This window comes from Tamaricihabitans halophyticus (assembly GCF_004340875.1).
Classification (GTDB): Bacteria; Actinomycetota; Actinomycetes; order Mycobacteriales; family Pseudonocardiaceae; genus Tamaricihabitans; species Tamaricihabitans halophyticus.
Genome location: NZ_SLXQ01000006.1, coordinates 230,687 through 288,357 on the forward strand (window position 1 = coordinate 230,687; position 57,671 = coordinate 288,357).

Annotated in this window: 46 protein-coding genes and 2 tRNA genes (1 of these 48 cut by a window edge); 16 read left to right on the forward strand and 32 right to left on the reverse strand. The window is 66.4% G+C overall.

Annotation, left to right across the window (positions count from 1 at the left end; translation table 11 throughout):
• Window positions 1-21: 21 nt before the first annotated feature.
• Complete coding sequence (locus EV191_RS16265) at window positions 22-1,089, reverse strand: NAD(P)H-dependent glycerol-3-phosphate dehydrogenase (protein WP_132877898.1); 1,068 nt, start codon at window positions 1,087-1,089, stop codon at window positions 22-24.
• Window positions 1,089-1,877 carry a lysophospholipid acyltransferase family protein gene (locus tag EV191_RS16270; protein WP_132877899.1) on the reverse strand — a complete coding sequence of 263 codons (789 nt, stop codon included), beginning with the start codon at window positions 1,875-1,877 and terminating at the stop codon, window positions 1,089-1,091. The genes EV191_RS16265 and EV191_RS16270 overlap by 1 nt, the downstream gene beginning before the upstream one ends.
• Before the next feature lie 173 nt (window positions 1,878-2,050).
• On the opposite strand from EV191_RS16270, the gene cofC reads away from it, so the two are divergent.
• The 3 genes from cofC to EV191_RS16285 are packed head-to-tail and all read left to right on the forward strand — an operon-like array spanning window position 2,051 to window position 5,991.
• Window positions 2,051-2,701 (forward strand): 2-phospho-L-lactate guanylyltransferase, encoded by a 651-nt coding sequence (gene cofC, locus EV191_RS16275; protein ID WP_243658989.1) that lies wholly within the window; start codon window positions 2,051-2,053, stop codon window positions 2,699-2,701.
• Between the two features lie 39 nt (window positions 2,702-2,740).
• A complete protein-coding gene (locus tag EV191_RS16280) occupies window positions 2,741-5,002 on the forward strand; it encodes an RNA degradosome polyphosphate kinase (RefSeq protein WP_243658990.1) in 2,262 nt (753 codons plus the stop codon).
• A 5-nt stretch (window positions 5,003-5,007) separates the two neighbouring features.
• Entirely contained in the window at window positions 5,008-5,991 is a 984-nt protein-coding gene (locus tag EV191_RS16285) for an NUDIX hydrolase (protein WP_424565474.1), read from the forward strand.
• A 310-nt stretch (window positions 5,992-6,301) separates the two neighbouring features.
• On the opposite strand, the gene EV191_RS16290 is transcribed toward EV191_RS16285, so the two are convergent.
• From EV191_RS16290 to leuC, 3 genes are all read right to left on the reverse strand, one after another.
• Entirely contained in the window at window positions 6,302-7,012 is a 711-nt protein-coding gene (locus EV191_RS16290) for an HU family DNA-binding protein (RefSeq protein WP_243658991.1), read from the reverse strand.
• Between the two features lie 392 nt (window positions 7,013-7,404).
• A complete protein-coding gene (gene leuD, locus EV191_RS16295; protein ID WP_132877903.1) occupies window positions 7,405-8,007 on the reverse strand; it encodes a 3-isopropylmalate dehydratase small subunit in 603 nt (200 codons plus the stop codon).
• Between the two features lie 35 nt (window positions 8,008-8,042).
• Window positions 8,043-9,524, reverse strand: a complete 1,482-nt coding sequence (gene leuC / locus EV191_RS16300) for a 3-isopropylmalate dehydratase large subunit (RefSeq protein ID WP_132877904.1) — start codon at window positions 9,522-9,524, stop codon at window positions 8,043-8,045.
• Between the two features lie 183 nt (window positions 9,525-9,707).
• Between leuC and EV191_RS16305 the strand changes: the two genes are divergently transcribed.
• A complete protein-coding gene (locus EV191_RS16305; RefSeq protein WP_207894549.1) occupies window positions 9,708-10,409 on the forward strand; it encodes an IclR family transcriptional regulator in 702 nt (233 codons plus the stop codon).
• A 63-nt stretch (window positions 10,410-10,472) separates the two neighbouring features.
• Here the strand turns inward: EV191_RS16305 and EV191_RS16310 are convergent, their stop codons facing one another.
• Window positions 10,473-11,579, reverse strand: a complete 1,107-nt coding sequence (locus tag EV191_RS16310) for a methyltransferase domain-containing protein (RefSeq protein ID WP_132877905.1) — start codon at window positions 11,577-11,579, stop codon at window positions 10,473-10,475.
• A 752-nt stretch (window positions 11,580-12,331) separates the two neighbouring features.
• On the opposite strand from EV191_RS16310, the gene EV191_RS16315 reads away from it, so the two are divergent.
• Window positions 12,332-13,576, forward strand: coding sequence for an NsdA family TPR-like regulatory protein (locus EV191_RS16315; RefSeq protein WP_243658992.1), 1,245 nt, complete (start codon window positions 12,332-12,334; stop codon window positions 13,574-13,576).
• A 248-nt stretch (window positions 13,577-13,824) separates the two neighbouring features.
• On the opposite strand, the gene EV191_RS16320 is transcribed toward EV191_RS16315, so the two are convergent.
• The 4 genes from EV191_RS16320 to gltX form a co-directional block, all read right to left on the reverse strand.
• Window positions 13,825-13,897 (reverse strand) — tRNA-Glu (locus tag EV191_RS16320).
• Window positions 13,898-13,950: 53 nt separating this feature from the next.
• Window positions 13,951-14,022 (reverse strand) — tRNA-Gln (locus EV191_RS16325).
• Between the two features lie 141 nt (window positions 14,023-14,163).
• The gene (locus EV191_RS16330; protein WP_243658993.1) at window positions 14,164-14,958 is read right to left on the reverse strand and encodes an HAD family hydrolase; all 795 of its coding nucleotides are present in this window, start codon (window positions 14,956-14,958) and stop codon (window positions 14,164-14,166) included.
• A 105-nt stretch (window positions 14,959-15,063) separates the two neighbouring features.
• On the reverse strand, window positions 15,064-16,560 hold the full coding sequence (gene gltX / locus EV191_RS16335; protein WP_132877906.1) for a glutamate--tRNA ligase: 1,497 nt from the start codon (window positions 16,558-16,560) through the stop codon (window positions 15,064-15,066).
• A gap of 96 nt (window positions 16,561-16,656) precedes the next feature.
• Between gltX and EV191_RS16340 the strand changes: the two genes are divergently transcribed.
• On the forward strand, window positions 16,657-17,883 hold the full coding sequence (locus tag EV191_RS16340; RefSeq protein ID WP_132877907.1) for an FAD-dependent oxidoreductase: 1,227 nt from the start codon (window positions 16,657-16,659) through the stop codon (window positions 17,881-17,883).
• A 42-nt stretch (window positions 17,884-17,925) separates the two neighbouring features.
• On the opposite strand, the gene EV191_RS16345 is transcribed toward EV191_RS16340, so the two are convergent.
• The 6 genes from EV191_RS16345 to serA all read right to left on the reverse strand — a co-directional run bounded on the left by EV191_RS16345 (window position 17,926) and on the right by serA (window position 28,901).
• Complete coding sequence (locus tag EV191_RS16345) at window positions 17,926-18,708, reverse strand: fumarylacetoacetate hydrolase family protein (RefSeq protein ID WP_132877908.1); 783 nt, start codon at window positions 18,706-18,708, stop codon at window positions 17,926-17,928.
• Window positions 18,709-18,771: 63 nt separating this feature from the next.
• Window positions 18,772-20,418 carry a citramalate synthase gene (gene cimA / locus EV191_RS16350; RefSeq protein WP_132877909.1) on the reverse strand — a complete coding sequence of 549 codons (1,647 nt, stop codon included), beginning with the start codon at window positions 20,416-20,418 and terminating at the stop codon, window positions 18,772-18,774.
• Window positions 20,419-20,596: 178 nt separating this feature from the next.
• Window positions 20,597-22,078 (reverse strand): glycosyltransferase family 39 protein, encoded by a 1,482-nt coding sequence (locus EV191_RS16355; protein WP_132877910.1) that lies wholly within the window; start codon window positions 22,076-22,078, stop codon window positions 20,597-20,599.
• A 207-nt stretch (window positions 22,079-22,285) separates the two neighbouring features.
• On the reverse strand, window positions 22,286-23,323 hold the full coding sequence (locus tag EV191_RS16360) for a 3-isopropylmalate dehydrogenase (RefSeq protein ID WP_132877911.1): 1,038 nt from the start codon (window positions 23,321-23,323) through the stop codon (window positions 22,286-22,288).
• 286 nt (window positions 23,324-23,609) lie between these two features.
• A complete protein-coding gene (locus EV191_RS16365; protein ID WP_132877912.1) occupies window positions 23,610-27,077 on the reverse strand; it encodes a S8 family peptidase in 3,468 nt (1,155 codons plus the stop codon).
• A 228-nt stretch (window positions 27,078-27,305) separates the two neighbouring features.
• A complete protein-coding gene (gene serA, locus EV191_RS16370; protein ID WP_132877913.1) occupies window positions 27,306-28,901 on the reverse strand; it encodes a phosphoglycerate dehydrogenase in 1,596 nt (531 codons plus the stop codon).
• 292 nt (window positions 28,902-29,193) lie between these two features.
• Here serA and EV191_RS16375 point away from each other — a divergent pair, with 292 nt between their 5' ends.
• Complete coding sequence (locus tag EV191_RS16375) at window positions 29,194-29,769, forward strand: TIGR03086 family metal-binding protein (RefSeq protein ID WP_132877914.1); 576 nt, start codon at window positions 29,194-29,196, stop codon at window positions 29,767-29,769.
• A gap of 11 nt (window positions 29,770-29,780) precedes the next feature.
• Here EV191_RS16375 and EV191_RS16380 read toward each other — a convergent pair whose 3' ends face one another.
• The 5 genes from EV191_RS16380 to EV191_RS16400 all read right to left on the reverse strand — a co-directional run bounded on the left by EV191_RS16380 (window position 29,781) and on the right by EV191_RS16400 (window position 34,465).
• Complete coding sequence (locus tag EV191_RS16380) at window positions 29,781-30,527, reverse strand: helix-turn-helix domain-containing protein (protein WP_207894550.1); 747 nt, start codon at window positions 30,525-30,527, stop codon at window positions 29,781-29,783.
• 67 nt (window positions 30,528-30,594) lie between these two features.
• On the reverse strand, window positions 30,595-30,846 hold the full coding sequence (locus EV191_RS16385) for a DUF397 domain-containing protein (protein ID WP_132877915.1): 252 nt from the start codon (window positions 30,844-30,846) through the stop codon (window positions 30,595-30,597).
• 87 nt (window positions 30,847-30,933) lie between these two features.
• Window positions 30,934-31,947 carry a ketol-acid reductoisomerase gene (gene ilvC, locus EV191_RS16390; RefSeq protein WP_132877916.1) on the reverse strand — a complete coding sequence of 338 codons (1,014 nt, stop codon included), beginning with the start codon at window positions 31,945-31,947 and terminating at the stop codon, window positions 30,934-30,936.
• Between the two features lie 42 nt (window positions 31,948-31,989).
• Window positions 31,990-32,496, reverse strand: coding sequence for an acetolactate synthase small subunit (ilvN, locus tag EV191_RS16395; RefSeq protein WP_132877917.1), 507 nt, complete (start codon window positions 32,494-32,496; stop codon window positions 31,990-31,992).
• Window positions 32,489-34,465, reverse strand: coding sequence for an acetolactate synthase large subunit (locus tag EV191_RS16400; protein ID WP_132877918.1), 1,977 nt, complete (start codon window positions 34,463-34,465; stop codon window positions 32,489-32,491). The genes ilvN and EV191_RS16400 overlap by 8 nt, the downstream gene beginning before the upstream one ends.
• 301 nt (window positions 34,466-34,766) lie before the next feature.
• Between EV191_RS16400 and EV191_RS16405 the strand changes: the two genes are divergently transcribed.
• Both EV191_RS16405 and ilvD read left to right on the forward strand, forming a co-directional pair.
• Complete coding sequence (locus EV191_RS16405) at window positions 34,767-35,414, forward strand: PH domain-containing protein (protein ID WP_132877919.1); 648 nt, start codon at window positions 34,767-34,769, stop codon at window positions 35,412-35,414.
• Window positions 35,415-35,503: 89 nt separating this feature from the next.
• Window positions 35,504-37,348: a dihydroxy-acid dehydratase gene (gene ilvD / locus EV191_RS16410; protein WP_132877920.1), complete on the forward strand. Its 1,845-nt coding sequence runs from the start codon at window positions 35,504-35,506 to the stop codon at window positions 37,346-37,348.
• A 68-nt stretch (window positions 37,349-37,416) separates the two neighbouring features.
• On the opposite strand, the gene EV191_RS16415 is transcribed toward ilvD, so the two are convergent.
• A complete protein-coding gene (locus EV191_RS16415; RefSeq protein WP_165912973.1) occupies window positions 37,417-38,055 on the reverse strand; it encodes a DoxX family protein in 639 nt (212 codons plus the stop codon).
• Window positions 38,056-38,160: 105 nt separating this feature from the next.
• A complete protein-coding gene (locus EV191_RS16420; RefSeq protein WP_243658995.1) occupies window positions 38,161-39,090 on the reverse strand; it encodes a 2-hydroxyacid dehydrogenase in 930 nt (309 codons plus the stop codon).
• 111 nt (window positions 39,091-39,201) lie between these two features.
• On the opposite strand from EV191_RS16420, the gene EV191_RS16425 reads away from it, so the two are divergent.
• Complete coding sequence (locus tag EV191_RS16425; protein WP_424565471.1) at window positions 39,202-40,416, forward strand: PQQ-dependent sugar dehydrogenase; 1,215 nt, start codon at window positions 39,202-39,204, stop codon at window positions 40,414-40,416.
• A gap of 73 nt (window positions 40,417-40,489) precedes the next feature.
• Here EV191_RS16425 and gatB read toward each other — a convergent pair whose 3' ends face one another.
• Genes gatB through gatC form a run of 3 tightly spaced genes read right to left on the reverse strand, consistent with a single transcriptional unit; the run spans window position 40,490 to window position 43,838 of the window.
• Complete coding sequence (gene gatB, locus EV191_RS16430; RefSeq protein ID WP_132877922.1) at window positions 40,490-41,992, reverse strand: Asp-tRNA(Asn)/Glu-tRNA(Gln) amidotransferase subunit GatB; 1,503 nt, start codon at window positions 41,990-41,992, stop codon at window positions 40,490-40,492.
• On the reverse strand, window positions 41,989-43,542 hold the full coding sequence (gene gatA, locus EV191_RS16435) for an Asp-tRNA(Asn)/Glu-tRNA(Gln) amidotransferase subunit GatA (RefSeq protein WP_165912974.1): 1,554 nt from the start codon (window positions 43,540-43,542) through the stop codon (window positions 41,989-41,991). The genes gatB and gatA overlap by 4 nt, the downstream gene beginning before the upstream one ends.
• Window positions 43,539-43,838 carry an Asp-tRNA(Asn)/Glu-tRNA(Gln) amidotransferase subunit GatC gene (gatC, locus tag EV191_RS16440; RefSeq protein ID WP_132877923.1) on the reverse strand — a complete coding sequence of 100 codons (300 nt, stop codon included), beginning with the start codon at window positions 43,836-43,838 and terminating at the stop codon, window positions 43,539-43,541. The genes gatA and gatC overlap by 4 nt, the downstream gene beginning before the upstream one ends.
• Window positions 43,839-44,111: 273 nt before the next feature.
• Here gatC and EV191_RS16445 point away from each other — a divergent pair, with 273 nt between their 5' ends.
• Window positions 44,112-44,765 carry an ACT domain-containing protein gene (locus EV191_RS16445; RefSeq protein WP_132877924.1) on the forward strand — a complete coding sequence of 218 codons (654 nt, stop codon included), beginning with the start codon at window positions 44,112-44,114 and terminating at the stop codon, window positions 44,763-44,765.
• A 34-nt stretch (window positions 44,766-44,799) separates the two neighbouring features.
• Here EV191_RS16445 and add read toward each other — a convergent pair whose 3' ends face one another.
• The 5 genes from add to EV191_RS16470 all read right to left on the reverse strand — a co-directional run bounded on the left by add (window position 44,800) and on the right by EV191_RS16470 (window position 50,632).
• Window positions 44,800-45,825, reverse strand: a complete 1,026-nt coding sequence (gene add, locus EV191_RS16450; RefSeq protein ID WP_132877980.1) for an adenosine deaminase — start codon at window positions 45,823-45,825, stop codon at window positions 44,800-44,802.
• A gap of 237 nt (window positions 45,826-46,062) precedes the next feature.
• Window positions 46,063-46,575, reverse strand: a complete 513-nt coding sequence (locus EV191_RS16455) for a GNAT family N-acetyltransferase (RefSeq protein ID WP_132877925.1) — start codon at window positions 46,573-46,575, stop codon at window positions 46,063-46,065.
• A complete protein-coding gene (gene ligA, locus EV191_RS16460) occupies window positions 46,568-48,676 on the reverse strand; it encodes an NAD-dependent DNA ligase LigA (RefSeq protein ID WP_132877981.1) in 2,109 nt (702 codons plus the stop codon). The genes EV191_RS16455 and ligA overlap by 8 nt, the downstream gene beginning before the upstream one ends.
• Window positions 48,677-48,820: 144 nt before the next feature.
• Window positions 48,821-49,609: a hypothetical protein gene (locus tag EV191_RS16465; RefSeq protein WP_243659009.1), complete on the reverse strand. Its 789-nt coding sequence runs from the start codon at window positions 49,607-49,609 to the stop codon at window positions 48,821-48,823.
• A 33-nt stretch (window positions 49,610-49,642) separates the two neighbouring features.
• Window positions 49,643-50,632, reverse strand: coding sequence for a methionine synthase (locus tag EV191_RS16470; RefSeq protein ID WP_132877982.1), 990 nt, complete (start codon window positions 50,630-50,632; stop codon window positions 49,643-49,645).
• 265 nt (window positions 50,633-50,897) lie between these two features.
• Between EV191_RS16470 and EV191_RS16475 the strand changes: the two genes are divergently transcribed.
• The 5 genes from EV191_RS16475 to EV191_RS16495 all read left to right on the forward strand — a co-directional run bounded on the left by EV191_RS16475 (window position 50,898) and on the right by EV191_RS16495 (window position 55,487).
• Complete coding sequence (locus EV191_RS16475) at window positions 50,898-51,731, forward strand: nitrilase-related carbon-nitrogen hydrolase (RefSeq protein WP_132877926.1); 834 nt, start codon at window positions 50,898-50,900, stop codon at window positions 51,729-51,731.
• Window positions 51,732-51,834: 103 nt separating this feature from the next.
• The gene (locus EV191_RS16480; RefSeq protein WP_132877927.1) at window positions 51,835-52,665 is read left to right on the forward strand and encodes a DUF6282 family protein; all 831 of its coding nucleotides are present in this window, start codon (window positions 51,835-51,837) and stop codon (window positions 52,663-52,665) included.
• A gap of 74 nt (window positions 52,666-52,739) precedes the next feature.
• Window positions 52,740-53,504 (forward strand): IclR family transcriptional regulator, encoded by a 765-nt coding sequence (locus EV191_RS16485; RefSeq protein ID WP_132877928.1) that lies wholly within the window; start codon window positions 52,740-52,742, stop codon window positions 53,502-53,504.
• Window positions 53,505-53,547: 43 nt separating this feature from the next.
• The gene (locus EV191_RS16490; protein WP_132877929.1) at window positions 53,548-54,474 is read left to right on the forward strand and encodes an alpha/beta hydrolase; all 927 of its coding nucleotides are present in this window, start codon (window positions 53,548-53,550) and stop codon (window positions 54,472-54,474) included.
• Between the two features lie 83 nt (window positions 54,475-54,557).
• Complete coding sequence (locus tag EV191_RS16495) at window positions 54,558-55,487, forward strand: LURP-one-related family protein (protein WP_165912975.1); 930 nt, start codon at window positions 54,558-54,560, stop codon at window positions 55,485-55,487.
• 13 nt (window positions 55,488-55,500) lie between these two features.
• Here EV191_RS16495 and dnaE read toward each other — a convergent pair whose 3' ends face one another.
• On the reverse strand, window positions 55,501-57,671 hold the 3' portion of the coding sequence (gene dnaE / locus EV191_RS16500) for a DNA polymerase III subunit alpha (RefSeq protein WP_279388439.1). Its footprint extends 1,399 nt past the window's final position; only the last 2,171 of its 3,570 coding nucleotides appear in the window; the start codon falls outside the window, past its right edge — the gene reads right to left on this strand; it ends in the stop codon at window positions 55,501-55,503.

The window sequence follows — 57,671 nt, forward strand, 5'->3', positions numbered from 1 at the left end:
CAGATAACCCAGCCAGATAACTCAGCGCCATTCGTGTTTGCGCTGCCTGCCGAGCAGTTCGGCGGCCATGTCCCTGGGCCGCAACCCTTCATGGCACACCCGCCGGACGCCGTCGGCGATGGGCATATCCACCCCGTGCGCAGCCGCCAGCTCGACGATCGAAGTGCATGACTTCACGCCCTCGGCAACCTGCCCGTGCGTCGCCTGCTGCGCCTGCGCCAGCGTCTCCCCCTTGCCCAACCGGATGCCGAAACTGCAGTTACGGGAAAGCGGCGAAGTACACGTCGCCACCAGATCGCCAAGACCAGCCAGCCCGGCGAAGGTCAGCGGATCGGCGCCGAGCTTGCCGCCAAGCCGGGAAATCTCCGCCAGTCCCCTGGTGATCAACGTGGCCAGGGTGTTGTCCCCGAAGCCGAGCCCCGCGGCCATCCCGCAGGCCAGCGCGATCACGTTCTTACACGCACCGCCGAGTTCGCAACCGAGCACGTCGGTGTTGGTATACGGCCGGAAGTAGCCGTTCGAGCAAGCTCGCTGTACCGCCACGGCGCGATCATGATCAGCGCAGGCGATCACCGCACCAGCCGGTTGCTCCTGCGCGATCTCCCTGGCCAGACTCGGGCCCGCGACCACAACCACGCGTTCCGCGGATACCTCGGCCACCTCGGTGATCACCTGGCTCATCCGCCGCATGGTGCCAAGCTCGACCCCCTTTGCCAGACTCACCAGCGGAACCTCCGGCGGCAACAGCTCACGCCAGACCGTGAGGTTCGCCCGCAAACTCTGGCTGGGCACGGCAAACACCACCGCTTGCGCGTCACGCAGTGCCTGCCAAGCGTCCGTGGTCGCCCGCAGGCGATCCGGCAACCGCACATCCGGCAGATAGTCCGGGTTAGCCCGCGCGTTCACCGCATCGGCGACCTCGGGCCGGCGCGCCCAGAGCGTGACATCGCGACCGGCATCCGCGAGCACCTTCGCGAAGGCCGTGCCCCAGGAACCGGCGCCGAGCACGGTTACCCGCTGGACCTGTGGTGCTACCGGCACGCCGGTATCGTCGCCTGGCTCGCCAACCGCTGTACCTTGCGCCGCCATCACTTCGCCGTGGGGTCGCCGTCGCCGGACTGGGACTCACCAGACTGGGACTCACCGGACTGGGACTCACCAGATTTGGACTTGCCGGAGCGACCGGGACTGTAGAACTCCTCCGGCGCTTCCTCCGCACGCGCCTCGGCAAGCAGCTCGCGCACCCGAACCATCAACAGATCCGTGACCTCGCGCAACACCTCATTGGACTGTGGCTGATCGCGATAGGCGGACAGATCCACCGGTTCGCCGACGATGTGATACATGGTCTTACGGGGCAGCGGCCGGAACTTCTTCGTGTAGCCGTTCCAGATGTGGTTGGTACCCCACCTCGCCACCGGAATCACCGGCGCGTCAGTGTCCAGCGCCAACCTGGCCACCCCGGTGCGGGCGCGCATCGGCCAACCCTCCGGGTCCTTGCTGATCGTGCCTTCCGGGTAGATCAGCACGATCTTGTCGTCCGACAATGCCTCCCTGGCCGCGCGCAAACTCGCCCGCGCATCCGAGGTGCCACGGTATACTGGGATACTGCCGGCGCCACCGAGGATCTTGCCGAAGATCGGGATCCGAAACAGGCTGTCCTTGGCCATGAACCGGGGGACCCGCTTGCAGCGATGCACGAACACCGCGTCCACCGCGGGGTCGAGGTGCGAAACATGGTTCATCACGAGCAGCGCGGAACCGTCCCGCGGAATCCGCTCGGTCCCGCGGTAGATTCGGCGTCCCAGCCAGCTCAGCGGGTAAAACAACACGGCCGCGCAGCCAACCCAGAATCCGCCCTTCTCGCGTTTAGCCAACGCTCCTCCTTGCTTCCTGGCCAGTTACCGTTCACTCGTAGTGTGCCTGGCCACGCTGGGTATCCCCGGTTCGGCTGTCCGCAGGCAACCGTATGTCGAACTTAACCCGCCACCCGCGAACTCGGTCGAAAACGACAGCCCCAGGCGGCGCCCCTATCGGGGATGATGGCGTCGTGACTGTCGTGGTCGATCTTGTCGTGCCGGTCAAATCGCTCCGGAGCGCCAAAACCCGCCTGCGCGGAGTAGCCGGCCGAGCCGATGGCGTGCACACCGAACTGGTACTCGCCATGGTCCTGGACACGGTGCTCGCCGCGCGCGCGACCGCACGCGTTGGTCGGGTACTCGTGGTCACCCCGGACAGCAGGGTGAATTCCACGCTACGCGAGCGTGGCTTCGCGGTATGCGGCGAAGGGCCGGTTTCCGAACTTAACGCCGCCTACCGGTACGGCGCGGCCCAGCTGGCGGCGACCCAGCCGGCCGGTCCAGCGCGCGCGATCGGCGCGCTGCAAGCAGACCTACCCGCACTGCGCCCGGCCGATCTGGACACCGCGCTGGCCACCGCCGCCGAGCACCGGGTTTACTGCCCTGACCGGCAGAAAACCGGCACCACGCTGCTGGTCAGCGCCGTCGGCGAGGCGTTGGATCCACGGTTTGGCCCCGATTCCGCACACGCCCACCACGTCTCCGGGGCGCGCCAACTGACCGCTCCGGTGCCCACCCTACGGTGCGACGTGGACACCGCGGAGGATCTCGCCATGGCAGCCGAACTCGGGCTCGGACCGCATACCAGCGCACTGCTCGACACGTTGACCTACGCCGGATGACCAGGCGACACAACAGGCTTCGTACGAGACAATATCGGTGTGAGTACCAACGGTCAGGACGCCAACCACCCGCCGAACCTCAGGGAGACGCCGCCGGCGCTGCCCGCTCGAACCGGGACGGCGGTCGAACCCGGCTCGACCGAAAGACATTCGCTCGGATCCGAAGCGCCGGGCGATACCGAGGTGCGGTCGGTGCCGTCCGCGCCGCCCGCGGTCACCCCAGCGGCGCAGGCGACCGAACTCCCCGAGGATCGCTACGCGAACCGGGAGCTGTCCTGGCAGGACTTCAACGCTCGAGTACTCGCGCTGGCCGAGGACGAATCCCAGCCGCTATTGGAACGAGTCAAGTTTCTGGCCATCTTCGCCTCCAACCTGGACGAGTTCTACATGGTGCGGGTGGCAGGCCTGAAGCGGCGCAACGAAACCGGACTTTCCGTACGTAGCGCGGACGGATTGACGCCAAGCGAGCAGCTGTCGCAGATCTCCAAGCGCAATCAGGATCTCGTCGAGCGGCACACCATCGCGTTCGAGGAACACATCCGGCCGGCGCTGACCGAGCACGGTATCCGGATCGTCGTCTGGTCCGAATTGGGCGCTGACGAACAGCAGCGGTTGTCGAACTACTTCTCCGAGCAGATCTTCCCGGTGCTCACACCGCTCGCCGTTGACCCAGCGCACCCATTCCCCTATATCTCGGGACTGTCCCTGAATCTGGCCGTGACCGTGCGCGACCCGGAGGGGGCGACCGAACGATTCGCCCGCGTGAAGGTACCGGACAACGTGCCCCGGCTGATCCGGATCGGCGCGGAGAACACCCGCGCGGACAACCCGGACGTGACCTTCCTCCCGCTGGAAGAACTCATCTCCGCCCATCTCGGCGAGCTGTTCACCGGTATGGAAGTGATCGAGCACCACGTATTCCGGGTAACCCGCAACGCCGACCTGGAGGTCGAGGAGGATCGCGACGAGGACCTCCTGCAGGCATTGGAGCGGGAACTGGCACAGCGCCGGTTCGGCCCGCCGGTCCGGCTGGAGATCGAGTGGGCGATGAGCACGCATATGCTCGAACTACTGTTGCGCGAGCTGGACGTACATCCCAAGGACGTGGTGGTTTCGCACGGGCTGATCGACCTGTCCTGTCTCAATCAGATTCACGCGCTGGACCGCAAGGCACTCAAGTATCCGCCGTTCGTTCCGGCCACCCATCCGGCGTTCGGTGAGCGGGAGACCCCGAAAAGCGTGTTTGCCACGCTGCGCCAGGGCGATGTGCTGGTACACCATCCCTACGATTCCTTCTCCACCACGGTGCAGCGGTTCATCGAGCAAGCCGCGGCCGATCCGCATGTACTGGCGATCAAACAGACGCTGTATCGCACCTCGGGTGACTCGCCCATCGTGGACGCGCTGATCTCCGCGGCCGAAGCGGGTAAGCAAGTCGTGGCACTCGTCGAGATCAAGGCAAGGTTCGACGAGCAGGCCAACATCAAATGGGCGCGCGCACTGGAAAAGGCCGGCGTGCACGTGGTCTACGGGATCGTCGGGCTGAAGACACACTGCAAGACCGCGTTGGTGGTGCGCCAGGAAGGCACCACCATCCGCCGCTACTGCCATATCGGTACCGGCAACTACAACCCGAAAACGGCGCGGCTCTACGAGGATGTCGGCCTGCTCACCGCGGAGCCCACGATCGGCGCTGACCTCACGGATCTGTTCAACACGCTGACCGGCTACGCGCGCAGGGAGCGCTACCGCAGCATCCTCGTTGCGCCATACGGGATCCGGCGCGGCATCGTGGACCGCATCGCCGCGGAGATCGAACATGCCCGCACCGGCGCGGAATCCGGAATTCGGATCAAGGTGAATTCGCTCGTTGACGAGCAAGTCATCGACGCGCTCTATCAGGCGTCCCGTGCCGGCGTGCCCGTCGATGTCGTGGTACGCGGGATCTGCTCGCTCAAACCGGGGATCGAGGGACTCAGCGAGAACATCTCGGTCCGCTCGATTCTCGGCCGGTTCCTGGAGCACTCCAGGGTGTTCCACTTCGTCGGCGCGGACGAGTACTGGATCGGTAGCGCGGACATGATGCACCGCAACCTCGATCGGCGGGTGGAAGTCCAGGTTCGGGTCACCGATCCGAAGCTCACCACCCAGCTCGACGAGGTACTCAACTCCTGCTTTGACCCAGCTACCCGGTCCTGGGTGCTACTGCCGAACGGCGAGTGGGCCCCAGTGCCGAAAGACGGTTCCCGGGTACGCGACCATCAGGTCGAACTGTTGGCCAACCACGGAGCGAACGGGTGAGACGGATTCATGCCGCCGGCGCGGTGTTATGGCGGGAGCCAGCGCCGGAGCAGCCGTTATCCGACGGTTCGATCGAAGTCGCGCTGGTGCACCGGCCGCGCTACGACGATTGGTCATTGCCGAAAGGCAAGCTCGACCCCGGCGAGACGATGGCCGCGGCGGCCGCTCGGGAAGTACACGAGGAAACTGGTTACTCGGCCATTCTCGGCCGCTATCTCGGCGCGGCGAACTACTCCGTACCAAGCACGGAGAATACCGGCGGTATACCGAAACGGGTCGAGTACTTCAGCGCTCGGGCGATGGCAGGGCATTTCCAGGCCAACGATGAGGTCGACGAATTGCGCTGGTTTACCCCGACGGCGGCAAGGAAGCTGCTCAGCTATCCGGATGACGCCGAGATTCTCACCAGGTTCACCGCACTGCCGCCGCGACAGCACAGCCTGCTACTTATTCGGCACGCCAAGGCGGGTAAGCGTCAAGAATGGACTGGCGACGACGATCTGCGGCCACTGAGCACCGTTGGCAGCACGCAGGCCGCCGCGTTACGCACGCTGCTCCCACTGTTCGGCCCCACCGACGTACATGCGGCCCCCAGGCTGCGCTGCGTACAAACTGTGCAGGGCCTTGCCGACGATCTCGGTCTGCCGGTGGTTATGGAGCCGGAACTCACCGAGGAAAGCTATCGCAAGGATCCCGATGCCGCGGTGGCGCGACTGCGTGAGATCGCCCGGACTGGGCGCACACCGGTCGTTTCCAGCCAAGGCGGCGCGATTCCCGGTTTGGTAGCGATGTTGGCCGAGCAAGCCGAACTCGTCGTCGGTCCGGTAACGAGCAAGAAAGCCTCGGTATGGCAACTGTCCTTTGCGGTCGGAAATCAATCGGCCGGAAACCGGGCGGTAACAAATAACGTAGGTGAGAATCCGGCGACACCGCAGCTTATCGCCGCAAACTACTTTCCAAGCCCGCTGCCCGCACCGTCCGGCGAATAGGACACAGCCGTAGCCGGGACGATCCGTAGGCCTGCCCACCCGTAGGCCGGCTCAGCTTAGGCTGATCGGCATGAACGGTGTCCCCGGCACTCAGCCCTTGGCGCGGCAGGATTAGCCCGCTACAGCCAACTCAGGGACCCGCACGGCTATGCATCGGACAGGGGGCCAGCCAGGCACTGGACTAACCGGACAGTGGGTTGCCAGGTGGTGCTAGGCGGCTCGACTGGCGGACGGGTAGTTGCCGCACTGGAGCAGACATACGCAAAGGGGCCCGGCAGGTCTGCCGAGCCCCTTTAGCGTCTATCGGTCACTACTTCTTTTTTTTCGCCGAAGCAGTGGTCTTCTTGGCGGCGGTGGCCTTCTTGGCCGTGGTCGCCTTGCTGGTCGTGGCCTTGGCCGGGGTAGCCCGCTTGGTAGCGGCGGCCGTGGTCTTCTTTGCCGTGGTCTTGGTGGCAGCGGCCTTGGTGGTGGTCCGCTTCGCCGCCGTCGACTTGGCCGTGCTCTTCGCCGCGGTCTTGCTCGCGGCTGCCCGAGTGCCCGACTTGGTGGCGGTTGCCTTGGCAGCAGTCGCCTTCGTCGTCTTCGCCGCGGCGACCCGAGTGCCAGCGCTACGCGTGCTCGCGGCGCGCGTGGTGGTGGCCTTGGCCGTGGTGCCGCGGGTCGCGGTCGTCCGCGTACCGGTGCTGGCCGAGGCCTTCTTCGCCGGCAGCTTCGGCAGCTTCTTGGTGCCGCTCACGACTTCCTTGAACATGGTGCCCGCGCGGAACGCGGGAACGTTGGTCTTCTTCACCTTCACGGTTTCCCCGGTGCGGGGGTTCCGTGCGGTCCGGGCAGCACGGGCGCGCTTCTCGAACACGCCGAACCCGGTGATGTTGACCTTCTCGCCCTTGTTGACCGTCCGAACGATCACGTCGACGAGACCATCGACCGCGTTGCCCGCGGCCTTCTTGTCGCCCAGGCGCTCTCCGAGCGCCTCAATGAGCTGGGCCTTATTCACCTTCCAGTCCTCCAGAAAGCACACCGTTGTTTACGGTCCTATTGTGAATGCTCACGCGGATAGGGAGTAATACTACTGACCCAGTCCCCGTTGGTTGCAGATACTTCACCCGCGTGCCGTACAGCATAGCTATCCGGTCCGCGACTGCTTCGCATCCCATACCTTCGGCTCCCCGATCCCACGGAAGTCCCTATCCGAGTCAGCACTTATTGACCGACTCTTGCGCCACGGTAGCCCACTACGGCGCAAATTCCATGCGCCACGCGGGAATTTTTTTGTTGGCGCGTCGGAGTTTCCGCCCTGAGACCCCGGGCTGGGTATCACTGAAGAGGGTGAAATGAGCCACAAGAAGGCTGTTCAGCGGCCCTGCTGAGGGTGCCGAATTCCCTGGTCGCGCAAGGAATTCGGCACTCGACTCAGTGGCTCGGCTGCGCCGTGGTCACCGGCTTCCACGCGGGCCGGGAAACTTCGAACGTGTCGATATCGTTCGCATGCCTCAATGTCAGGGCGATGTCGTCCAACCCCTCCAGCAGCCGCCAGCGGGTGTACTCATCGATCTCAAACCGGGCTTGGAAGTCCTTCGCGCGTACCGTCATGTCGCGCAGGTCGACCTCAACCTCGGTTCCCGGGTCGTTCTCCAATATCTTCCACAGCTGCTCGACGTCCGAGTGCTCGCACTGCGCGGCAACCAGGCCCTGTTTGCCGGCATTGCCCCGAAAGATGTCCGCGAAACGCGAAGAGATGACGACGCGGAAGCCGTAGTTCATCAGCGCCCATACCGCGTGTTCCCGCGAAGAGCCGGTGCCGAAGTCTTGTCCGGCAACGAGCACGCTGCCGTTTCGGAACGGCTCCTGGTTCAGTACGAACTGCTCATCAGAGCGCCATGCGGCGAACAAACCGTCCTCGAAGCCGGTCCTGCTTACCCGCTTCAGGTAGACGGCGGGGATGATCTGGTCCGTGTCCACGTTGGACCTGCGCAGCGGCACACCCACGCCGGTGTGCTGGGTAAATGGTTCCATCAAAGTTGCCTTCCGCTAAGGGTGGGTGAGAGTGCTCAGTCAGCGTCCACGGCGCCCGAACCGGTGCCGGCGAGGACCGCCTCGGATCCATCGCCTGGCGTATCGGACAGATCCGCCGGGGAGGAAAGCGTCCCGCGAACGGCGGTGGCCGCCGCGACGAGCGGGGAAACGAGGTGGGTGCGGCCGCCCTTGCCCTGCCGGCCCTCAAAGTTGCGGTTTGACGTCGAAGCACTGCGCTCTCCGGGGGCGAGTTGATCCGGGTTCATCCCCAGACACATCGAGCAACCCGCCTGCCGCCATTCCGCGCCCGCTTCGGTGAATACCGCGTCCAGCCCCTCCGCTTCGGCGCTGACCCGCACCCGCATCGAGCCGGGAACCACGAGCATTCGCACGCTTTCCGCGACTTTGCGGCCGCGCAGCACCTCCGCTGCCGCCCGCAGGTCCTCGATCCGACCGTTCGTGCAGGAGCCGAGGAAGACCGTGTCCACCGCGATCTCCCGCAGCGGGGTACCCGGCGCCAGATCCATGTAGGACAGCGCCTTCTCCGCGGCCAACCTGGTGCCCTCATCGGCGATCGTCTCGGGGTCCGGCACCGACTCACCGAGCGGCAAGCCCTGTCCGGGGTTGGTACCCCAGGTGACAAACGGGGTCAGCGCGCTGGCGTCGATGTCCACCTCAGCGTCGAAGGTGGCGTCCGAATCGGTCCGCAGCGCACTCCACGCGGCCACCGCGGCATCCCAGTCCGCGCCACTCGGGGCATGCGCCCGGCCGGCCACATAGTCGAAGGTGACCTGGTCTGGCGCGATCATCCCGGCACGAGCACCAGCCTCAATGGACATATTGCAGATGGTCATCCGCGCTTCCATGGAAAGCGCTTCGATCGCCTCGCCGCGATACTCGAGTACGTAGCCCTGCCCACCACCGGTGCCGATCTTCGCGATGACCGCCAGGATGATGTCCTTGGCCGTCACGCCGGGCTGGAGTTCGCCGTGCACATTGATCGCCATCGTCTTGAATGGCCGCAACGGCAAGGTCTGGGTGGCCAGCACGTGCTCGACCTCTGATGTGCCAATGCCAAACGCCAGCGCGCCAAAGGCACCGTGGGTTGAGGTGTGGCTGTCCCCACAGACCACGGTCATTCCCGGTTGGGTCAGTCCGAGCTGCGGGCCAACGACATGCACGATGCCCTGTTCCGCATCGCCCATCGGATGCAGCCGCACGCCGAACTCGGCACAGTTGCGCCGCAACGTGTCCACCTGAGTCCGGGAAACTGGGTCCGCGATCGGGAGGTCGATATCGGTGGTTGGCACATTGTGGTCTTCGGTCGCGATCGTCAGATCTGGCCGCCGTACCGGACGATTCGCAAGGCGCAGCCCGTCGAACGCCTGCGGGCTGGTGACTTCGTGCACCAGATGCAGGTCAATGTAGAGCAAATCGGGTTCCGCGCCGTCCCCCTGCCTTACTACGTGCGCGTCCCACACCTTTTCCGCGAGCGTGCGCCCATGCTCAGTCGCCATCACAGGCTCCTCTTTCATCGCATTTTCGGGCAGTAAGCCACAGCCGCATCGCGAACCGGGGTATGTCACACGAACCGCCGACAGCCGCGCTAGATCCGGCGCGAGAGCGAGTGCCTACTCCCAATCTAGTTAGAACTTCCCGCTATCTGGACTTCTCAGAATACGGGAAGCTAGTATCGAGACGTGGGACAGCATAGCGGTATTGGCGTACTGGACAAGGCGGTGGCCGTTCTCGAGGCGGTCGCCAAGGAACCCTGCGGTCTTGCGGAGTTGTGCAGCCGTACGGGTTTGCCTCGGGCTACCGCGCATCGGTTGGCGGTAGGGCTCGAGGTACACCGCTTGCTGCGCAGGGGCGACGACGGGCAGTGGCGACCGGGTGCGGCGCTTACCGAACTCGCTGGCGGGGCAACCGATCCGCTGCTGGATGCCGCGTTGAGCATTCTGCCGAAGCTGCGCGATATCACCGGCGAGAGTGTGCAGCTTTACCGCAGGGATGGGATGCAGCGCGTCTGCGTGGCGACCGCGGAGCCGCCGAGTGGGCTGCGGGATACCGTGCCGATCGGTACGCGCCTTTCGATGACGGCCGGTTCGGGCGCGAAGGTGCTCGCCGCATGGGCGGATGCGCCGAGCCAGCGCGCGATTCTGAGCGAGGCGGTTTTCGGGGAGCGCACGCTGTTGGAGGTACGTCGGCGTGGCTGGGCGCAGAGTGTCGCCGAGCGCGAGCCTGGTGTCGCGAGCGTTTCCGCGCCAGTGCGGGATGGCGCGGGCACCGTGGTGGCCGCCGTCTCGGTTTCCGGCCCGGTGGAAAGGATCGGCCAGCGCCCGGGCGCCCGCTGGGCGGCGGACCTACTGGCCGCCGCCGACGCCCTCCGCAGCCGCCTCTGATCCCGGTACGCCCCCTCCGGAAACCGCATTCTTTAAGGATCTTGCGGTCGAAGCCGCATCCAGTCAAAACGTTAGGGACCAACGCCGTTCGTCGTCGGGTGCGTCGATCCACACATCGTGCCTGCCGTCCGGTGTGACGGTCAGCCCGTAGCGGTCAGGGGTCGGTTTGCCCGCGTCGCACCACCAGGCATACGCAGCGTCAACCTCGTTCCACAGCCGACGCGGCCCGAGTTGATGAACCGTCCACGGGTCTTTTCCGCGCACGAGCGTAGCCCTCGCCCACGATCGTGACCGCACGTCGTGCAACTCGATCAGGCGGTGGTCTTCGTCCACGTCCTCCACCGTGAGATAGCAGGACGGCACCCGAAGCCCGATCGTGAATGCGGCACGGGCGAAGGTCACCATCTCGAACAGTTCCCTGCCGCCGCGCGTGGTCCGTGTCGCGTCGGCCGCGTTTAGTTCGTCGGCAGTGGGTTCAAGGAAATCTCGGCGCTGGTGGCGTATCCGCATGAACGCCAGGTTGATCCCGCACCGGCCGGAAGCGGAACCGTCCTCGTGGACTTCCAGCCGGGTCAACGCGTCGTCTCCGTAATCCGTGCCCCACGGCGCGACTATCACACCCCCGGGCCGTGTCTGATCGATCCACGCCCGAGGGATCGCACGGACAGACGCCGTGCAGATAACTCGGTCGTAGGGCGCGGCGGGCGGGTATCCGTTGGTGCCGTCGCCGGTCACGACCCACGGCGAGTAGCCAGCTCCGGTGAGGGCGCGGCGGGCGTCGCCGGCCACGGCGGGGTCCACCTCGACCGTCACCACATGCTCACCCGTGCCCACTCGCTCGGACAACTGGGCGGCATTCCAGCCTGTCCCGGTCCCGATCTCTAGCACACGATGCCCCTCGCGCACCTCCAATGCGCTGAGCATGGCCGCGACCAACGACGGTTGGCTACACGAGCTGGACGGCTGCAGCCCCGTAGTTCCCGGTTCGGTGGTGCCGTCGTCAACCTGAGTGATGATCGGTTCGTCTGCCTCGACCAGCGCACGCCAGCGCGGCTCATCGTCGTTCCGCGATACAGCGACGAACCCGTCCGTAGTGGGGTCATCGACCCACACCACGGACGGGATGAACGGCGCACGCGGCACAATGAGTTGTTCGCGCCAATCAGTCACGATGATGCTCCTGCCGTCCTACTTCTTGTCGTCGCCCTCGTGTTTGTTCTCGTCGTCCTTGCTCCCCCAGTTCTCCCACTTGTCCGGCTGCGCCTCGCCTTGGCCGTCCCGGTCGGCATCTCGCTTGCCCATTTTCCTGCCTCCTGTTGTTTTCCGTACCGCACGCTTGGCGCGGAACTCTCAGTTATAGTGCATACAGTGACGTATCCATCGCAACCAGTTACAAGTGGTTGCGATGGACGGGAGGCGTACTGTGCCTAACCTCACTTAACTCGGCGGCCAGCCGTTCGCCGCCACCAGGACTTATTCGCGTCGCGCGTAGGTTCCGGCCGGGTAACCGCCTCGATGCCAGCGACACACGCCCGGCAGATAGGACCAGGTGGTACGAGCGCCGACGTGATCTGTACCTGGTGGCCACAGATCGCTCGCGGGCCGCCGCCTACCTGCGTCGACAGGCGTGCGAACTCGTCGTCGGTAACCGCATGGTCGAGCCCGTCGGCCGCACAGAAGCACCAGGTCACGAACAATCCCCGTGCCGCTGCCGCACGCAGCAAGTGACTCATTGCCCCTCCCGTAGCCGAGGGGTCCGGCGACGCAAGGAAAGCGAAACGAAGGAGTTGCGCCACCGGACCATGCGTGACCAGCCAGAATCGCTGTGCCACACTCAAGCCATCATTTCGTCAGCGCTGGCCGGCGAACATGACGCCGACGTGCCACCGAACGGACATGGACCGGCCAGGGGGAGGGACCACGTGCCGCAGCAGGGCTCTCGCCGACCGGCCCGGACGTTGCTTGAAGCGAAAATCCGGGACCGCCAACAGACGCAGGAAGAGTTCGTCGAGTATGCCGAGACCTTCGCGCGCGAACACGGCGAACCAGGCACACTCAGTCTGCGCCACCTCGGACGGTTGATCTCCGGCAAGGCGAGCGGGCCACCACTGCCGACAACCGGGCGACTCCTCGAACGAATCTTCGACGTGCCTATCGATGAACTGCTAGGCGCGCCGAACCCGAAGGCGTCATCCGTGTGGCAAGCACCGTTCGCGCAACACGATGATGAGTTGGCCGCGCTAGAACTAACGCGACGGATGACGGCAAGTGATGTTGGCAACGACACGCTGACACATCTTGAATCGATATTCGACAACCTTGCGATGGCCTACCCCGCAGCGTCCCCGCTGGAACTTCTGCCACGTATACGTCGACAGTTGTCGTATGTCATGAGCCTCATGGACGCCAAGAAGACGCTTGCTGAGCACAGGAGGCTGCTGGTAGTCGGGGGCTGGTTATCTTTGCTTGCGGCTACCGTTCACATTGACTTGAAACAGCAGTCGGCCGCATCGGCGAATTTGCGGACTGCCGCGAGTCTCGCGCGACATGCAGAATACGATGAAATTCGAGCGTGGTGCTATGAAACCGAAGCATGGCGGGCACTAACAGACGGCGACTACCCGCGGGCCGTCGAGTTGTCCAAGTCGGCCCAAGGTCTTGCCTCTGCCGGAGGTTCTGTTGCTATCCAGGCCGCAGCGCAGGAAGGGCGTGCCTGGGCGAGGCTAGGACGCGCTCAGGAGACGTACTCTGCGATTGACCGGGTAACCAAACTTGCGAGCCCGCTAGCCAAGCCTGAAAGGGCCGAACATCATTACCGGTACGATCCTGACAAGTCTGTCGCCTATACGGCCACCACGCTGGCGTGGGTCGGCGACCCGGCAGGCGAATCTTATGCACGCGAGGTAATTCTTCGTTTGAAGCCAAGTGATGATGTGCAGAAGTGGCCCAGGCGGGTCGCGTCCGCGAATCTTGACTTGGCCCTGACGCTCATAGCGAGTGATCGCCTGGACGAATCCAGTCACGTAGCCCAACAAGCGATTTTGTCGGGTCGAATAGTGCCGTCCAACTACTGGCGTGCCGCTGAAGTGGTATCCGCTGTCGAATCGCGTCAACTTCCGGAGGCGAAGGAACTGCGCGAAGCATTCGAGGAGATGCGGCAGGTGTGACTGGCGCCCCCGGGAAACCGCATTCTTTAAGGATCTTGCGGTTACGGGGACCACACCCACCCACCGGGACCACACCCACGAAACGGGGACCACACCCACCCACCGGGACCACTCGCAACGAAGGGGAACCCGAGCCAGCAAGGGGACCACCGCACCGTGGGGGCCTACGGGGGCTCGGCCCCCGTAAAAACACCCGGAAAAAGCGAAAAAGCCCCCGGCATTGCCGGGGGCTTTGAATACACCAACTGTAGCCCCGACGGGATTTGAACCCGCGCTACCGCCTTGAGAGGGCGGCGTCCTAGGCCGCTAGACGACGGGGCCTTGGTTGAACCAACCGGAGAGAACTCTAGCAGCCTCGGCTGCGGTCTCTTCCGCTGGGGTACCAGGACTCGAACCTAGACTAACTGAACCAGAATCAGTCGTGCTGCCAATTACACCATACCCCAATGGCTTCCGGCTCGGACTCGAAACACCGCCTCGAAACAGCGCTGGCCGCGGCCGAATCCGAACTTGCTGCCGGACGGAAATACTAGACTACGCCCCCAAGGCTGCCCGCAGGGCCCCACCTTTTCGCCCTGTCTGTCTGGTCAGCGTGCCCCAGCCGAGCCGACCGGCGCGATGGCGGCGAACTCACACACCAGCAACTCCGGCAACTCGGCGAGGCTGTCGATCACCTGCACCCCACGCGGCACCGGCTGCTGGAGCCCGGCACGGTCCAACCAGACGCCACACAGCCCCGCGTCCCGCGCGCCGATGGCGTCCAGTTCCAGTTTGTCACCCACATGCGCCGCATTGCCTGGCTGTACATCCAGCACCCGGCAGGCCTCGTGAAAGATGGCCGGATCGGGCTTGGCCGAACCAACCTCGCCGGCGATCACCACCTGATCGATGAACTCGGCTAGCCCCAGCGAAGCGAGCTTTCCCCGTTGGTGCTGCCCCGAGGCGTTGGTCACAGCAGCGATCCGCACCCCCGCGGCGCGCAACCACTCCAGGCATGGCAGTACATCGGCGAACAGTCCCCAGGAGCGCCGCATCGTGGCCTTGCGTCGCGCTTCCAACTCTTCCGCACGCGCCGCGTCCACGGTGATGCCCTGCTCCGCGAGGAAATCCCGAGTGCGGCAGGCGTGCATCGCCGGGTAACTCACCTCGCCGGCGACCACCCGAGCGACGTACTCATCGGTGATCGCGACCCAGCGTTCCCAGCGGTCGGCGGCGCCGACGAGCTCGACGAGCGCGGCGCGAGCGGCACTACTGAAGTCGACGAGCGTGTCGTCGATATCCAGGCATACCGCCTGTAGCACCGGCGGCTGATAGGCGAAGGGACCATCGGTCAATTCGGGGGTTGTCTGGTTGTCCATGCGGTCCGTTAGCGCGAAAGTCACTCCGCGAGGTTAGGCGGACTACCCTTCCGAGCGATTCGGCTAACGAGGTGATATCCGATCGTTTACCCCGTTAAATGCGCGACGTGACACTACTCTCCGGTGAATTCAGCCGCTGATCGCCGCGCGCAGCCGCGCGAGTGTCCTATCGCGACCGAGCAGCTCCATCGACTCGTAGAGCGGCGGTGAAACGGTGCGACCGGTCACCGCGACACGAACCGGAGCAAATGCCTTGCGCGGCTTCAGTTCCAGGCCGTCCACGAGCGCTTCCTTCAAGGCTCGCTCGATTTCCGGGGTCGTCCACTCCGCGAGATCAGTCAACGCGCGTTCACTTGCCGCCAGCACCGCCCCGGAGCCTTCGCCGAACGCCTTTGCGGCGGAATCTGGCTCGGGCGCGAAATCGGCATCCGCAACGAAAAGGAACCGCAGCATGCCAACCCCTTCGGCGAGCACGCCCACCCGCTCCTGCACCAGTGCCGCGGCGGAACGCAACAACTCGAGCTGCTGCCCGGTCGGCTCCGCCGGCAGTAGCCTCGCCTGCACCAGATAGGGAAGCAGCCGCCGCACGAACTCCTCGGCCGGTAGCGCCCGCAGATGCGTCGCGTTGATCGCCTCGGCTTTCTTGAGGTCGAACCGCGCGGGGTTCGGGCTCACCCTGGAGATATCGAATGCCGCCACCATCTCGGCCATGCTGAAGACGTCCCGGTCTTCCGCGATGGACCAGCCGAGCAGCGCGAGGTAGTTCAACATCCCCTCGGGCAGGAAGCCGCGGTCCCGGTAGTTGAACAGGTTCGACTCTGGATCGCGCTTCGACAGCTTCTTGTTGCCTTCGCCACGCACCAGGGGCAGATGCGCATAGCTCGGGATGGACTCGGCGACACCGATCCGCCGCAGCGCGGCGAACAGCGCTATCTGGCGCGGAGTGGACGGCAGCAGGTCCTCGCCACGGAGGATATGCGTGATCCGCATCATGGCGTCGTCCACCGGATTGACGAACGGGTACAGCGGCGCACCATTGGCGCGAATCAACACCGGGTCCGGCACGCTGCCCGCGGCGAAGGTGACCTCACCCCGGATCAGATCGGTGAACGTAATGTCCTCATCCGGCATCCGCAGCCGCAGCACCGGTTCGCGGCCCTCGGCACGCAGCTCCGCCTTCCGGTCCTCGGTCAGCTCCCGGTCGGCGTTGTCATAGCCGAGCTTCGGGTCCTGGCCAGCCGCCTTCCTGCGTTCCTCGATGTCCGCGGCGGAGGAGAACGACTCGTACAGCTCACCGGCTTCCAGCAACCGGCGGGCCACATCGGCGTAGATCTCCCCACGCTCGCTCTGCCGGTATGGCCCGTACGGACCACCGACCTCGGGCCCTTCGTCCCAGTCGATACCGAGCCAGCGCAGACCCTCGATGATCGCCGCGTAACTCTCCTCGGAGTCCCGCGCGGCATCGGTGTCCTCGATGCGGAACACCAGCTGGCCGCCGTTGTGCCTGGCAAAGGCCCAGTTGAACAGGGCGGCGCGAACCAGTCCGACGTGCGGAATCCCGGTTGGCGAGGGACAGAACCGGGCGCGCACCGCGCCCACGCTGGGGGTATCCGTGGTCTCAGTCATGACCCATAAAGGGTATCCGCACGGTCTCGACTTGACTCTCGCGGCCGGTTCGCCGCATCCTGTAATTATTCAACCACCGTTGAAATAGGAGGGGTCATGACTCGAACAACGTGTTGTGTGGTTGGTGGTGGACCCGCGGGGATGATGCTCGGCCTGCTCCTCGCGCGCGCCGGCGTCGAGGTAACCGTGTTGGAAAAGCACGGTGATTTTCTGCGCGATTTCCGCGGTGACACGGTCCACCCGACGACGATGGTGCTGCTCGATGAGCTAGGGCTCGGCGAGCAGTTCGACAAGATGCCGCAGAGTCGGCTGGACACCATCCGGGTACCAACCGCCGAGGGCATGACGCCCTTCGGCGATCTCACCAGGCTGCGCGGGAAGCGGCCGTACATCGCGATGGTCCCGCAGTGGGATCTGCTTGATCTGCTCGCCGAAGCTGGCCGAGCCGAGCCAGGGTTCACGCTGCGAATGAACACCGAGGCCACCGAGCTGATCAGGTCGGGAGACCGGATCAGCGGCGTGCGATACCGCGAGTCGAACGGGACCGAGGGCGAGATTCACGCCGAGCTGACGGTCGCCTGCGATGGTCGCGGATCGGTGCTCCGGCACGGCGCGGGACTACGTCCGCGCGAATGGACCACGCCGATGGACGCGTGGTGGTTCAAGTTGCCTCGTAAGGACAGCGATCCTGCCGGTGGGCTCGGCCTGTTCAGTAACCAGCGCGCCACGATCTTCATCGACCGAGGCGATTACTGGCAGACCGCGGCGCTGATCCCCAAGGGCACGGACAGCAGGGTTCGCACCGGTGAGGTGAGCACGATCGTCAAAGACCTCGCCGAGCCGTTGCCGTGGCTCGCCGATCGCACCGACGCCCTGCGGTCCTGGGATGAGGTGAAACTGCTCGACGTGCGGCTGGACCGGTTGCGGACCTGGCATCGGGACGGGCTGCTGTGCATCGGCGATGCGGCGCACGCGATGTCGCCGGTCGGCGGCGTGGGGATCAACCTCGCGATCCAGGACGCCGTAGCGGCGGCCAGACTGCTCGCCGCACCGCTGCGCACCGGCCGGCCGAGCACCCGGGACCTTGCCAGGGTGCGCCGGCGCAGGCTGCCTGCCACGGTACTGACCCAGCTGCTCCAGCGAACGCTGCACGCCCGCGCACTGGCGCCGGCACTGGACGGGAAAATCGATATCATCCACGGCGCCAAACCGCCGCTGCCCCTTCGGCTGATGCGGCGCTGGCCCGCCCTGCAGGGAATACCCGCCTATGTGCTCGGTCGCGGTGTCCGGCCGGAACGCGCACCACGGTTCGCCCGCAGGTAACGGACCGAACCCGGCAGGATCAGCGGGGCCATACCGGGCTGGTCAGCGGGGCTGTACCGGGTTGGTCAGCGAGCCGATGCCCTGCACGGTCACCGTGACATTTTGCCCGGCACTCAGTGGGCCGACCCCGGCCGGAGTGCCGGTAAGGATCACATCACCGGGCAGCAGGGTCATCACCTTGGAGATCCACTCCACCAGTTTGCCGACATCGTGCAGCAGCAGCGAGGTGCGGGAATCCTGCCGCACCTCGCCATCCAGCTCGGTACGGATGGCCAGATCGGCTGGGTCCAGCTCGGTTTCGATCCACGGGCCAAGCGGGCAGAACGTGTCATGCCCCTTGGCCCTGGTGAACTGCCCATCCGCCTTCTGCTGATCGCGCGCCGTGACGTCGTTCGCGACGGTGTAGCCAAGCAGCACCTTGCTCGCGCCGGCAGCCGGAACGTCTTTGCACGGGGTGCCAACGACCGCGGCGAGTTCACCCTCGAAGTCCACCCGCTCGGAATCGCCCGGCAACTTGATCGGGTTGTTCGGGCCGATCACCGAGGTGTTCGGCTTCATGAAAATCACCGGGTTCGCTGGCGCCTCGCTGCCCATCTCCGCCGCGTGATCGGCGTAGTTCTTGCCGATACACACGATCTTCGTTGGCAGGATCGGCGCGAGCAGCCGAACATCGGCGAGCGGCCAGCGCCGGCCGGTGAAATTCGGCGTACCGAATGGGTGTTCGGCGATTTCCGCCGCGGTCAGCTGATCCGGTGTCGCTTCCGCCGGGCCTTCGATAGCCGCGAAGGCGACACCCTCCGGGTGAGCAATTCGACCTAAACGCACCCGGTCAGCCTAACCGCCAAGGCGGCACCGCCGCGCGGGGTATCGCCGAACCCGGTCAGCGGATCACGCCGGCGACGAGGCTTGCGGGACCCGATCCCACATCGCCTTGTGGACCAACGCGTCGCAGAGCGCCAACCAGCTCGCTTCCACGATATTGCCGTGGACGCCGACGGTGGTCCACTCCGCCTGGCCGTCGCTCGACTCGAGCAGCACCCTGGTCACCGCGTCGGTTCCCGGATGTCCTGGCAGGATCCGCACCTTGTAGTCAGTCAACTCGACACTGTTCAACCAGGACAGATAAGGGCTGAGTGCCTTGCGCAGCGCGGCGTCCAACGCGTGTACCGGACCGTTGCCCTCGGCCGTGGCGATCACCCGCTCGCCGGACACGTGCACCTTCACCGTGGCCTCGGAAATCACGCTGCCGTCCTGCGCGTGATCAAGTACCACGCGATACGACTCGAGCGCGAAGGGCGGTTCGTCCAGCCGGACCGGATCGTCCTTGATCTCGTTGCGCAACAACAGCTCCAACGACGCGTCGGCCGCTTCGAAGCTCCAGCCGCCTGCTTCGAGTTCCTTCACTCGATGCACCACATTAGACAGTGCCTCAGGCTGGCCGGCCAGGTCGACCCCGAGCTCACGAGCTTTGAGCTCCAGGCTGGCCCGGCCGGCCATTTCAGTGACCAGCACCCGCATATCGTTGCCGACAGTGGCCGGATCGATGTGGTTGTACAGTTCCGGATCCACTTTGATCGCGCTCGCGTGCAGCCCCGCCTTGTGAGCGAAGGCCGACGACCCGACATATGCCTGGTGGGTGTCCGGGGCGATATTCGCGATCTCGGCTAGTGCGTGGGAAACGCGGGTAAGCTCACCGAGATTTTCCGGTGGCAGCACCGGCATCTCGAGCTTGGTCACCAGGTTTCCCACGACGGCGAACAGATCGGCGTTACCCGCCCGTTCGCCATATCCGTTGGCGGTGCATTGCACGTGGGTCGCACCTGCCTGCACCGCGGCAACGGAGTTCGCGACGGCACACGAGGTGTCGTCCTGACAGTGAATGCCCACCCGGAACCCCGTCCGCGCGATGACCTCGGTCACCGTCTGGGACAGCCCGAGCGGCAGTGCCCCGCCGTTCGTATCGCAGAGCACCACGACATCCGCGCCTCCCTGTACGGCGGCGTCGAGCACCCGGAGGGCGCAGTCCGGATCGAAGGCGTACCCGTCGAAGAAGTGCTCGGCGTCCAGGAAGACCCGCCGCCCCTCGCCGACAAGGAATTCCGTGGTTTCCCTGACCATCGCGCAGGCTTCGGCCACGTCGGTGCGCAGCGCACGTTCGATATGCCGCCGATCCGATTTCGCCACCAGGGTGACCACGGGTGCCTGGGAGTCGAGCAAGGCGCGCACCTGCGCGTCCTCTTCGGCGCGCACGCCGGCACGCCGAGTGGATCCAAACGCGACCAGCGCGGCGTGCCGCAGCTCGAGTTCACCGGCGGCCGCGCGCTGGAAGAACTCGGTGTCCTTGGGCAACGCACCTGGCCAACCGCCTTCGATGAAGCCGACCCCCAGCCCGTCGAGCAAGCGCGCCACGGCCAGTTTGTCCGCCGCGGAGTAGGTGATCCCCTCCCGCTGCGCACCGTCCCGAAGGGTGGTGTCGTACACATGGAAGGCGTCACCGAGTGGCGTGTTCTTCGGGGTTTGCGCGGTGCTGGTCACCTTGTCTCCTGGTCCGCGAAAGTGGCTGTGGCAACAAAAAAGACCCCCCGCGGAAATGCGAGAGGTCTGCGCGCCGGGTGTTCTTGCTTGTTACCCGACGCGCTCGGCAATAATGATCACGCTGAGAGCGGACATGCCACGGATGATGCCATACATCGCGGGGATTACCAAATTCCGTTCACAGCTCGCGCAGCTCTGGCCAGATCCGCGCCCAGCTCACCGTGCGGTCGGTGGCAAGCCACACCTTGGGATCCTGCCCGGGATCGGTGGCCGCACGCACATCCCCGAAGTACCGCCGCAACCGGTCCGGCCGATCGCCGACGTAGACAACCGCGTCCACTCGCTCGGGTGGTGGCCCGAAGAACCCGTAGCCGCGGTGCGCGCTGTACGAACCAGGCAGCTCATAACGCGACGCATAAGCGTCCAGATAGGACGCGACAACGTAACTCTCGCCGAGCAGCGCGGTACGCTCCCTTTGCCGCGCGGGGAGCTCGGCGTAAACCGTCGAGGTGTTCGCGGCAATCCGCTCGCCCACGGGCATCCCCGGACTACTGGTGAAGACCGTGGACAGCACAAGCATCCCGATCGCCGCGGCGACACTGAGCCCGAAAGCCGGCCAGGCCAGCCAACGCAGCCGGGCCCGTCCGGCCTCCCTGCGCCACTGCAACCCGAGCGCGCCGACCGCGAAACCAACGGCGTACAGACCGCCGAGATAGTAGGGCCGGCCCGCGCCCACCACGAAGATGACGTAAAGCACGACGAAGGTCACGCCAAGGAAGCGATAGGCACGCAGGCGTTGATCGGTGAACAGCAACCACAGCCCGTAGAGCAACAACACGAGACCGGCGATACCGGCATAGCCGAACAGTTGGAACGCCACCCCGGACCGGCCACCGGAAAGCACATCCGCTTCGGCGGCGACCACTTCGCTCATCCGTAGTTGTGGCCAGCCGTGTATCGCCTGCCAGACCAGCGTGGGCAGGGCGATCAACAGCGCGATGCCCACGCCCACCCAGAACTTCGGCCGGCGCAACAACTCGCGTGGCCCGAACAGCAGCACGCTGACCAGCAACACCGCGCAGAGCAGCAGCACCTGGAACTTTGTCTGCGCGGCAATCCCGATTGTCACCCCGAGGATCAGCAGCTGCCGGTCGTCACGCAGCCTGATCCACCGCACGAGCAACCAGACAAGCAACAGCCACTGCAGTGGTTCGAGGGTGTACGGGGTGAGCCAGTGTCCGCTGAGGGTGATCCACAGCGCACATGCCTGCGCGAGCGCGGTGAACACCTGCGCGCGGCGGTCCGCACCCAGTTCGCGCGCGATCAGCGCGGCTACCGGTACGGCCGCCACGGTCGCCAGCACGGCGGGTAGCCGCAGCACGAACAGCGAATCCGGTGCCACCGCATCCATCGCGGCAGCAAGCAGCGGCACGACGGGTGGCTGATCCGCGAAGCCCCAGTCGAGGTGAAACCGGCCAAGCGCCAACATGTACGCCTCGTCGAGCCAGTACTCCTTGCCGATCGAGATGACCAGGTGCGCCGCCAGAACCAGCCCGGCGATGCTGAACACGGGCCAACTGGCGAACGGCGCGACCGCGCGCGCTGGCCGCCGCGGCGAGCTCGGACGGCCCTGCGTCGCGGTTGTGACCAAATCGGACATATGGCACAGCCTCTCCGTGCGGAAATCGCTTCACGCGATTACAGCGCGGCGGTCCTGGCGGCCGAGACGCCAGTTAGTAGGTATCCGGTTGGCACAAGTTGCCGGTTGGCACAACTTTGGTTGCGTACGGGCTATACCAACGAAAGCAGACATAACGCAGCAAAAGGGCCCGCGCCGAGGCGCGGGCCCTGAGCAGAGCTGTAGTGGCTAGGCCGTCCGGGTGTTCGAGGAAACCAGCGCGGCCAGCCGGTCGCCGATCGCATGGGTGGCACCCGGCGCGGAATGGTCGCGAGTAGCCAGATCGAACGCGACCGAAGCCTCGATTCGCTTGGCCGCCTCGTGCTTGCCGAGGTGGTCAAGTAGCAGCGCGACCGAAAGCACCGTCGCGGTTGGATCGGCAAGGCCCTGCCCGGCGATATCCGGTGCGCTGCCGTGCACCGGCTCGAACATACTCGGATTGCGTCCGGTGACGTCCAGGTTCCCGCTCGCCGCAAGGCCGATCCCACCGGTCACGGCCGCGGCAAGATCGGTGAGGATATCGCCGAACAGGTTGTCCGTCACGATCACGTCGAACCGCGCGGGGTCGGTGACCATGTGGATCGTGGTGGCATCCACGTGCTGATAGGCCACGGTCACTTCGGGGTGTTGCAGCGAAACTTCCTCGACCACCCGAGACCACAGGGAACCCGCATGGGTGAGCACGTTCGTCTTGTGCACCAGGGTCAGATGCCGGCGCGGCCGTTCGGATGCCCTGCGGAACGCGTCCCTGACCACCCGGTCCACGCCGAAAGCCGTGTTCACGCTGACCTCGGTGGCGATCTCGTTCGGGGTGTCCTTACGCACCAAGCCGCCGTTTCCGGCATAGAGCCCTTCGGTGCCCTCGCGGACCACGACCATGTCGATCTCGCCCGGCTCGGCGAGGCTGCTGCGCACCCCGGGGTAGAGCCGTGCGGGCCGCAGGTTCACGTGGTGGTCCAGCTCGAACCGCAGGCGCAGCAACAGGCCGCGCTCCAGGATGCCGCTCGGTACCGTCGGGTCACCTACCGCGCCGAGCAGGATCGCATCGTGCTCGCGTAGTTCGCCGAGCACCGATTCGGGCAGCAGCTCCCCCGTGGCATGCCACCTGGAGGCCCCGAGGTCGTAGCGGGTGACCTCGGCCGCTGGCACGACTTCACCGAGCACCTTCAACGCCTCGGTGACTACTTCGGGCCCGATCCCGTCACCAGGGATCACCGCGAGCCGCATCCACACACCTCCAGGGGTAATCGTTCGCGTGAACTTCGCATCCCGCACAACAGACCACGCCCCGATTCACCAGTGGTGCCCGGAGCGTGGGCCGAAGTACCAGGAAGCAGGTTACCGCTAGACGCTCAACCGACCTACCCCGGAACACACTTTGCGGTTGATCTTCTCGCATTACGGAACACGAATGGGGCCACCCCTCCCCGAGATGACCCCATTCGTGTTCACCTAACGTCAGCACCGCCGGCCGAAGCCGGCATTGGCGGTACCCGTTAACCAGCCCATCGCGCTACCCGCCGGCTGGCTGTTCAGCCGGTTCCTCCTCGGCTTGCTCGGCTGGCCGCTCGCTTTGCTCGGCTGGCCGTTCCGCTTGCTCGTCCGCCTGCTGCTCGGGCGCGCCGGCACCGGCGGAGATATCCGCCAGCTCCGCACGCGCGCCCCGCGCGTTCTGGTGGTGCAGCAACAGCAACTGGTCCGCGCCCTGCTGCTCGGCCGCTTCCCTGTCGTAGTTGGCCACCAGCGCCGTACCCGGCTTGGCCAGGTAGGACAGCGCCGGCTCACCACTACCTTGGAGCCACACGCCCGGCTTGAGCGGATCGAAGTCCACCGGCTCGGCGAGCTGGTCGATCACGCCGACCTCGTCCTCGGCTGCCGATGCGGCGTAGTTGCCGGCCACCCCGACGGTGTAGCTGATCGGCGCGCTGTCCGCCTTCGCCGCGTCAATACCGATCGCGGCAAGGTTGATCGGTAGTAGCAGCGTGTTGGTGTCGAACACATTGGTGTCCACGTCACCGAACTGCCCATTGACTGGCTGCAGGTCAACCGATGGGTTGCCCTCCTGGTTGAGGTCAACCGTGTTCACCACCAGCACGTCCGTCTCCGGCGGCTTGGCCACCTCGGATCGGAAGTCCGGCTTGCCGTCCCCCGTGGTGTCGAGCTCGACGAACGGGATCGTGTTACTCCCTACGTTCGCCCAGTCTTCCCAAGTAGACAGTCCAATGGCGAGCATCGCGTCCTGCGGCTTACCCTGCTTCTTGTGCAACGGCGCGGTCGTCGCGGCGCCCACATAACGCAGGTCGCCACCCTTGGCCGTATCGTTGATCGTGCACTCGCTCTCGTCTTCCTCGGCGCACTCGGGCAGCTCCGGCGAAGTCGCGCCCAGCTGCAGCGCGCTGATCAGTGACCGGTATGCGGCATCCCCATCACCCTGGTCGAGACCACGGCCACCGAGATTCAGCACGGCCTGCTGCTCGCCGTCCGGGATCTTCAGCTCATCGGGTGCCTCGATGGCAGCGGTCGGCTTGGGCGCGGAGTAGACCGGTACGCGCAGCTGGTTGGTGCTGCCGTCGGTCGGGTTGAACACGACTCGCCCTGAGGCATCCGCGAGGAACTGCCTGGCCACGTCGAGCTGGGTCTTCTCGATCGTCGGATCGGCGATCTTGCGCAACGCGCTCGGGTCGTCGATCCGCAGGTTGACCCGCACGCTCGCGGTGCCCTTCGGGCTCAGTGACACGCTGTCCGTGGACAGTTCGTAGCGCACCCCAGGCAGTTTGGTGACCGCCTCGTAGCTGGCGTCCAGCTCAACCTGGTTCGAACCCTTGTTCACGAGTTTGATCGTCTTACCCAGGTTCACCGGTTCGCCGGCTTCGACGGCGCCGAACGAGACGCTGACCGAGCCGGGATCGTCCTGCACCATCGCGAGCACCTTGTTGCCAACCGCGGCCCGTGCGTCGACCCGGCCCGCACCAACCCGTTGCGGTGCCTCGATGTTGCCCTTGTCGTGTGCCGCACTGCGCAGATCGGCCGTGGCGGTGTTCATCACCGCGGCCTTGACTTCCTCGACTGTCCAGTCTGGATTGGCTTGCCGGACGAGCGCCGCGATCCCCGCGACATGCGGCGAGGCCATCGAGGTGCCGCTCATCGAGAGCGCCTTGTTACCGCTGCCGCTCTCGGCGGAGGCCAGCGTGTCGCCCGGTGCGCCAACATCCGGCTTGACGGCCGGCCCGCGCACTCCGCGCGAGGTGAACGAGCTTGGCGTGTCCACAATGTCCGGATAGTTGCGCGGCTCGCTTGCCCGCAGCTTGCCCGCCATCCGCATTTCCAGCGCGCCATCCTCCAGCGCCGGCCGGACGGCCTTGGTGGACGATCCGGTCAGCTGGAACATCGGTACCGCGGCGTTGCCCGCGATACCCGCGGCGAAGTGCTCGAGCCCGGAGCTCAGTACGGCACCAGCCGCGCCGGCGGCTTCCGCGTTAGCGGCCAGCGCGGCGGAGCCACAGGCCCTGGTCGCGTCGTTGTCGTCCCATTCCAGCCAGACGAACTTGCCCTTGACCGCGGCGGCGTCCGCTTCGGAGTACTCGGCGCAGCCGTCCTCCTGGTCGCTCAGTGGCACCACGGGCTGCGTCTCGTCGAGATTGTCGTAGTCGGCGTAGTCCTGGCTGTACTGGCCGACCTGGTTGCCCCGGATATCGCCGGGCGCGGTGACCGCCACCGCGTCCCGCAGCACGAAGGAGTCCCTGGTGCTCGCCACGGTCAGCGCTTCCGGGGTGTTGCCCGGCGAGCCACCGACGTCGTAGACGTTGCCGGAGTTGCCCGCGGAGTTCACGGTCAGTACGCCGTGCGCGGCCAGCTTGCGGACGAACAGGCTGTTCGGGTCGTCCGGGGCACCGAAGTCGCTGCCGAGCGACATGTTGATCAGGTCGAGCCGATCGCTGAAATCGCCGTCGCCGTCCGGGTCGAGCGCCCAGTCCATACCTTGTGCGGTCACGCTCGTCGAGCCGCCGCAGCCGAACACCTTGATCGCGTAGAGCTGCGCTTTCGGCGCGGTCCCCGGCCCGATACGCATCTTGTTCAGTTTGTCGGCATTGAGCTTGGCGTAGTCACCTTCGAAGGTGCTGCCGTCCCCGTTGACCCCGAAACCTCCCGCGGTGCCGGCAACGTGGGTGCCGTGTGATCCACAGGAGAGCGGGTTCGGATCCGGTTTCGGCGTGGCGTTGTCCGGATCGCTGGCGTCGTAGTCATCGCCGACCAGGTCCGTCCCGCCGACGACCTTCTTGGTCGGGAAGTACGAGGCCTCGGCCTTTGTCGGGTCGATCGCCTCGTAGGCATCGGATGTGCCTGGCCCGCCGAAAGCGGCGTGAGTGTAGTCGATGCCGTCATCGATGATGCCCATCCGGATGCCATCACCGTAATTGCCGGTCTGCCGCCAGGTCTGCAGTGCCTTGGTCAGTTGATCGGCACTCGCGTTGGTGCGCTCCATCGGCGTCACCAGGCGCACCGACCGCACGTCCGAACGCCCGGCGAGCTCCCTGAGCTTCGCCGCGTCCGCCTGCACGATCATACCGGGCACCGCGTTGCTCGTCCTGGCGAGCAACGTGGTCGCTCCGTCCAGGGCACGCAGCGCCCCGAGTACACCGTCGGTCAGCGAGCGGATCTCGGATTTGAGCTGATTCGCAGCCTGCGCGGCCGCACTCGCGCTACGCCCCTCGCCGCGACGCTCATCGAATGCCTCGACCGCGCCCTTGCCCTTGAGCTCCACGAACGCGGCCACATTGCCCTCGGCCTCGCGCAGCGGCTGGGAGATCCGTTCCGCCACCGCCGGCTCATCGGCCACATTGGCCTTCGGTACACCGGGCGCAAGCTCGCTGTCCGGTTCCTGCGCTACCGCTCCGGCACCGCCAAGCGCGGTGACCAGAGCAGCGGCGAGCACTGCAATCGAAGACCGGGAAAACCATCCGGCCAATCGCCTACGACTCACTTTTCGCCCTCACTCGAGGCTCTTGCCCTTGAGCTAGCCGGAGCGCGACGCCTTGACCCCCAGAAGCGGATCCCCGCGTACGGCCCAGCGCGACACCGTCCTCTCCCGGATGCCTAGCTCTGCCTCGTCGAAGGGAAACCTAGCTTGTGTGCTAAATCGCACCACTACGCCATTTGGCTGGTTACCAGCGGTGTCCCCGCGCTGACCTGCGCGGGGACACCAACACTGTTACACGAATGTAATCGCCTGGGTAACCCTTGCTTCCACGGCGGCCCCGATCGGCTGATACACCTCGGCACTTACCGGGCGGTCCACCCGCAGCAGCATCACCGCGTGCTCGTGGTCGGTGGTCTGGCTGATCTGCGCGGCCTCGATGTTGATTCCCGCCTCGCCGAGCAGCGTGCCCGCCTTGCCCATGACGCCAGCGCGGTCCGGGTACTCGAGCAGCAGCATGTTGCCCTCGGCGCGGATATCGAAGTGCCGCCCGTTCACCTCGACCAGCTTCTCCACCTGGTCAAGGCCGGTAACGGTGCCGGAAACGGACATCCGGTAGCCGTCGTCGTGCACCGTGCGCACCGTGACCAGGCTCCGGTGGTTGGTGCTCTCCGGCGCGGTGACCACGTCAACGTCCACGCCAAGCTCTTCGGCCAGCCGCGGCGCGTTCACGAAGGTCACCTGGTCGTCGACCACCTCGGAGAACACTCCGCGCAGCGCGGCCAGCGGCAACACGCTGACGTCCTCGTTGGCCAGCTCACCGCGTACCTCCACGGTGACCGAGGACGGTGCCTTGGTGCTCAGCGCGGAGAGCACGGTGCCCAGCTTCTGCGCCAGCGCGAGGTACGGGCGTACCTCCTCACCGACCGGGCCGCCGGCCACATTCACCGCATCGGGTACGAAATCGCCGCGCAGCGCGAGCAGCACCGAGCGCGCCACATCGGTACCCGCGCGGTCCTGCGCCTCGGCCGTGGACGCGCCAAGGTGCGGGGTCACCACCACGTTGTCCAACCCGAACAGCGGGCTTTCGGTGGTCGGCTCGGTGGCGAACACATCGATACCGGCGCCCCGGACATGGCCCTCGCGGACCGAATCGGCCAGCGCGGCCTCGTCGATCAACCCACCGCGCGCGGCGTTCACGATGATGACGCCCGGCTTGGTCTTTGCGAGCGCGCCCGCGTCGATCAGACCCTTGGTCTCATCGGTCTTCGGCAGGTGGATGGTGATCACATCGGCCCGCTGCAACAGATCGTCCAGCGCCACCAGCTCGATCCCCAACTGCGCGGCGCGCGCGGCGGAGGCATACGGGTCGTAGGCGATCAGCTTGGTGCCAAACGCGGCCAACCGGTGGGCGACCAGCTGGCCGATCTTGCCGAGGCCGACCACACCCACGGTTTTGCCACCCAGCTCCACGCCGGAGAAGGAGCTGCGCTTCCAGGCGCCGCCGTGCAGGCTCGCGTCTGCCGCCGGCACCTGCCGAGCGACGGCGAGCAGCAAGGCACAGGCGTGTTCCGCCGCGGACACGATATTCGAGGTCGGCGCGTTCACCACCAGCACACCGCGCTCGGTGGCGGCGGGGACCTCGACGTTGTCCAGCCCGACGCCGGCTCGCGCGACGACCTTCAACCGGTTGGTCGCCGCGAAGACCTCGGCGTTGACCTGGGTCGCCGACCGCACCACGAGCGCATCGGCCTCGGCGACCGCGGCGAGCAGGGCCGGCCGGTCCGTGCCATCGACATGGCGGACTTCGACCTCGTCGCCGAAGACCTCCAGCACGGACGGGGCGAGCTTTTCCGCTAGCAAGACGACAGGACGGGGGGAAGTGCTCACAAGGAAGCTCCCAAGCTTCAGTGGGTTCGTTTGGAGCGCAAATGTGCGCCAACCTCACGAGCCGCGTGTCTGTCCCGGCGCAACACCCACGCTGACCGTGCACAACTGTGTGCGCGGACCGTGTCGCAGTCTATCGGGATGCGGATGCACACGAATAAAGGGTGAGGCAAAACACCGGGCGGAAAGGTGCAAAGATAAGTCAAGAACAGTTAGGTCAAGAACACGGTATCGGGGTTTGGCTGGTGTCCGATCCGTACACGACAGTCGGTGACCGAGCGAGGATGCTCGAGGTATGCCAGAACACACTACTTCGATCGGTGACCTGACCATCGCGCAGCGGCACACCGCGCTCGCCGAGGAGTTCACTCGCCGGGTTGAACAGGTACCGGATGGCGCATGGGACAACGATTCGCCATGTGCCGGGTGGACAGCGCGGGACGTACTGCGCCATATGTTGGACAATTACGCGAATATGCCGTCGCATGCCGGGATCTCCCTGACCATCGATGGGTCCGTTGTAGACGATCCGGTGGGCACATGGATTGCCGCGCAAGAGAAAATGGGTGATCTGCTCGCGGATCCGGAACGCGCTGGCGCGGAGTACGACGGGTACTTCGGCCGCACCTCGATCCAGGCCACCGTGGACACTTTCCTCGGTGTCGACCTCGTCGCGCACGCCTGGGATATCGCAAGGGCAACCGGACAGGACGAGCAGCTGCCAGCCGAGCACTGCCGCCACTACTACGAGCTGATGCTGCCGTTCCAGGACAATCTGCGTATGGAAGGGGTGTGTGGGCCGGCCGTAGCGGTGCCGGACGATGCCCCGATCCAACACCGGTTCCTCGGTCTACTCGGTCGCACTCCCTGACCGCAATATCATCAAGGAATGTCGTCGCGGAGCGTGCGGCCGACCAGCTCACGCGGGCTCGCGTTCGCCAGTTCCCGGCAATCGTGCGATAAGTGCGGTTGGTCGGTGTAGCCAGCAAGCACGGCAAGTCCAGCAAGGGACACCGGTGCGCCCGGCTGCCTGGCCAACCGCAGAAATCGTTGCAGGCGCAGGATCCGGCGCAGCGTAGCTGGACCATAACCGAACGCCGCGAGGCAGCGACGGTGCAATTGCCGCGCGCCAACGCCAATTCGCTCGGCGAGCGCACCGACAGGCAGACTCGGATCGTTGCGCAGCAGTTCAGCCACTGCCGCGGCGATCGGGTCATTGCTCGGTGCGCGGGTCAGCCAGGACCGCACCCGCCCGCCGAGTACGGCCAGCTTCGCGTCCACGCCATCGGCTTCATCGATCCGTTCGGCGAGCTGCCGGCTGTCCCGCGAGCCGAGCAGCGCGTCCAGCTCTACCCGGCGGTCCCGGATCTCCGCGGTATGCAACCCGAATACCGAGCCTGCCCTGCCCGGCTGGAACCGGACCCCCACGGCCGCCGTCCCCGCCGGAAACTGGAAGGACCACGCCGAGGTCTCCGGGCCACAGAGCACCAGGCGCCCGCCGTCGATCCACAACACATCAACACAGCCATCCGGCACGAGCCGGTGCGCGCCACCAACCTGTGCCGTCCAGCCCGTCACCAGATCGTCCGCGAGTTCCGTTGGCACGGCGACCGGTCGATACCAGTTCACCGTGCAACGATAGCGCCGCCGGCGGACAATAACTCCTCGTAATCGCGTTCTTTAAGGTTGGCGAGGTTTAGGGCTCGTCGAACTCGCCGTCCTTGGCACCAGCCACGAACGCGTCCCATTCCGCCATGGTGAACACCAGGATCGTGCCGTCCGGCTCGGTCGCGTTGCGCATCGCCACGTAGGTGGCGCCGTCGGTGTGTGGCACGAACGCGATCTCGACCTGATCGCCGCCCGGACGCTGCCATTCGGCATTGCTCAGGTCCAGGTTGCCGCGTACCTCGGCCTTGTCGTCGTAGATCGGCGCGGTGTTCTCACTCATGTCGTTCCCCTGACGTTGGATCACAAACGGAAAAGGCGTGACGCCGCGCGCACGATACCGCGCACGACGTCACGCCTCGCAGTTAACTCAGGCGGTTTCCGTAATCGGACGATCCACCCAGGACATCAGGCCACGCAGCTGCGCGCCGACCTGCTCGATCGGGTGCTGCTGCCCCTGCTCGCGCAGCCGGGTGAAGTTCGGCCGGCCGTTGTCATCCTCGGCCACCCACTCCTTCGCGAAGCTGCCGTCCTGGATCTCCGCCAGGATCTTGCGCATCTCCGCCTTGGTCTGGTCGGTGACCACGCGCGGTCCACGAGTCAGGTCGCCGTACTCCGCGGTGTCGCTGCAGGAGTAGCGCTGCCTGGCGATGCCACCCTCGTAGATCAGGTCCACGATCAGCTTGAGCTCGTGCAGCACCTCGAAGTAGGCGATCTCCGGCTGGTAGCCGGCGTCAACCAGGGTCTCGAACCCGGCCTGGATCAGGTGCGAGGTTCCACCGCAGAGCACCGCCTGCTCACCGAACAGGTCGGTCTCGGTCTCCTCGGTGAACGTCGTCTTGATCGTGCCGGCACGAGTGCCGCCGATCCCCTTCGAGTAGGCAAGGCCAAGCGCCAGCGCGTTGCCGGTGGCGTCCTGCTCGACCGCTACCAGGTTCGGCACACCCTTGCCGTCGACGAACTGGCGGCGCACCAGGTGGCCAGGACCCTTCGGGGCGACCAGCACGACGTCCACGTTCGCCGGCGCGCTGATGTAGCCGTACCGGACGTTGAAGCCGTGGCTGAAGAACAGCGCCTTACCCTCGCTCAGGTTCGGCTCGATGTCCTGCGCGTAGAGGGTGCGCTGCACGGTGTCCGGCGCCTGGATGGTGATGACGTCCGCTTCGGCCGCGGCCTCGGCGGGAGTGACGACCCGCAGCCCTTCCTCTTCGGCCTTCGCCCTGGACTTCGAGCCCTCCGGGAGTCCGATTCGGACGTCCACCCCGGAATCGCGCAGGCTCAGCGCGTGCGCGTGACCCTGGCTGCCGTAGCCGATGACGGCTACCTTGCGCCCCTGGATGACGCTGAGGTCAGCATCGTCGTCGTAGAAAACTTCGGCACTCATGAATACGAACTGCTCCTTAATTGCGTGTACTAACCTGCGCCATCACCGGGTCGCGGTCGCGGTGATCGACCGTGCTCCCCTGCCGACCGCGACCATTCCGGACTGAACGATCTCGCGGATACCGTATGGTTCCAGCATCCGCAGCAACGCACCGAGCTTGTCAGCGGTGCCCGTCGCTTCGACAGTGACCGCCTCCGGAGAGACATCCACCACCTTCGCACGGAACAGCTGCACCGTTTCCAGTACCTGGCTGCGCACCGTGGCATCCGCCCTGACCTTGACCAGCAGCAACTCCCGCTGCACCGAGGTGTCCGGGTCCAGCTCGACGATCTTGATCACGTTGATGAGCTTGTTGAGCTGCTTGGTGACCTGTTCGAGGGGTAGTTCCTCGACCGCGACGACGATGGTCATCCGGGAAACGCTCTCGTTCTCCGTCGGTCCTACCGCCAGCGATTCGATATTGAACCCACGGCGGGAGAACAGCCCGGCTACCCGGGCGAGCACGCCTGGCTTGTCCTCAACCAGGACGCTCAGCGTGTGCCTAGTCATGAGCTATCCCACCGTCTTCCGCGCTCTTCGTGTCGTTCGTGTCGTCCTGGTCCACCAGCGTGGCCGCGTCCGGCCGGATTCCCTCGGTCTCCGGTCCTTCCGCTTCGTCCTCGTCGAACAGCGGCCGGATGCCCCTGGCCGCCATGATCTCGTCATTGCCAGTGCCCGCCGCGACCATCGGCCACACCTGGGCGTCCTTGCCCACCACGAAGTCAATCACCACCGGGCGGTCGGTCACCTCACGCGCCCGCCGGATCACGTCGTCGACCTCGTCCTTGGTCTCGCAGCGCAGCCCAACGCAGCCAAGCGCTTCCGCGAGCAGCGCGAAATCCGGAATCCGGTGCGCATGCGTACCGAGGTCGGTCTGCGAGTAGCGCTCCGAATAGAACAGATTCTGCCACTGCCGGACCATACCGAGGTTGCCGTTGTTGATCACCGCGACCTTGATCGGCGCGCCCTCGATGGCGCAGGTGGCCAGCTCCTGATTGGTCATCTGGAAGCAACCATCCCCGTCGATGGCCCAGACTTCCTTGTCCGGCTGGCCGAACTGCGCGCCCATCGCGGCCGGTACGGCGAATCCCATGGTGCCGAGTCCACCCGAGTTGACCCAACTACGTGGGTTCTCGTACCGGACGAACTGCGCTGCCCACATCTGGTGTTGCCCGACGCCAGCCGCATACACCGCGGCCGGCCCCGCGAGCTTGCCGATCCGCTCGATCACGAACTGCGGGGAAAGCGCGCCATCGGCCGGCCAGTCGTAACCGAGCGGGAAGGTGTCCCGCCAATTACTCAGCAGCGACCACCAGGTTTCCAGGCTCGGCCGCTCGCCGGCCGCGTGCACCGCGGCGATCAGCTCGGTGATGATCTCCTGGCAATCACCGACGATCGGAACATCGGCCTTGCGGTTCTTGGAAATCTCCGCCGGGTCGATATCCGCGTGCACGATCGCGGCCTCGGGCGCGAAACTGGACAGCTGCCCGGTGACCCGATCGTCGAACCGGGCGCCGAGCGCGAGAATCAGGTCCGCTCGCTGCATCGCCGCCACGGCGGCAACCGAACCGTGCATCCCCGGCATGCCCAGATGTAGCGGATGCGAGTCGGGGAAGGCTCCGCGCGCCATCAGCGTGGTTACCACCGGGATACCAGTCAGTTCGGCCAGCTCCCGCAGTTGCTCGGCGGCATCCGCCTTGAGCACCCCACCACCGACGTAGAGGACGGGACGGTTGGACTTGGCGATCAGCCCGGCAGCCTCCCGAACCTGCTTGCCATGCGGGCGCATGGTTGGCCGGTAGCCGGGCAACTGGCGCTCCGGGGGCCAGCTGAAGGAGGTGTTCTCCTGCAGGACGTCCTTCGGGATATCCACAAGGACCGGTCCTGGCCGGCCGGTCGAGGCGAGGTGGAAAGCCTCGGCGATCACCCGTGGGATGTCCACTGGATCGGTGACCAGGTAGTTGTGCTTGGTGACAGGCAGGGTGATGCCGCAGATATCGGCTTCCTGGAATGCGTCCGTGCCGATCAGCGCCCTGCTCTGCTGGCCGGTGATGGCCACCACCGGGATGGAATCCATATGCGCGTCGGCAAGCGGTGTGACCAGGTTCGTCGCCCCCGGCCCCGAGGTCGCCATGCAGACCCCGACCTTGCCGGTGGCCTGCGCGTATCCGGTCGCCGCGTGCCCCGCGCCCTGTTCATGGCGAACCAGGATGTGCCGGACTTTCGTGGAGTCGAGCAGCGGATCGTAGGCGGGAAGGATCGTGCCACCAGGAATCCCGAATACCACCTCGGCGCCTACCGACTCCAGCGACCGGACGAGCGACTGTGCGCCGGTTACGCGTACCGGCGCGCCCGCTGGCGGTGCTGGTTTCGGGCGGCTCTGCTGCCCGTTCTGCGGCGTCGCGGACGGCTGGGTAGCCCCGCCCTGCGTGCCGGATTCCGGATCGGCCTTGGCCGATCGCGAGGTGGCACTGGTCATCAGTTCTGCCCCTGGTCTCGATTACTCAGTTTCTGGTGGCGCTGCCGCGGAAAACCTGGTCCTGACACGAAAAAACCCCCGCCGGCCAAGGGCCGCACGAGGGTTGCGCGTCGACGTCGTCGTAAACTCCCTAAGCGTCGACGCGCTTCGGAAGTACGAGGCCATTACGCAGCAGCATGCCCCCGACGTTAACGCCTCTCCGTATCGGGCGTCAACTCTGCGGGACGTACATCCCGCATACTGGGCACCGCAGGGTCCCCCGGACGTGAACGGTCCGCGCGGCCGGTGGCACCATCGAGTCATGTCCAGCGATAACGCCGAGTCCGCTCCGCGGCAGCCAGCAGCGCAGCCAACCGCACTGCCGCCCAATGCGCGAGCGGTGTTTCGTTCCTCCACCGTACTGCTGCTGGTGGCGTTCTTCGTGGCGGTCTGCGCCACCCCGTTCGCCTGGGGGGCAACGGGTCTACAGGCCGTCTACGTGGTCCCGGTCGTGATCATCGTGTGGACCCTGCGCCGCCGCACCACGGTGGATCGGGACGGCATGGTGGTCCGCACGGTCTGGTCCAAGCGAGTGCTGCCGTGGGCGGAGATCGCCGGCCTGCGCCTGACGCCGAAAGCACAGGTCTACGCGGTACTGCGGGATGAGGCCGAGATCCGGCTGCCCACGGTTCGCACCAGGCATATCCCGGTGATCGCGATCCTCAGCGAGGGACGGATCCCGGATACCACGGTGGACTCGACCGAACAGCAGGACGCGCCAACAGCGGACGCACCAGAAGAGGTGGCCCCAGGAGAGGTGGCCTCAGAAGAGGTCGCCCCAGAAGAGGTGGCTTCAGAAGCGACCGCGGATAGGGCAGCCGATGTGGCGCCGGACACGAATTCCGCGTCAACTCGGGAAACTGACACCGAAGCCGAAGCGGCGGAACCCGCCGGCCAGGCACGGGAGTAGCCTACGAACTACCGGTGCGCCGCAACCGGCACACCCGCCGTAGCGCGCCGCGGAACTCAACCGAACCGTGAACTTCATTTGGAGGAGCCGTGCCGCAGCTGCGCTCCCGGATCACCACGCATGGCCGTAATGCCGCCGGCGCCCGCGCGCTCTGGCGGGCCACCGGCATGACCGACGGAGACTTCGGTAAACCGATCGTCGCGATCGCCAACTCGTACACCCAGTTCGTGCCTGGTCACGTTCACCTCAAGGATCTCGGCGAGCTGGTGGCCGAATCGGTGCGCGAAGCAGGGGGCGTACCGAGGGAATTCCACACCATCGCGGTGGATGACGGGATCGCGATGGGGCATTCCGGCATGCTCTACTCGCTGCCCTCCCGCGAGGTCATCGCGGATGCGGTCGAGTACATGGTGAACGGTCACCAGGCGGACGCGCTGGTCTGCATCTCGAACTGCGACAAGATCACCCCGGGGATGCTGAACGCGGCGATGCGGCTGAACATCCCGACGGTGTTCGTCTCGGGTGGACCGATGGAGGCCGGTAAGGCGGTCGTGGTCGACGGCGTCGCACATGCGCCAACCGACCTGATCACCGCGATCTCGGCGTCGGCGAGCGCGCAGGTCGATGACGATGGTCTGGCCGAAGTGGAGCGCTCCGCCTGCCCGACCTGTGGCTCCTGCTCCGGGATGTTCACGGCCAACTCGATGAACTGCCTCACCGAAGCACTCGGCCTCGCGTTGCCTGGCAACGGGTCGATTCTTGCCACGCATGCCGCGCGGCGCCAGCTCTTCCTCGACGCCGGCCGTACCGTCGTCGAACTCGCCAACCGGTGGTATCGGGAGGACGACGCCACCGCACTGCCCCGCTCGCTGGCCAGTCGCAAGGCATTCGAGAACGCGATGGCGCTCGATATGGCGATGGGCGGCTCGACGAACACCGTGCTGCATATCCTGGCCGCCGCGACCGAAGGCGAGATCGACTTCTCGCTCGAGGACATCGACGCGGTCAGCCGCCGGGTGCCGTGCCTTTCCAAGGTGGCGCCCAATTCGGACTACCACATGGAGGACGTGCATCGGGCCGGTGGCATCCCCGCCATCCTCGGCGAGCTGGATCGCGCCGGGTTGTTGCACCGTGACGTGCACGCGATCCACAGCCCCTCGCTGGCTGAATGGCTGGCGGAATGGGATATCCGCGCGGCCCAGCCAAGCGAGCAGGCGGTCGAGATGTTCCACGCCGCGCCGGGCGGGGTACGCACCACCGAGGCGTTCTCCACGGCGAATCGCTGGTCCGAGTTGGACACTGACGCGGCGAAGGGCTGCATCCGGGATGCGGCGCACGCCTACACCGCCGAAGGCGGGCTCGCCGTACTTCGCGGCAATCTCGCGGAATACGGCGCGGTGATCAAGGCAGCGGGGATCGATGAGTCGCTGTGGCGTTTCGAGGGCCCTGCCCGAGTGGTGGAAAGCCAGGAGCAGGCGGTTTCGGCGATCCTGAACCGCGAGGTGCAGGCGGGCGAGGTACTTGTGGTGCGCTACGAGGGCCCCGCCGGCGGGCCGGGGATGCAGGAAATGTTGCACCCCACCGCGTTCCTGAAGGGCGCGGGTCTTGGCCAGAAGTGCGCGCTGATCACCGACGGCCGGTTCTCCGGTGGTTCCTCTGGTCTTTCCGTGGGGCATATCTCCCCGGAGGCGGCCGATGAGGGCGCGATCGGGCTGGTGGAAAACGGGGACCAGATCCTGATCGATGTGCACGAGCGCCGGCTGGAACTGCTGGTTTCCGCCGAAGTGCTCGCCGAACGGCGCGCCAAGATGGCCTCCAGCGAGCACCCGTGGCAGCCGATCGACAGGGACCGGCCGGTGAGCAAGGCACTGCGCGCCTACGCGCGGCTGGCCACCTCCTCGCATACCGGCGCGGTCCGCGACCCAGCACGCTGAGCCGAGAACGCGGTCACGCCCTCAACCGCACGATCCCCAAGGATTGCGGTTGAGGGCGCCCCACTAGATCACCGGAAAACCAGTAGCACGACCACGGTGGCGACGGCGGCGAGAATCAGCGAAACGAGCCCGAACGCGGGCGCGTGGCTGAACCACCGGGTACGGCGGTCCAGCGCGACCCGCCCGGCACCGGTGAACATCAACGCGAGCGCGGCCGCGCCGAGCATCATCTCGTACTCGTAGCCGCCCTCGCCGGCGAAGAACCCGGCCTCCAGCTTCATCGCGATCACCGCGTTGGTCATCACGCCGACGATGCCGGCCCCGGCAAGCGCGGTGAACAGACCGAGTACGAGCAACACGCCGGCACCGAGCTCGGTCACCGTGGTGACCCAGGCGAGCATGGTCGTCGCGCTGTACCCACTGGCACTGAGGGCATCGGCGAAGACGCTGACGCCCCCGCCATTGCCATCCATCCCGCCGAACATGCCGAGCTTCTGCAGCCCGTGCACGATGAAGATGCCACCGAGGATCACCCGGATGGCCAGCAGGCCCAGATCCAGTCCGGCATGCCATTCGGCCTTGTTACTGGTGTCCTTGTCCTGCGGGGGTGTACTACTTGGGCGCGGTGCGGACAGGGCCGGGCTGTAGCCCGCGTCGTCGAACTGCCCGCCCGCCGAGGGGCCAGATTGACCAGCGTCTGAAGTCACGAGATCTCCTTGCTGCTTCGCCCCCAGCTCTGCCTTAGCTTTCTGGCCGCACAGGGTAGGAGATTTCGGACAGCCACGCACGGTGAACTCGCCGGCACCACCCGATCAATACTCGCCGTTCACCAGATTGTCTGGTAGTTCGCCGGAGACAAACTGCGCGATCTGCCTGGCCGCGACCGCGTAGGAGCGCTCCCTGCTTCCCGTGCAACTGCCCCCTACGTGCGGGGTGAGCAGCACGCCCCGCACGGTCCACAGCGGATGATCAGCCGGCAGTGGTTCCGGATCGGTGACGTCCAGCGCCGCCCGCAGCCGGCCAGCCCCCAGCTCGGTGAGCAACGCCTCGGTACGCACGACCTTGCCACGCGCCGCGTTCACCAGCACCGCGCCGTCCGGCAGCGCGGCCAGGAACGCGGCATCCACCATCCCTTCGGTCTGCGAGGTCAGCGGCACGGTGAGCACCACCGCGTCCTGCGCGCCGAGCAAGCCGGGTAGCTCGGCCACGCCGTGTACCCCTGCCCGTGGCCGTAGCCCGACCATCGTCACCTGCGCGTCGAAGGCCTCCAGCCGGCGGGCAAGCTGCCTGCCGACATCGCCAGCGCCCAGCACGAGCACTCGTTTGCCCTGCAAGGTATCGGTGCGTCGGGGTTGCCAGGTGGCCGCGGCGGTATCCACGGCGAACCGGTCGAACTCACGGTAGATGGTGAGCAGCGCGGTCATCGCCCACTCCGCCGTGCTACCGCCGTGCGCGCCCCGGCAGGTGGAAAGCAGCAGTCCGGCTGGCAACTGATCGATCCACGCTTCCGCGCCAGCACTGAGCAGCTGCACCAGTCGCAGTTTCGGCAGCCCGGCGAGCCGTTCACCGGAGGGCGCGAAGCCGGGGATAAGCACTTCGGCGTGGCTCAGCTCCGCGGGAAACGGGCGCTCGGGGTCATAGTGCACCGCCGTGACGCCTGCCACCTCGGCGAAGGCGTCCAGTCCTGCCGCGTCCGGAACAAGCACCGTCACCGTGGGCAGGAAATCCGGGGGAGTCGTCACGTGCCGCGATGCTACCCAGCCAACCCGCCCGGCAAGCCAGCACCGGTGGTTGGGGCGAGTTTGCGACTGCCTCACCGTCGATTCACGGCATACCGCCTACCCTGGTGGTTGATGATGGGGCACCGATCTGGCCGCCGCGGACTGGCCACGCGCGCTGGCCGGGCCGCATCCTTCGCGCTGATCACCGTCGGTGCCCTGTTGCTCACCGGTTGCGCTGATTTCGAGGATCAGGCCGCCCCGAGCAACTGGCAGGAACAGGCGGAGCTGACCCCCGAAGCCGGGCCGGAACCACAGCTGCCCGAGGACGGCGACGATCAGGACTCCCCGCAGGAAGAACTGCCCGAGACACCTGAATCCATCCCTCCACCGGAGGGCTGCACCGACTTCGATCCCGCGGTGCTGGCTACCTGCCTGGATACCGTTTCCGCGGTCGCCACCCTGCCCGGCGCCGGTGCCGAGCCGAGTGCGCTCGCGGCGGAGCGCAAGAGCGGCCGGATCATGCGGGTACAACAAGATGCCGAACCGGTGCAGGTCAGCAAGCTCGAGGTGGACGGTTCCGGAGACGGCGGGCTCACCGGTATCGCGCTTTCTCCGACCTACGACGAAGACCAGCTGATCTTTGCGTATGTCACCACCCGAACGGACAACCGCGTGCTGCGGATCGCCCCCGATCAGCCGCCCGAGCCGGTGCTCACCGGGATCCCCAAGGGGTCAACCGGTAATCGGGGCGCGTTGACAAGCGATGCCGATGGGGCGCTACTGGTGGCCACCGGCGACGGCGGGAACGCGAACGCCGCGCAGAACCCGAAATCCCTCGCCGGCAAGGTGCTGCGGATCGACGGCCTCGGCAGGCCGGCGCCGAACAACCCGGATGACGGTTCGCGGATCATTTCCGGCGGACTACACGCGCCTGGCGGTGTCTGTGTCAGCGCCGATGGCGAGCAAACCTGGGTCACCGACCGCGCGCAGGACAAGGATCTGCTCTACCAGGTGGAAAGCGGCAAGCCGCTCGGTAGCGCGGACTGGACTTGGCCGGACCGGCCTGGTGTGGCCGGTTGCGCGGTGACCGCGGACAGCGTCCTGGTCGCCACCTCGGGCGCGGGCAATATGCAGAGCCTGACGCTGCGCGAGGACGGCACCTTCGAGCAGACGCCGAACGTGTTCGCCGAAGGCGAGTCCGGCTACGGCAAACTTTCCGGAGTTGATGCGCTCACCGACAAGGCCGTCGTGGCAAGCACGGTGAACAAGGACGGTGGATCGCCGGTTTCCAGCGATGACCGGGTCGTCATCATCGTGCAGCAGGACGGCGGCGGCGGAGCCGACTAGGAGCCAGCAGCCCGGTCCCGTGGTCTCCCACGGCCCCCGCCGCGCGGGAGCACCGCGAGCGGGGGCAGGGAACTCAGGAACAGCGCTCCAGGATCAGCTCACGCACGCGCTTGGCGTCCGCCTGGCCCTTGGTCGCCTTCATCACCGCGCCAACGATCGCGCCAGCGGCCTGCACCTTGCCGGCACGGATCTTGTCCGCCACATCCGGCTGGGCGGCAAGCGCCTCGTCCACCGCCGCGGTCAGCGCGGAGTCGTCCGAAACCACCGCGAGCCCGCGCGCGGCAACGACCTCGGCCGGTTCACCCTCACCGGCGAGCACGCCATCGATGACCTCCCTGGCCAGCTTGTTGGTCAGCTCGCCCGCGTTCACCAGCGCGATCACCTTCGCCACCTGCGCGGGTCCGATCGGCAGCTCGGCCAGCTCGACACCACGGGTGTTGGCTTGCTGCGCCAGATAGGACACCCACCAGGAGCGGGCCTCATCGGGAGTCGCACCTGCCTGCACGGTCGCCGCGATCACTTCGACGGCACCCGCGTTGAGCAGATCGCGCAGCTCCGCATCGGAAAGCTGCCATTCCTGCTGGATTCGCTTACGCAGCTCGGCCGGCTTCTCCGGCAGGGTCTCGCGCAGCCGCGCCACCCAGTCCGCGCTCGGCGCGATCGGCACCAGATCCGGCTCGGGGAAATACCGGTAGTCCTCGGCGGTTTCCTTGCGCCGCCCCGCGGAGGTGGTCTGACTTCCCTCGTCGAAGTGCCGGGTTTCCTGCACGATCTCGCCGCCGCCGGCGAGCACCGCGGCCTGCCGCGTCATCTCGTAGCGCACCGCGCGCTCCACGCTGCGCAGCGAGTTCACGTTCTTCGTCTCGGTACGGGTGCCGAACTCGGTGGTACCGACCGGCCGCAGCGATACATTCGCATCGCAGCGCAGCGAGCCCTGATCCATCCGCACATCGGAGACCTGGAGCGCACGAAGCAGGTCCCGCAGGGCGGTGACATAGGCACGGGCGACCTCGGGCGCCCGGTCACCGACGCCTTCGATCGGCTTCGTGACGATCTCGATCAGCGGCACGCCCGCGCGGTTGTAGTCGAGCAGCGAATGACTCGCCCCGTGGATCCGCCCGTCGGCGCCACCGACATGCAGTGATTTCCCCGTGTCTTCTTCCATGTGCGCGCGCTCGATACCCACGCGCACCGTGTCACCGTCCGCCAGCTCGACGTCCATCCACCCCTCGAAGGCGATCGGCTCGTCGTACTGCGAGGTCTGGAAGTTCTTCGGCATATCCGGGTAGAAGTAGTTCTTCCTGGCGAACCGGCACCATGGCGAGATATCGCAGTTCAGCGCCAACCCGATGCGGATCGCCGACTCCACCGCGGCACCGTTGACCACCGGCAGCGAACCGGGCAGCCCGAGGCAGGTAGGGCACACCTGGGTGTTCGGCTCCGCGCCGAAGGTCGTCGCGCAGCCGCAGAACATCTTCGTCGCGGTGGACAGCTCGACATGCACTTCGAGCCCGAGCACCGGATCGAAACGCGCCACGACCTCGTCGTAATCCATCGTTTCGGCCATCGTCGTCATGCGCCACTCCCCTGCGGCTCGACCGTTCCCGGTACCGAAGGACAACCCAGTACCAACGAACCCCCTTGTGCGGCATCCCGCGCGGCCTCGAACGCCGCGCCGACCCGATACATCCGCTCATCGGCCATCGCCGGCGCCATCACCTGCAGGCCAACCGGCAACCCATCCTCATCAGACAGTCCACTCGGGACGCTGATGGCGGCGTTGCCAGCCAGGTTCACCGGCACCGTGCACAGATCGGCCCGGTACATCGCCATCGGGTCGTCCACCCGCTCGCCGATCGGGAACGCGGTGGTCGGCGTGGTCGGCGAGACCAGCACGTCCACCCGTTCGAAGGCGGCGGCGAAATCCCGGGAGACCAGCGTGCGCACCTTCTGCGCCTGGCCGTAGTACGCGTCGTAGTACCCGGAGGAAAGCGCGAAGGTACCGAGCATGATCCGGCGCTTCACCTCGGCGCCAAAGCCAGCTTCCCTTGTCGCCGACATGACCTCCTCGGCGGAGGCGCCGTTCTCGCCGACGCGCAGGCCGTAGCGCATGGCGTCGAACCGCGCCAGGTTCGAGGAAGCCTCGCTGGGGTTGATCAGGTAGTAGGCGGGCAGCGCATGCTCGAAGTTCGGGCAGGACACCTCGACGACCTCCGCGCCAAGGCCGCGCAACGTCTCCACCGCGGCGTGGAATGAGCTCAGCACGCCAGGCTGGTAGCCCTCGCCGGCGAATTCGGTGACCACGCCGACGCGCACGCCACGAAGATCGCCGTCCGCGCCCTGCCGCGCGGCCGCCACCACCGGCGGCACCGCGGCGTCGATCGAGGTGGAGTCCAGCGGGTCGTGCCCGCCGATCACCTCATGCAGCAGTGCGGCGTCGAGCACGGTGCGGGCGCACGGCCCGCCCTGATCGAGCGAGGAAGAGAACGCGACAAGGCCGTACCTGGACACCCCGCCGTAGGTCGGCTTCACGCCAACCGTGCCGGTCACCGCGGCTGGCTGGCGAATCGATCCGCCGGTGTCGGTACCGACGGCGAGCGGCGCCTCGAAGGCGGCCAACGATGCCGCCGAACCGCCACCGGAACCGCCGGGAATCCTGTCGTGGTCCCACGGGTTCCTCGTCGGCCCGAAGGCGGAGTTCTCGGTGGACGAGCCCATCGCGAACTCGTCCATGTTCGCCTTGCCGAGAATCACCACCCCCGCTTCCCGCAGCTTGCGGGTGACCGTGGCGTCGTACGGCGGGATCCAGCCATCCAGTATCCGGGACCCGCAGGTGGTCGGTACACCGTTGGTGGTGAACACATCCTTGAGGGCCAGCGGCACGCCGGCCAGCGCCGAGCGCGGCTGCTTGCCCGCGGCCAGTTCGGCATCCACCGCGCGCGCGGCATCCAGCGCACCCTCGGTGTCCACGTGCAGAAAGGCATGGACCGCGCCGTCGACTTCACTGATGCGGTTCAGATGCGCCTGGGTCACCCGTTCGGCGCTGATCTCACCCGCGTGAATCCGCGCGGCGAGCTCGGCGGCGGTGAGCCTGGTCAGCGCCGCCGAGTCGGTTGGCTCGGTCACTGTTCCTCCCCCAGGATGCGCGGTACTTGGAACCGGCCGTCCTCCGCGGCTGGCGCGCAGGCCAGTGCCTGCTCGTTGGTCAGCCCCTCGCGTACCACGTCGTCGCGGAACACGTTCGTCAACGGCACGGCATGCGACGTCGGCGGGATGTCCTCGGCTGCCACCTCGTTGACGGTGGCCACCGAGGACACGATCACGTCCAGCTGGCCAGCAAAGGTGTCCAGCTCCTCCTCGGTCACCGCCAGCCGCGCGAGGCGGGCGAGGTGCGCGACCTCGGCACGGGAAATACTCGGCACGAAAGATCAACCTCACAGGTTGTGGCTTGTCTGCACAGACCGGTTACCCGGAGTCTATTGCGAGCTCGGACGCGCCTGGACAGGGCCTGGGCATGGACACGGATGGGAGATAATTCGGCGAACCGGACGGCGGATCGGGCAGGCTGGAATGGTCTGCCACAATGATCGGCCGGTATCGGCGCCGACGTGTGCCGGACCACAGCACCGTGCACCTAACAAGCCGCGCGGGGACGGCTCGGCCGGCTCCGCGCCCGATGCGGGAGGCGTTTCGCCTTGTCCTTCCTGATCCGGGTTCAACTCCCGGACAGTCCCGGCACCCTGGGGGCGGTGGCGACGGCTCTCGGCGCCATCGGCGCGGACATACTCAGCGTGGATGTTGTCGAGCGCGAGTCTGGCGTGGCCATCGACGACCTCGTCGTCGATCTGCCATCCGGCCGACTACCCGATGTACTCATCACCGCGGCCGAGTCAATCGAGGGCGTCGAAGTGGACGCGGTACGCCCCTATGCGGGCATGTTGGACACGCATCGGGAGCTCGAGCTGGTCGAGGACATCGCGGCCACACCGAGCCAGGGCTTAGCCATCCTGGCCGAAGGGGTGCCGAAGATCTTCCGCGCTGGTTGGGCGCTGGTGGTCTCGCAGGACAACGGCAAGGTACGGCAGCACGCCGCGAGTACCGCCGCGCCGGAGGAGCCGCTGACCGAGTTGCCGTGGATGCCGGTGGAGCGGGCAACCGTGCTGGACGGCGAGGACCACTGGGTGCCGCCGACCTGGCAGGAGCTGGGCACCGAGCTGGCCACCACGCCGCTCGGCAAGCCGGACCGGGCGCTGCTCATCGGGCGCCCCGGCGGCCCGATGTTCCGGGCCGCCGAGGTCGCCAGGCTTGCGCATCTCGCCGGGATCGCCGCCGTCGTGCTGGACGGCTGACGCCCAGTAACCGCGTTCCTTGGGGTTAGCGAGTTCAGCCGCGCTCGTATTCGGCGAGCACCTTGTCGATCTCGGCGAGGGTGTTCGCCTTACCCGCCTCGCTCTGGAAAGACGCGGTGACCGAGGTGCGGGCCAGTTCGGCGAGTTCCCGTGCGGTCAGCCCGAGTGTTCCGGCGACGGCGCGGTACTCGCCGACGAGCGTGGCGCCGAACATCGGCGGATCGTCGGTGTTCAGGGTTACCGGCACGCCATGATCCAGCATCCGGCGGATCGGATGTGCCTCGATCGACGGCACCTGCCGGGTGCGCACGTTCGAGGTCGGGCAGACCTCGAAGACGATGCCCCGCTCGCGCGCGTAGTCCAGCAGCCGCGGGTCGGAGCCGGCGCTGGTGCCGTGCCCGATCCGTTCCGCGCCGAGATCGTGGATCGCCGACCACACGGTCGCTGGCCCGGTCGTCTCGCCGGCATGCGGCACACTACGCAGGCCGGCCTCGCGCGCCGCGGTGAACATCGGGGCGAACTGTGCCCTGCCCACACCGACCTCAGGGCCGCCGAGGCCGAAGGAGACCAGCCCCTGCGGCCGGTTTCCCAGCGCGAAGGCAACCGTCTCGCGCCCGCCGAGCACGCCTTGCTCGCCGGGAATGTCGAAGCACCAGGCGAGTTCGACGCCATAGCGTTCGCTTGCCTCGGTTCGCCCGTCGGCGAGCCCGGTCAGCAGCGCGTCGTCGGACATCCCGTCGAGCAGATGGTTGTACGGCGTGACGGTCACCTCGGCATAGCGCACCTGCTGCGCGGCCAGCTCCCTGGCGAGCCCGGTGACCAGCAGTTCGATGTCCGCCGCGGTGCGGATCAGTGATTGCACGGCGAGGTACACCCGGACGAAGTGGTCGAAGTCGCGGAACTGGTAGAACTCCCGCAACGCGGCCGCATCGGTTGGCACGCCTGCTTCCGGGTGCCGGGCGGCCAGCGCGAGCACGGTGTCCACGCTCGCGGAGCCGACCAGATGCACATGTAGTTCCGCCTTGGGTAGCGCAACCACAAAGTCGTCCAAATTAGACACATTAGACAAGGGAAAACTCCTGCGATACAGCGAATTTAGCCATGCACGATGCACATGGCAGGACAGTTGGAATCGCAGGAGTTAGCTATGGGGCGAGATCGCCGCGCCGGTGATCCTCGCCGTAGAGTGGCAACGGCGGCACGATCCACCGCGCGGTGGCGAGTGGTATGCCACTGCGGATCACCGGGTCAGCATAACCCGGGGCGGGTACCCGGTCGAGCGCTTTGGCCCAGCGAATCAGTCGACCGGAGCCCGGCACACCGGAACGGCGAAGGCAAGCTGTAGTCCCCCGGGGCCCGGCTGCCAATCCCGCTCGGGCAGCCGGCTGAAACCGAGCCGCTCGTACAGCCGGTGCGCGGCGACCATGACGTCCCTGCTGCACAGCACCACCCTGGTACAGCCGAGTTCGCCGGCCCGATCGAGCACCGCGCAGGTCAGCGCATGGCCAACACCGCGCCGCCGCGCATCAGGGGCGGTGGCGAGCATCCGGAACTCCAGCTCGCCTTCGCGCGCGATCTCCGCGAACTCGCTACCGGGCAGGGCCATCGACACCGAGCCGAGGATGGCACCTTCGTGATCGATGGCCACCAGCAGTTCACCGGCCGCGGCCCGCCGCCCAGCATCGGCAAGTTCCTTGCGGTAGTCGGACTCTGGTTCCAACGCGCTGCTCGCCTGGTACGCGGCGAGGGTGAGCTCACCCACCCGCTCGAATTCCTCCGGCTTGGCCGGTCGGACGATTACGTCAGTCATCTACTCGCGCTACCTCGCGCGCCTGTTCGGGGCCCTGCTCGAGGAGCACCCGAAAACCGTCATCATCAAGCAGCGGCACTTTCAGCTGCACCGCCTTGTCAAACTTTGAACCAGGAGCCTCGCCGGCGACGACGAAGGCCGTCTTCTTCGACACCGATCCGGCCGCTTTACCGCCGCGCGCCATGATCGCCTCTTTCGCCTCATCCCGCGAGTAATCCCGCAGCGATCCAGTGACCACTATGGACATGCCCTCCAGGTTACGCGGGATGGAATTATCGCGCTCGGCCACCATCCGCACGCCGGCGGCCCGCCATTTCTCCACGACCTCGCGATGCCAATCCACCGCGAACCACTCCTGAACGGCGGCGGCGATCGTCGGTCCGACCCCGTCCACATCGGCGAGTTCCTGCTCGTCGGCAGCCTGGATGGCGTCCAGTGAACCGAACTCCCTGGCCAGTGCCTGCGCCGCGGTCGGCCCGACATGCCGGATGGAAAGCCCGACCACGACCTTCCACAGCGGACGCTGCTTGGCCGCGTCCAGGTTGGCGAGCAGCTTAGCGCCATTCGCGGACAGCTCACCCGCCTTGGTGCGGAACAGATCGCATTCCTTGAGCTTGTCCTCATCAAGGGTGAACACATCACCCTCGTCGTGCAGCACGCCCGAGGTGAGAAGCGCGCTCGCGCTCTCGTAGCCAAGTACTTCGATATCGAACGCGCTGCGGCTAGCCAGATAGGACAGTCGCTCCCTGAGCTGCGCGGGACAGGACCGCGCGTTCGGGCAGCGAATATCCACATCGGCTTCCTTCTGGTGCCGCAGCGGCGTGCCGCACTCCGGGCACAGCGTGGGCATCACGAACGCCCGCTCGTCACCGGTCCGCACATCCACCACCGGGCCGAGTACCTCGGGAATCACATCGCCGGCCTTGCGGATGACCACCCGGTCGCCGATCAGTACGCCCTTGCGGACCACTTCCTCGGCGTTGTGCAGCGTGGCCATCGCGACCGTGGAACCCGCCACCTTCACTGGTTCCATCACCGCGAACGGGGTGACCCTACCGGTGCGCCCCACGTTGACCTGGATATCCAGCAGCGTGGTTGTGGCTTCCTCGGGCGGGTACTTGTAGGCGATCGCCCACCTCGGTGCCCGCGAGGTGGCGCCGAGCCTGCGCTGCAGCGCCACATCGTCCACCTTGATCACGATGCCGTCGATCTCGTGCACCGCGTCGTGCCGATGCGACCCCCAGTACTTGACGTGCTCGGCAAGCGCTTCGGCGGCGAGCACCTTGGTGTGTTCGGAAACCGGTAGGCCCCAGGCACGTAGCGCGGCATACGACTCGGATTGCCTGCTCGGCTCGAACCCTTCCCGCTTGCCGAGGCCGTGACAGATCAGCCGCAACGGCCGGCTCGCGCTGACCTTCGGGTCCTTCTGCCGCAACGAGCCGGCGGCCGAGTTGCGCGGGTTCGCGAACGGCGGTTTACCCGCCTCGATCAGCCGCGCGTTGAGCTCGGCGAATTCCTCAACCGCGAAGAACACCTCGCCACGGATCTCCACCAGCTCGGGCGTCGGGAACTGCTCACTGGCGGCCAGCTCCTCGGGCACGTCACGCATGGTGCGCACGTTCAGCGTCACATCCTCGCCGGTCCGCCCGTCGCCTCTGGTCAACGCGCGGACCAGCCGACCGCGCTCGTAGAGCAGGTTGATCGCAAGGCCGTCGATCTTGAGTTCACAGAGGTAGTCGGTGCTGGCGCCGATCTCCTTTTCCACCCTGTCCACCCAGGCGCCGAGCTCATCCGAATCGAACGCGTTGTCCAAGCTGAGCATGCGTTCCAGATGATCGTGCGCGGTGAACGCGGTGGAGAAGGTGCCGCCGACCGCCTGTGTCGGCGAGTCCGGGGTCGCCAGTCCGGGGTGCTGTTCCTCCAGCTGCTCGAGCTCGCGGAACAGTGCGTCGAACTCACCGTCGGCGATCGTCGGCGAGTCCAGCACGTAGTACCGGAACCGGTGCTGGTCCACCAACTCGACGAGTTCGCGATGTCGCTCGCGGGCCGCCACCGGGACGTCGCCGATGTCCTGTGCGCCGCTGGCCCGGTCGGCCGGCAGGTCCTCGGCCCCAGTGGGTTCCGCGCCAGTAGGTTCCGCGGCAGTGGGTTCCGCCCGTTCGGTTTGCTCGCTCTGCCTGGTCACCAGCCCAGACTAATAACCCCGACCGACGAACCCGCTCGCGACGCCACCAGACCGCAATCTTTAGGGATCTTGCGGTGGACGCGCCTCGGACTGGGTCGAATCGGACTGGGGCGAATCCGACTGGGGCGAATCCGGCAGCCCGGCCAGTCCGCGCACCACCGTGCGCAACTCGAGCAGCGTCACCGCGCCGGCTGGCTCCGCCTCCGCCGTTTCCACCCTGCGGAGTCGCTCGGCGGCCAGTCGCTCGCCGAGCGTGGCATCCAGCGGCAGGAACGTCATCGTCTGCTTCGCCGATTCGGTGAGGTCGGCCAGTCGCGGGTGGTGTACGGCCACATCGACCAGTTGCTCGGCGGTATCCACCTGCACGGCTACCCGGACCTCGGCCAGCGGCAACCGGTGTTCCCCGAGATTCACCGTGACCTCGGTGGGATCGGGCACCGGGGGTACCGAATCGTGGTACTCCCACAGCAGGTCCTCGGCAGGTGCCCGAGCCAGCCAGGCGTCCGTGTACGGCCGCAGCTTCGGGTCTTCCTGCCCGGTCAGCACCAGTGCGTAATTGGCTCGCTGGCCCCGTTCGACGGCGAACTGCAACTCCGGGTGCAGGTCCGCGACCACCTCGCAGAGCAGCTGCTCCACCCGCTGTGGGGCACGGTCCCCGAGCGCGGCGTGCACCTCGGGCAACAGCGCCGACCATCGCTGCCAGAACCGCTCGGCCAGTTCGGCTGGCTCGGCCCCGAGCAGCTTCCGTTCATCGAAGATCCCGGTCGGTGCGGGCGCGGCGGTAGCGGGCTCGCTTCCGACCTCCGTGCCGCCGCGACGCCGACGAAACCAGTTGCGCATACCCACCATTGTGCGCGCCAGCACCCAGGTGTCGCAGGCCGTTCACCAATCCTCGGGTGGTTCGACGAAGGCCTTGCCCAGATCGCGTGTCGCCGAAAGTGCCGTGCGCAGCCAACTTGTACTCGCGCCGGCCAGCCCGCAACTCGGCGTGGGCACCGCGAGCTCGGCGAGAGTCGTGCGCGAAAAGCCCAGCCGGTCCACCAGGCGCAGCGCTGGTCCGGCGAGCGTACGCAGGTCCGGACGAGTGCCCCGGTCGGTACTGGGCACAAGGCCAAGCAGCAGTACGGTGCCGCTGTCCCAGGCCTGTCCCAACTCGTCGGTGAATGCCGTGGGGGCACCGTCCAGCGAACTCGCATCCAACGACACGCCAGCCGCGCCCGCCTTGCGAAACAGCGCGATCGGTGGTCGGGGCGCACAGCAGTGCACCAGCACCGGAGCACCGGTTGCCGCGCGAGCGGCGCTGATCACCCTGGCGAGTAGTTCGACCGCCTCCGGCTGTGGGACGGCTGGTACCTGTTCGTAGCCGGATGGCGAGCGCAACGCGCCGGCGAGCACCTGCGGCAGGCTCGGTTCGTCCAGCTGCACGACCACGGTGCTACCGGTTCGCCTTGCGACCTCCGCGATATGCGCGCGGAGCCCTTCGACCAGCGATTCAGTGAACTCGCGTACGGCGCCGCGATCTGTGAGCACCCGATGTCCGCGCGCCAGCTCGATCTCGGCCGTCAGCGTCCATGGCCCAGCCAGCTGCACCTTCACCACGCCCGGCGACGCCCCGGCACGCTCGACCATCTCGTCCAGCGTGTCCACGTCCTTGCGGAGCAGATCAACCGCCCTGCGTTGCACACTGCCAGGGCGCGCCGCGACCCGGTAGCCGCTTGGCACCACATCCACCGCGAGATCGACAAGCAGCGCGGCGCTACGGCCGATGATGTCGGCGCCGACGCCGCGGGCCGGAAGTTCCGGCAGATAGGGGAATTCGGGCAGCTCACCAAGCACAATATTGGCCGCTTCCCGCGGGTCGGTACCCGGCATCGAGCCGATCCCGGTCGCCGCGCCGGCGGGCCAGGGCAGCCCCGTTTCAGCCACTGCTCACCACTCCAGACTTTTTACCTACCGCGGGCTCGTGCCAGATCCCGCCCTACGCGTACCGTAGTGCGCACGCGGCCGACGCGGCGCGCGTGGCGATCACTCCTCGAAAATCCGTTGTACAACGCCGGTGGCCGATGGTGGCTGCCGTCTCGCGCTGCCGAGCCGAGGAGCCGCCGGAGAGAAACGCGGATGTTGGGAGGTGAAACGCATGAGAGTGGCACTCGCACAGACGAACTGCCAGCTCGGCGATATCGAGGGGAACCTCGTGAATACCGAACGGCTGATCAAGGAGGCGGCCGCACAGCAGGCCGATCTGGTGGTATTTCCCGAGCTCAGCCTCACCGGTTATGCGCTCGGTCAGGTAACTGACGATATGTCCCTGCCGCTGACCGACCCACGCTTGGCGGAACTGTCCAGGCACGGCCCCGATGTGGTGATCGGGCTACTCGAGGACGCCCCGGTGCGCAGGCATAATTCCGCGGTCTACCTTTCCGCGGGCCAGGTAGTGCACAACCACCGGAAGCTGTACCTGCCGAACTACCTGATCTGGGAGGAACGCAAGCACGCGAGCCCCGGCCAGCGCATGCGTGCCTTCGACACCGCGCACGCCAGGATGGCGACGCTGGTGTGCAACGACTGCTGGCAGCCGATGCTGCCCTGGTTGGCCGCGCAGGACGGCGCGGAGATCCTGCTGGTGCCGACGAACAGCGCGTCGAAAACCACCGCGGGCGGGTTCGATCCGGCGCCGTACTGGCATGACCTGCTCGGCTACACGGCACGGATGCAGCAGTGCTGGGTGGTGTTCGTCAATCGGGTCGGCGATGAGGCCGGTGCGCGGTTCTGGGGCGGTTCCCAGGTCCTCGACCCGTGGGGCGAGGTGGTCGCGCGGGCACCCGAGTGGGATGAATCGCTGCTGATCGTGGACCTCGACGTGCGGGCCGCCAGGCGGCGCAGGCGCGAGATGCCGCTGCTGCAAGAGGCCCGGCTTGGCCTGCTTCGCCGCGAGCTGGAACGCCTGATCAACGAAAGCGGCGACGACTAGCCACCGCACTCGCCCAGTGTCCGGGCGCGGTGGGCGCACCTGAACGGAGCCGTGGGCGCACCGGTGGTTGCCGGCGCTCACCGACTCCCGCAGGCTTGCTGGCGTGTTCGATCTCCACGTGCACGCCGCCCCGGACATCTGGCCGCGCCATGGCGGCGACCTGGCTACCGTCACCGCCTATGCGCGCGCCGGGTTCACCGGTTGTGTCCTCAAAGGCCACTATGAGTCCACTGTAGGCAGAGCGGCGGCCGCGGCGGAAGTGACCGGTCTTGCGGTCTTCGGCGGGATCGCGTTGAACCGGCACGTCGGTGGGATCAACGCGGCGGCGGTGGCCGCGACGCTCGCCCAGGGCGGTCGCGTTGTGTGGTTTCCCACCAGCGACGCGCATGCGCAGCATGCCGCTGGTCTACCGAGGCTATGCGGGCAACATCCGGAGCTGTCCCCGCTCAGTTACGGGATTCCACCCGTGAATCCGGAAACCGCCGACGAGGTCACCCGGATCTGCGAACTCATCGCCGAGGCGGACGCGGTACTCGCCACCGGGCACCTGAGCACGGCGGAGATCGGCTGGCTGTTGCCGGTCGCCGCCCGGCACGGCGTTCGCCGGGTGCTGCTCACCCACCCCGGCTACACGGTGCCGGCGATGCCGGCGGAGACGGCACGCGAGTTCGCTTCGGCTGGCGCGCTGGTGGAAATCACCACCTTCCAGCTGCTGCATCAGCATGGCGCCAGCGCGGCCTGGCTCGCCGAATATGCCCGTACGGTCGGGGTGGACCGCGTTGTGCTGTCCTCGGACGCTGGCCAGCCGGATTCCCCACCGCCGCCAGAAGCGCTGGTGTTACTGCAAGAAACCCTTGCCGCACAGGGCATCGACCCCGGATCGCTGCGCAGCGCGGCGAGCGAGCGGGCAGCGGAGCTGGTGATGCCCGGATGATCGCGACGCTCCGGCGGCGTGCGCATGGAGCAACTCCGGTTGCCAGGCTCGCCGGTCCCGCGGAGAGTGTGGGTATGCCAAACGAATCCTTGTCGAGCGTGCAGCGGGCGATCGCGGTACTCGAAGCCCTCGGCTCCCCTGAAGGGCCGGCCGGCACCGGGGTCGTGGAAATAGCCCGCCACCTCGGTAGGGAAAAGACCCAGGTGTCCCGCACCCTGCAGGTACTCAGCGAGGCAGGCTTCGTGGAACGGGATCCGAAGACGCTCGAATACCAGCTCGGCTGGCGGTTGTACACACTGGCCGCGGGAGCAAGCGATCGGAAGCTGATCGCGGCGGCGCCTTCCGTGCTGCGCAAACTCGTCGGGCTGGTGTCCGAACGTAGCCATCTCAGTGTGCGCAACGCGAACGAGGCACTGACCGTGCTGTCCGAGAACCCGCTGCGTTCGGTACAGGCGGCTGGCTGGATCGGCCGCACTACCCCGATGCACTGCACCTCAACCGGACGTGCGCTGCTTTTCGATGCCGCCGACGATGAAGCGCTGGAACTGTTCAACGCCAGCGCTTCGATGATCGCCGGACCGAAGGCCGCGCATACCGAGCGGGAATTCCTCAACCGGCTACGCAGGGCACGCAAGCTGGGATTCGCGCTCGCGGACGAGGAGTTCGAGGCAGGGCTGGTCGCGGCGGCCGCACCGGTACGCGATTTCACCGGCCGGATCGTGGCGGCGGTGAACGTATCCGCACCCAAATACCGCGTCGGCAGGGCCCTTCCCAACATCGGCAGGGCTGTCGCGGAGACCGCACGGGAACTGACCGAGCGACTTCACGGCACGGGTTAGTCACCCACTGGAACTCATGGTTCGACCAATTCAAGGAGGAAAGATGCGTACGCGGCCGCTGCCGTTCTTCTCGCACGGTGATCGGCTCGACGCCGATCTACATCTACCCGACGATGCTGGCGCAGGGGCACCGTATCCGGTGCTGATTCCCGCATCGGGATTCCAGGGGCTCAAGGATATCCATCCCGCGCGGTTCGCCCGGGTGTTCAGCCAGCTCGGCTACGCGGTACTCGCCTTCGACTACGCGGGTTTCGGTGACAGCGAAGGGGAACGTGGCCGGCTCGCCCCGCAGCAGTGGGTGGAGAACCTTCGCGGGGCGGTGGACAGGGTGCACGAGCACGAGGAGATCGACGCCGACCGGATCGGACTGCTCGGCTGGGGGCTCGGCGGCGGGGTGGTGGTCGCCGAAGCCGCCGACGATCCGCGGGTGCGGGCGGTCGCCGCGCTGAACGGTATTGGCGATGGCACGCGCTCCACCAAGATGATGCACGACGCGGAATCCTGGCAAAGCTTGCAACGCCGGATTCGCGCGGATCGGGGGCGCCGGGCCGAGTTCGGCCGTTCGGAGATCACCTCGCCGTGGGACATCGTGCGGCTGGACCTGGACGCCAAGACCGAGGGGTACGTGAACCTCGAGCTGTACCAGACACCCGGCTTTGGTTCGGGCGTAACGCTGGAATCGGCTGACATGCTGCTGCGCTTCCAACCGGAGGCGGTGGCGCACCGGATCTCGCCACGCCCGCTGCTCGTGGTGCACGGCGCGGAGAACCGGCTGCATCTACCGGAGGAGGCACGCTCGCTTTACGAGCACGCAGCCGAACCCAAGGAGCTGATGATGCTGCCAGGACACGGGCATACCGAATGGATGTACGACGACAATCCGACATTCCAGTCTATTGTGCACAAACTGGATGGGTTCTACTCGACGGCGTTCGCCAACCCGCCGGCCCACGCCAGCATCGCCAGCTAATTGCGCGCTGGTCGCGGCACACGCCCGCGGTTATTGCACGAAACATCGGTTGCACCACCCGGGTGGCGGGCTACAGTACCGGAGTGACGACAGCTCCACCGCCACCCGGTTGGTATCCCGACCAGGCGGACCAGCGCTACGTCCGCTGGTGGGACGGCCGGCAGTGGACCCAGCATGTACAGCCCGCGCAGCCCCAGGCTCCGCAACAACCGGCACCGCAGCAGCCGGGCGGCAACCCGCGGCCTTACGGTGGCCATCCACAACAGGGCCATCCGCAACAGGGCCATCCACAACAGGGCTATCCGCAGCCAGTGGGGCATAGCGACGCCGAGGCCATCGAGCTCAACATTGATCGTGGCCACAACCCGGCGGATATCCAACAACAGGTGGCGGGCGCGACCGGCGGCGCGGCCACCGGAGGCGGCGGCACGCTGTTCACCGAGCCCATTCTGGTGGTGAACCAGAAGGGCAAGCTGATCGAGATGGCCAATGAGTTCCAGGTATTCAGCCAGCACGGTCAGCAGCTCGGCTCCGTTGTACAGGTCGGGCAGAGCGGGATGAAGAAGGCGGTACGCCTGCTGACCAAGTACGACCAGTTCATGACGCACCGCTTCGAACTCAGGGATATCCAGCACACGCCGCTGCTGCAGCTGACCCGACCGGCCAAGGTCTTCAAGTCCAAGATGCTGGTGAGCTACCCGAACGGCCAGCAGCTCGGCGAGATCGTGCAAGAGAACGTGTTCGGCAAGATCAAGTTCGCGCTGAACGTGAACGGCCAGCAGATCGGCTCGATTCAGGCGGAGAACTGGCGGGCCTGGAACTTCGCCATCCTGGACGCCGGCGAGAACGAGATCGCGCGGATCACCAAAACCTGGGCGGGGCTGGCCAGGGCGATGTTCACCACGGCGGACAACTACGTGGTGCAGCTACACCGCCCGCTGGCCGACCCGCTGCTGAGTATGGTGCTCGCCGCCGCGCTGACCGTGGATACCGCGCTGAAACAGGACTCGTAGCCCGTCTGGCGCGCTAGCCGACGCTGTCCACCGCGACGCCGGGGATGGACTTGATCTCGCCGATCAGCGAGGGCGTCACGTTCACCGGATAGTCCGGCACCACCAGGGTGTGCGCCCGCGGCCCACCGTTCAGTTTCAGGTGCACGGGTGTCTCACCCCGGTGCGCGACCAGGGTGCGCTTGAGCTCGCCAACCACGTCCTGGTCGAGCTTGTCCGAGCTGCACAGCAGCACGAACGGTGGCTCGGTACCCGGGTTCCGCTCAGCCTCGCTGATGTCCAGCGTGATCACTCCGGAGCCGAATACGGACATCTTGTCGTCCCGCCAGTTGACCCTGCCCTTGACCGCAACGGCGGAGTCTTCCTCGAGTTCGGTGCTGAACAGCGCGTAGCTCTTGGCGAAGAAGAGCACTTCGACGGAGGCATCGAGATCTTCGATGGTGCAGATCGCCCAGGGTTCGCCCTGCTTGTTCACCCTGCGTTCGAGCGAGGAGATCATCCCGGCGATGGTGACTTCGCCTTCTTTCGGCGGATCAGCGAGCAACATCGCGATCGGTTTCGGCGCCTGTTTACGCAGGATGCGTTCGGCACCGTCCAGAGGGTGCGCGGAAATGTAGAGTCCAAGCATCTCCCGCTCGTAGCCGAGCATCTGTTTGCGCGGCCATTCATCCGGGCTGAACTTCAGATGCGCGAGGGGTGAGGCCTCGGCTGCCGGTTCCTCGCTGCCGGCGCCGCCGAACAGATCGAACTGGCCTATGGCTTCCTGGCGCTTGAGGCCAACGACCGCGTCGACGGCTTCCTCGTGCGCCTGCACCAGAGACAACCGGGTGTGCCCGAAACTGTCGAAGGCGCCCGCCTTGACCAGCGACTCGAGTACCCGCTTGTTGCACACCACGATCTCGGACTTCTCCATGAAGTCCGGGAAGTTGGCGTAGCGGCCCTTCTTGTCCCTGGTGCTGATGATCGAGTCGACCACGTTGTGTCCGACGTTGCGGACCGCGCCAAGCCCGAAGCGGATATCGGCACCGACGGCACGGAAGCGCGGGCCGGAGTCGTTCACGTCCGGCGGCAGCACCTTGATGCCCATCCGGCGACATTCGGAAAGGTAAACGGCCGCCTTGTCCTTGTTGTCCCCGTTTGAGGTCAGCAGCGCGGCCATGTACTCGGCCGGGTAATTCGCCTTGAGATACGCCGTCCAGTAGGCGACCAGCGCATAACCCGCCGCATGCGATTTGTTGAACGCGTAGCCGGCGAACGGCAGCACGGTCTCCCATAGCTTGGTGATCGCGTCGTCGCGATACCCGTTGGCGCGCATGCCTTCCTGGAAACCCTCGAACTCCTGGTCCAGGACTTCCTTTTTCTTCTTACCCATGGCACGGCGCAGAATGTCCGCTCGGCCGAGGCTGTAGCCCGCGACCTTCTGCGCGATCGCCATGATCTGCTCCTGGTAGACGATCAGACCGTAGGTCTCGTCCAGGATCTCCTTGAGATCTTCTTCCAGGTCCGGATGGATCGGTTCGATCGGCTTGCGGCCGTTCTTCCGGTCAGCGAAGTCAAGATGCGCGTTGACATCCATCGGACCCGGTCGGTACAGCGCGTTCGCGGCGACGATATCGCCGAACGCGGTCGGCCGGAGGCGTTTCAGCAGCTCCCGCATCCCGCCACCTTCGAACTGGAACACGCCAAGCGAATCGCCGCGCGCGAACAGTTCGTAGGTCTTCGCATCGTCCAGCCCGAGGGTGGACAGATCCAGCTCGAGGCCCTTGTTCTCCTTCACCGATTCCAACGCGTCGCCGAGAATCGTGAGGTTGGACAGCCCAAGAAAGTCCATTTTGAGCAGGCCGATGTTCTCGCAAGACGGGTAGTCCCAACCGGTGATGATCGACCCGTCGTCGCGCATCCACAGCGGAACGGTGCCGAGCAACGGTTGGGAGGACAGAATCACGGCGCAGGCGTGCACGCCCGCGTTGCGGATCAGACCTTCCAGCCCGCGCGCGGTGTCGAAGATGGTGGACACTTCCTGATCGGATTCGATCAGGCCGCGCACCTCACTGGCTTCCTGGAACCGCTCGTGGTCCGGATCGACGATCCCGGAGAGGGGGATGTCCTTGGCCGCGACCGGTGGCGGCAGTGCCTTGGAGATCTTGTCCGCGATCGAATAGCCAGGCTGTCCATAGTGCACCCGGG

Excerpts from the sequence above, each read along its gene's own strand:
- EV191_RS16265 (WP_132877898.1), bottom strand. The coding sequence starts at position 1,089 with ATGGCGGCGCAAGGTACAGCGGTTGGCGAGCCAGGCGACGATACCGGC.
- leuD (WP_132877903.1), bottom strand. The coding sequence starts at position 8,007 with ATGGAACCATTTACCCAGCACACCGGCGTGGGTGTGCCGCTGCGCAGG.
- leuC (WP_132877904.1), bottom strand. The coding sequence starts at position 9,524 with ATGGCGACTGAGCATGGGCGCACGCTCGCGGAAAAGGTGTGGGACGCG.
- gltX (WP_132877906.1), bottom strand. The coding sequence starts at position 16,560 with ATGACTGAGACCACGGATACCCCCAGCGTGGGCGCGGTGCGCGCCCGG.
- EV191_RS16340 (WP_132877907.1), top strand. The coding sequence starts at position 16,657 with ATGACTCGAACAACGTGTTGTGTGGTTGGTGGTGGACCCGCGGGGATG.
- EV191_RS16355 (WP_132877910.1), bottom strand. The coding sequence starts at position 22,078 with ATGTCCGATTTGGTCACAACCGCGACGCAGGGCCGTCCGAGCTCGCCG.
- EV191_RS16360 (WP_132877911.1), bottom strand. The coding sequence starts at position 23,323 with ATGCGGCTCGCGGTGATCCCTGGTGACGGGATCGGGCCCGAAGTAGTC.
- EV191_RS16375 (WP_132877914.1), top strand. The coding sequence starts at position 29,194 with ATGCCAGAACACACTACTTCGATCGGTGACCTGACCATCGCGCAGCGG.
- EV191_RS16385 (WP_132877915.1), bottom strand. The coding sequence starts at position 30,846 with ATGAGTGAGAACACCGCGCCGATCTACGACGACAAGGCCGAGGTACGC.
- ilvC (WP_132877916.1), bottom strand. The coding sequence starts at position 31,947 with ATGAGTGCCGAAGTTTTCTACGACGACGATGCTGACCTCAGCGTCATC.
- ilvN (WP_132877917.1), bottom strand. The coding sequence starts at position 32,496 with ATGACTAGGCACACGCTGAGCGTCCTGGTTGAGGACAAGCCAGGCGTG.
- EV191_RS16400 (WP_132877918.1), bottom strand. The coding sequence starts at position 34,465 with ATGACCAGTGCCACCTCGCGATCGGCCAAGGCCGATCCGGAATCCGGC.
- EV191_RS16405 (WP_132877919.1), top strand. The coding sequence starts at position 34,767 with ATGTCCAGCGATAACGCCGAGTCCGCTCCGCGGCAGCCAGCAGCGCAG.
- EV191_RS16425 (WP_424565471.1), top strand. The coding sequence starts at position 39,202 with ATGATGGGGCACCGATCTGGCCGCCGCGGACTGGCCACGCGCGCTGGC.
- gatB (WP_132877922.1), bottom strand. The coding sequence starts at position 41,992 with ATGACGACGATGGCCGAAACGATGGATTACGACGAGGTCGTGGCGCGT.
- EV191_RS16455 (WP_132877925.1), bottom strand. The coding sequence starts at position 46,575 with ATGACTGACGTAATCGTCCGACCGGCCAAGCCGGAGGAATTCGAGCGG.
- EV191_RS16465 (WP_243659009.1), bottom strand. The coding sequence starts at position 49,609 with ATGGTGGGTATGCGCAACTGGTTTCGTCGGCGTCGCGGCGGCACGGAG.
- EV191_RS16470 (WP_132877982.1), bottom strand. The coding sequence starts at position 50,632 with ATGCCGGGTACCGACCCGCGGGAAGCGGCCAATATTGTGCTTGGTGAG.
- EV191_RS16475 (WP_132877926.1), top strand. The coding sequence starts at position 50,898 with ATGAGAGTGGCACTCGCACAGACGAACTGCCAGCTCGGCGATATCGAG.
- EV191_RS16485 (WP_132877928.1), top strand. The coding sequence starts at position 52,740 with ATGCCAAACGAATCCTTGTCGAGCGTGCAGCGGGCGATCGCGGTACTC.
- EV191_RS16490 (WP_132877929.1), top strand. The coding sequence starts at position 53,548 with ATGCGTACGCGGCCGCTGCCGTTCTTCTCGCACGGTGATCGGCTCGAC.